Source organism: Pectobacterium hainanensis (genome assembly GCF_046237015.1).
Classification (GTDB): domain Bacteria; phylum Pseudomonadota; class Gammaproteobacteria; order Enterobacterales; family Enterobacteriaceae; genus JBJYIN01.
In genome coordinates, this window is the sequence record NZ_JBJYIN010000019.1 from 1 (window position 1) to 57,671 (window position 57,671).

Annotated in this window: 48 protein-coding genes (1 of these 48 running past the window's edge); 40 read left to right on the top strand and 8 right to left on the bottom strand. The window is 47.8% G+C overall.

Going from position 1 to position 57,671, the window contains the following annotated elements; genetic code table 11:
- Positions 1–468 precede the first annotated feature (468 nt).
- From ACKPVM_RS17025 to ACKPVM_RS17145, 25 genes are all read left to right on the top strand, one after another.
- On the top strand, positions 469–1,701 hold the full coding sequence (locus tag ACKPVM_RS17025; protein WP_409310923.1) for a type VI immunity family protein: 1,233 nt from the start codon (positions 469–471) through the stop codon (positions 1,699–1,701).
- Between the two features lie 116 nt (positions 1,702–1,817).
- Positions 1,818–2,873, top strand: coding sequence for a hypothetical protein (locus tag ACKPVM_RS17030; protein ID WP_409310925.1), 1,056 nt, complete (start codon positions 1,818–1,820; stop codon positions 2,871–2,873).
- Positions 2,874–2,895: 22 nt separating this feature from the next.
- On the top strand, positions 2,896–3,369 hold the full coding sequence (locus ACKPVM_RS17035) for a hypothetical protein (protein WP_409310927.1): 474 nt from the start codon (positions 2,896–2,898) through the stop codon (positions 3,367–3,369).
- A 23-nt stretch (positions 3,370–3,392) separates the two neighbouring features.
- On the top strand, positions 3,393–3,878 hold the full coding sequence (locus tag ACKPVM_RS17040) for a type VI immunity family protein (protein ID WP_409310929.1): 486 nt from the start codon (positions 3,393–3,395) through the stop codon (positions 3,876–3,878).
- Positions 3,879–3,922: 44 nt separating this feature from the next.
- Positions 3,923–4,678, top strand: coding sequence for a hypothetical protein (locus tag ACKPVM_RS17045; protein WP_409310930.1), 756 nt, complete (start codon positions 3,923–3,925; stop codon positions 4,676–4,678).
- A gap of 327 nt (positions 4,679–5,005) precedes the next feature.
- Positions 5,006–7,345, top strand: a complete 2,340-nt coding sequence (locus tag ACKPVM_RS17050; RefSeq protein ID WP_409311093.1) for a type VI secretion system Vgr family protein — start codon at positions 5,006–5,008, stop codon at positions 7,343–7,345.
- Between the two features lie 18 nt (positions 7,346–7,363).
- Positions 7,364–8,329, top strand: a complete 966-nt coding sequence (locus ACKPVM_RS17055) for a DUF4123 domain-containing protein (RefSeq protein WP_409310934.1) — start codon at positions 7,364–7,366, stop codon at positions 8,327–8,329.
- Positions 8,330–8,379: 50 nt separating this feature from the next.
- Positions 8,380–11,277 (top strand): T6SS effector BTH_I2691 family protein, encoded by a 2,898-nt coding sequence (locus tag ACKPVM_RS17060; RefSeq protein WP_409310936.1) that lies wholly within the window; start codon positions 8,380–8,382, stop codon positions 11,275–11,277.
- A complete protein-coding gene (locus ACKPVM_RS17065) occupies positions 11,277–12,374 on the top strand; it encodes a putative type VI secretion system effector (protein ID WP_409310938.1) in 1,098 nt (365 codons plus the stop codon). Before ACKPVM_RS17060 ends, ACKPVM_RS17065 begins: the two co-directional genes overlap by 1 nt.
- A gap of 67 nt (positions 12,375–12,441) precedes the next feature.
- A complete protein-coding gene (locus ACKPVM_RS17070; RefSeq protein ID WP_409310939.1) occupies positions 12,442–13,494 on the top strand; it encodes a putative type VI secretion system effector in 1,053 nt (350 codons plus the stop codon).
- Between the two features lie 66 nt (positions 13,495–13,560).
- Entirely contained in the window at positions 13,561–14,658 is a 1,098-nt protein-coding gene (locus ACKPVM_RS17075) for a putative type VI secretion system effector (RefSeq protein ID WP_409310941.1), read from the top strand.
- A 66-nt stretch (positions 14,659–14,724) separates the two neighbouring features.
- Positions 14,725–15,828 (top strand): putative type VI secretion system effector, encoded by a 1,104-nt coding sequence (locus ACKPVM_RS17080; protein WP_409310943.1) that lies wholly within the window; start codon positions 14,725–14,727, stop codon positions 15,826–15,828.
- Between the two features lie 112 nt (positions 15,829–15,940).
- Complete coding sequence (locus ACKPVM_RS17085; RefSeq protein WP_409310945.1) at positions 15,941–16,279, top strand: hypothetical protein; 339 nt, start codon at positions 15,941–15,943, stop codon at positions 16,277–16,279.
- Positions 16,280–16,304: 25 nt separating this feature from the next.
- The gene (locus ACKPVM_RS17090; RefSeq protein WP_409310947.1) at positions 16,305–16,817 is read left to right on the top strand and encodes a hypothetical protein; all 513 of its coding nucleotides are present in this window, start codon (positions 16,305–16,307) and stop codon (positions 16,815–16,817) included.
- A 318-nt stretch (positions 16,818–17,135) separates the two neighbouring features.
- Entirely contained in the window at positions 17,136–17,402 is a 267-nt protein-coding gene (locus ACKPVM_RS17095; protein ID WP_409310949.1) for a PAAR domain-containing protein, read from the top strand.
- Between the two features lie 6 nt (positions 17,403–17,408).
- On the top strand, positions 17,409–18,584 hold the full coding sequence (locus ACKPVM_RS17100) for a KPHS_23130 family T6SS system protein (RefSeq protein ID WP_409310951.1): 1,176 nt from the start codon (positions 17,409–17,411) through the stop codon (positions 18,582–18,584).
- A gap of 11 nt (positions 18,585–18,595) precedes the next feature.
- Positions 18,596–21,919, top strand: coding sequence for an ImcF-related family protein (locus tag ACKPVM_RS17105; RefSeq protein ID WP_409310952.1), 3,324 nt, complete (start codon positions 18,596–18,598; stop codon positions 21,917–21,919).
- Positions 21,920–21,923: 4 nt separating this feature from the next.
- Complete coding sequence (gene tssA, locus ACKPVM_RS17110; RefSeq protein ID WP_409310954.1) at positions 21,924–23,507, top strand: type VI secretion system protein TssA; 1,584 nt, start codon at positions 21,924–21,926, stop codon at positions 23,505–23,507.
- A gap of 62 nt (positions 23,508–23,569) precedes the next feature.
- A complete protein-coding gene (gene tssF / locus ACKPVM_RS17115) occupies positions 23,570–25,339 on the top strand; it encodes a type VI secretion system baseplate subunit TssF (protein ID WP_409310956.1) in 1,770 nt (589 codons plus the stop codon).
- Positions 25,303–26,391: a type VI secretion system baseplate subunit TssG gene (tssG, locus tag ACKPVM_RS17120; protein ID WP_409310958.1), complete on the top strand. Its 1,089-nt coding sequence runs from the start codon at positions 25,303–25,305 to the stop codon at positions 26,389–26,391. The genes tssF and tssG overlap by 37 nt, the downstream gene beginning before the upstream one ends.
- Positions 26,372–26,908, top strand: a complete 537-nt coding sequence (gene tssJ / locus ACKPVM_RS17125) for a type VI secretion system lipoprotein TssJ (protein ID WP_409310960.1) — start codon at positions 26,372–26,374, stop codon at positions 26,906–26,908. Before tssG ends, tssJ begins: the two co-directional genes overlap by 20 nt.
- A 3-nt stretch (positions 26,909–26,911) precedes the next feature.
- Complete coding sequence (tssE, locus tag ACKPVM_RS17130) at positions 26,912–27,337, top strand: type VI secretion system baseplate subunit TssE (protein ID WP_409310962.1); 426 nt, start codon at positions 26,912–26,914, stop codon at positions 27,335–27,337.
- Positions 27,338–27,390: 53 nt separating this feature from the next.
- Entirely contained in the window at positions 27,391–28,779 is a 1,389-nt protein-coding gene (locus ACKPVM_RS17135) for a VasL domain-containing protein (RefSeq protein WP_409310964.1), read from the top strand.
- 150 nt (positions 28,780–28,929) lie between these two features.
- Positions 28,930–29,937, top strand: coding sequence for a DUF6708 domain-containing protein (locus ACKPVM_RS17140; protein WP_409310966.1), 1,008 nt, complete (start codon positions 28,930–28,932; stop codon positions 29,935–29,937).
- A gap of 136 nt (positions 29,938–30,073) precedes the next feature.
- On the top strand, positions 30,074–30,508 hold the full coding sequence (locus ACKPVM_RS17145) for a hypothetical protein (protein WP_409310968.1): 435 nt from the start codon (positions 30,074–30,076) through the stop codon (positions 30,506–30,508).
- Positions 30,509–30,534: 26 nt separating this feature from the next.
- Here the strand turns inward: ACKPVM_RS17145 and treC are convergent, their stop codons facing one another.
- From treC to ACKPVM_RS17160, 3 genes are all read right to left on the bottom strand, one after another.
- Positions 30,535–32,220: an alpha,alpha-phosphotrehalase gene (gene treC, locus ACKPVM_RS17150; RefSeq protein WP_409310970.1), complete on the bottom strand. Its 1,686-nt coding sequence runs from the start codon at positions 32,218–32,220 to the stop codon at positions 30,535–30,537.
- Between the two features lie 77 nt (positions 32,221–32,297).
- Positions 32,298–33,716, bottom strand: a complete 1,419-nt coding sequence (gene treB, locus ACKPVM_RS17155; RefSeq protein WP_409310972.1) for a PTS trehalose transporter subunit IIBC — start codon at positions 33,714–33,716, stop codon at positions 32,298–32,300.
- A gap of 663 nt (positions 33,717–34,379) precedes the next feature.
- The gene (locus tag ACKPVM_RS17160) at positions 34,380–35,261 is read right to left on the bottom strand and encodes a PhzF family phenazine biosynthesis protein (protein ID WP_409310974.1); all 882 of its coding nucleotides are present in this window, start codon (positions 35,259–35,261) and stop codon (positions 34,380–34,382) included.
- A 115-nt stretch (positions 35,262–35,376) separates the two neighbouring features.
- Here ACKPVM_RS17160 and ACKPVM_RS17165 point away from each other — a divergent pair, with 115 nt between their 5' ends.
- The 13 genes from ACKPVM_RS17165 (at position 35,377) to hypF (ending at position 50,080) form a co-directional block, all read left to right on the top strand.
- Positions 35,377–36,969, top strand: a complete 1,593-nt coding sequence (locus ACKPVM_RS17165) for an ABC-F family ATPase (protein ID WP_409310976.1) — start codon at positions 35,377–35,379, stop codon at positions 36,967–36,969.
- A gap of 681 nt (positions 36,970–37,650) precedes the next feature.
- Positions 37,651–38,784, top strand: coding sequence for a hydrogenase 2 small subunit (gene hybO, locus ACKPVM_RS17170; protein ID WP_409310978.1), 1,134 nt, complete (start codon positions 37,651–37,653; stop codon positions 38,782–38,784).
- Between the two features lie 3 nt (positions 38,785–38,787).
- The gene (hybA, locus tag ACKPVM_RS17175; RefSeq protein ID WP_409310980.1) at positions 38,788–39,825 is read left to right on the top strand and encodes a hydrogenase 2 operon protein HybA; all 1,038 of its coding nucleotides are present in this window, start codon (positions 38,788–38,790) and stop codon (positions 39,823–39,825) included.
- Positions 39,812–41,011, top strand: coding sequence for a Ni/Fe-hydrogenase cytochrome b subunit (hybB, locus tag ACKPVM_RS17180; RefSeq protein WP_409310982.1), 1,200 nt, complete (start codon positions 39,812–39,814; stop codon positions 41,009–41,011). The genes hybA and hybB overlap by 14 nt, the downstream gene beginning before the upstream one ends.
- Complete coding sequence (gene hybC, locus ACKPVM_RS17185) at positions 40,989–42,695, top strand: hydrogenase 2 large subunit (protein ID WP_409310984.1); 1,707 nt, start codon at positions 40,989–40,991, stop codon at positions 42,693–42,695. The genes hybB and hybC overlap by 23 nt, the downstream gene beginning before the upstream one ends.
- Positions 42,695–43,189, top strand: coding sequence for a HyaD/HybD family hydrogenase maturation endopeptidase (locus tag ACKPVM_RS17190; RefSeq protein ID WP_409310986.1), 495 nt, complete (start codon positions 42,695–42,697; stop codon positions 43,187–43,189). Before hybC ends, ACKPVM_RS17190 begins: the two co-directional genes overlap by 1 nt.
- A gap of 28 nt (positions 43,190–43,217) precedes the next feature.
- The gene (gene hybE / locus ACKPVM_RS17195; RefSeq protein ID WP_409311094.1) at positions 43,218–43,724 is read left to right on the top strand and encodes a hydrogenase-2 assembly chaperone; all 507 of its coding nucleotides are present in this window, start codon (positions 43,218–43,220) and stop codon (positions 43,722–43,724) included.
- Positions 43,717–44,058, top strand: coding sequence for a hydrogenase maturation nickel metallochaperone HypA (gene hypA / locus ACKPVM_RS17200; RefSeq protein WP_409310988.1), 342 nt, complete (start codon positions 43,717–43,719; stop codon positions 44,056–44,058). The genes hybE and hypA overlap by 8 nt, the downstream gene beginning before the upstream one ends.
- A 75-nt stretch (positions 44,059–44,133) precedes the next feature.
- Positions 44,134–45,237 carry a hydrogenase nickel incorporation protein HypB gene (gene hypB / locus ACKPVM_RS17205; protein ID WP_409310990.1) on the top strand — a complete coding sequence of 368 codons (1,104 nt, stop codon included), beginning with the start codon at positions 44,134–44,136 and terminating at the stop codon, positions 45,235–45,237.
- On the top strand, positions 45,228–45,515 hold the full coding sequence (hybG, locus tag ACKPVM_RS17210) for a hydrogenase maturation factor HybG (RefSeq protein ID WP_409310992.1): 288 nt from the start codon (positions 45,228–45,230) through the stop codon (positions 45,513–45,515). The genes hypB and hybG overlap by 10 nt, the downstream gene beginning before the upstream one ends.
- The gene (gene hypD / locus ACKPVM_RS17215; RefSeq protein WP_409310994.1) at positions 45,502–46,617 is read left to right on the top strand and encodes a hydrogenase formation protein HypD; all 1,116 of its coding nucleotides are present in this window, start codon (positions 45,502–45,504) and stop codon (positions 46,615–46,617) included. Before hybG ends, hypD begins: the two co-directional genes overlap by 14 nt.
- An 18-nt stretch (positions 46,618–46,635) precedes the next feature.
- On the top strand, positions 46,636–47,697 hold the full coding sequence (gene hypE / locus ACKPVM_RS17220) for a hydrogenase expression/formation protein HypE (RefSeq protein ID WP_409310996.1): 1,062 nt from the start codon (positions 46,636–46,638) through the stop codon (positions 47,695–47,697).
- 76 nt (positions 47,698–47,773) lie between these two features.
- Entirely contained in the window at positions 47,774–50,080 is a 2,307-nt protein-coding gene (gene hypF, locus ACKPVM_RS17225; protein WP_409310998.1) for a carbamoyltransferase HypF, read from the top strand.
- Between the two features lie 105 nt (positions 50,081–50,185).
- Here the strand turns inward: hypF and ACKPVM_RS17230 are convergent, their stop codons facing one another.
- The 5 genes from ACKPVM_RS17230 to ACKPVM_RS17250 form a co-directional block, all read right to left on the bottom strand.
- Positions 50,186–51,136, bottom strand: coding sequence for a DUF1266 domain-containing protein (locus ACKPVM_RS17230; RefSeq protein WP_409311000.1), 951 nt, complete (start codon positions 51,134–51,136; stop codon positions 50,186–50,188).
- Between the two features lie 364 nt (positions 51,137–51,500).
- Positions 51,501–51,959, bottom strand: coding sequence for a hypothetical protein (locus ACKPVM_RS17235; RefSeq protein ID WP_409311002.1), 459 nt, complete (start codon positions 51,957–51,959; stop codon positions 51,501–51,503).
- Between the two features lie 35 nt (positions 51,960–51,994).
- The gene (locus tag ACKPVM_RS17240; RefSeq protein ID WP_409311004.1) at positions 51,995–52,555 is read right to left on the bottom strand and encodes a hypothetical protein; all 561 of its coding nucleotides are present in this window, start codon (positions 52,553–52,555) and stop codon (positions 51,995–51,997) included.
- A gap of 60 nt (positions 52,556–52,615) precedes the next feature.
- Entirely contained in the window at positions 52,616–53,437 is an 822-nt protein-coding gene (locus ACKPVM_RS17245) for a heme/hemin ABC transporter substrate-binding protein (RefSeq protein ID WP_409311006.1), read from the bottom strand.
- Positions 53,438–53,448: 11 nt separating this feature from the next.
- Complete coding sequence (locus ACKPVM_RS17250) at positions 53,449–55,590, bottom strand: TonB-dependent receptor plug domain-containing protein (RefSeq protein ID WP_409311008.1); 2,142 nt, start codon at positions 55,588–55,590, stop codon at positions 53,449–53,451.
- 409 nt (positions 55,591–55,999) lie between these two features.
- Between ACKPVM_RS17250 and hutW the strand changes: the two genes are divergently transcribed.
- Both hutW and hutX read left to right on the top strand, forming a co-directional pair.
- The gene (gene hutW / locus ACKPVM_RS17255) at positions 56,000–57,340 is read left to right on the top strand and encodes a heme anaerobic degradation radical SAM methyltransferase ChuW/HutW (protein WP_409311010.1); all 1,341 of its coding nucleotides are present in this window, start codon (positions 56,000–56,002) and stop codon (positions 57,338–57,340) included.
- Positions 57,327–57,671, top strand: partial view of a heme utilization cystosolic carrier protein HutX gene (gene hutX, locus ACKPVM_RS17260; RefSeq protein ID WP_409311012.1) — the 5' portion only. Its footprint extends 132 nt past the window's final position; 345 of the gene's 477 nt are visible here — the first part of the coding sequence; the start codon lies at positions 57,327–57,329; its stop codon lies off the right edge, out of view. Before hutW ends, hutX begins: the two co-directional genes overlap by 14 nt.

Consider the following 57,671-nt stretch of genomic DNA (forward strand, 5'->3'; position numbering starts at 1 on the left):
TATCGAATATCGAATATCGAATATCGAATATCGAATATCGAATATCGAATATCGATAATTGGTAAACCTGAAAGAATAAAGGAAATAAGTGTTTTGGTACACGGTTATACTTATGGGACTATGGTGCCAGGAGTCGATTTCAATAGAAGATATAAGATTAAAGTTCTTGATTAAATACATCGATTTTATTTTTTATGCTAAAACGATCATGCTCATCCATTATTAAGGTGTTTATTACCGATGAGAAGAAAGTTGGTGCTCGTTATATGATCGTGAAAGTTAAATTGGTGGCATCTCTGATGCCTGATCACTCCAGCTATGCTGTTATGCACCGAAACTGGTGCATGTATCATTGGGGGATGGAGTTGGTTGCGAAGGCGATCAAAATTGAGGTGAAAAGTAATCGGATATGTTAGTGCAACAGCAGCAGGATTATGTGTACTGGCCTGATTAACTTAAGGAACATCAATGGACTTTTTTACCCGTTTTGAGCAGGCTCGGTGGGAATTTACATACGGAGCACCGGACGCTCCGGAGGCGCATAACGCGTTACAGGTAGGGTTGGTGGCTTATTTTTATCTGGATAAAGGCTATTCGGATGAGAAACGTCAGGCTATGGCGGAAGTGCTGGCGCGTTACGACAGTGAGTTTGGCGATAAACTACATTGGGGTTTTTATCGGAATCCTAAAAAAAAGGAACTGTATAGCAAGAGGACGTTACAGCAAAAGCAGGTGCAGATGTTGGCGGAGGATGGAGATCATACGGATTTTTGGTGGGCGTCAGAAAACGGGACCACTTATGCCAGTGATTATTTGATTAATCTTGTGTCACCCGCAGATTGGTTTGAATATATTCATAAATCAGTTAGCTATGTTAAGTTTTATTTGCCTATTGAAGAACTAAAAAATGGAGGAGAGAAACGCTTTATGGCTTTACTGCTGGCTTTTTGTCAGCGACTAAAACCGATGCATGGCTCAGCTGGATTGGGGATACAGCAATGTTATGCTCGAGATAAATATCAACATCTGGAATACGAGATAGGACAAACGTTTTCCGCCCTAGATATTACTAATTCTAATACGTGGGAAACTGGGCGCGATGGTATCCGTTCGGTGAACTGGTATACCTTTGTGCAGGATAGTTGGTTGGAAAAACTGGGTGGTATAGCTGGATTGCGTCAGCAGTTAGACGATGAGCGTATTGCTCTGCTGCCCTATGAGGGAGGCGTGATGATCCGAGCGGGAGAGTGGCCAGAGCTGGGGTGGAATAAGGTAGATCCGTATCCTGAGCTGTATGTAAAGGTGAATCAGGTATTAAAACCGATTCGCGCCCCCCAAATTTATCCTCTGGGTTATGGTTCAATTGCGGGTGAGGTTCGTTTTGATAAAACGTCAACGGCCGCATGGTTGGCACGTTTTGATAATCCGAAGCCTTCTCTTCAGGAAGCCGTATCAGTGGAAGAATCGACGCTATCCGTGCCGGAGCAAGATGTTCGCCGCCAGTTTTTAACGTTACCGAGTGGTGAACGATGTCCGATGAGTGGCATCTGGACTACCTATCAGGCCGGTCGCATTGTGCGGCAGCACTTTGCTCAGGGCGACATTCTACCGGAGTGGCAAGACACGGCTACACAGAAACGCGCTATCCATTGGACGCTGCTGGAGCGGGATGATGGCATGAGTGCAGAATTCCCCGCATAAACGTGATGGCACAAGGTTAAGAATGGACTTTTTTACCCGTTTTGAGCAGGCTCGCTGGGAGTCTCTGGTGGTGTACTAGACGCCCAGAGGCATGGATGCATTGGTAAGAGAACATAATGGCAATACTACACCCGCAGGAATGCTATCTTCTGGAGCGTTACACCAGCGAAGATTATTATCGCAAGCGCTGGGAAGCATATAGTGCGTTCATTGAACACTGTGAACAGCAGTTGGAACAGTATGTGCAACAACTTCCTGCCAATCAGCGCAGTCGCCCAAGCTGGGAGCAGATTGATATCATCTGGCAGAATCGGGTGCTCCCTAATCTGCGTGGTACACTGATGGAATTATCGGGTAGCTATATTGAACGTCAGCATAACGATCCTAACGCTTACATTACGGGGGGGGGGATTCGTGGTGATAACAAGGGGTTGACGGATTACTGGCCGGAAGGATGGATGAGCGCAGAGGCGCTGCAACGGTATTCCGACCTGTTTAGGCTGGGACTTATTTACGATAAGATGGTGAGTGGGACAGTGAGTTCATCCTGGAAAGATGGCAATCTGACTTACTTATACAGTGAGGAGTATTTTGGTCCTCTGGATTTGCCAGCCCAACTTCCAGTTTATGAGTTGGACCCCTTGGTCGTGATGGGGCCGAATGATCCAGTTAAGGTAGCGGGGATTTATCTGCCGGACGTGGAGTTTGCCAGTGCTCAGTTTTTTCATTCTTTCAGTTATTTACCTCATGTTTCCCCTCAAGGAAAAGAGCGAAGTGATTATATTAGTCCAGAAGGAGAGATAGACTATCATTGGAAAGAAATAGAAAATGTCCCCTCGACCTGGACACTGGTCCGCCGGGTGGAAAATCAGTTTATCCCGGTTCCCGCAGAAGGCTTTTTCCCGACAGGGCATCCAGATGAGCTTTATCGTTGGCCGGAGCGTGAAAGCGGGTTGAGGAATAGCGGTAAACGTAATCTTACGTTACCCACTGGTACGTCTTGTCCACATAGTGGCATCTGGACTACCTATCAGGCCGGTCGCATTGTACGGCAGCACTTTTCCCAGGGCGATATTCTGCCGGAGTGGCAAGACACGGCTACACAGAAACGCGCTATCCATTGGACGCTGCTGGAGCGGGACGATGGCATGAGTGCAGAATTCCCCGCATAAACGTGATGGAACAAGGTTAAGAATGGACTTTTTTACTCGTTTTGAGCAGGCTCGCTGGGAATTTACGTACGGAGCACCGGACGCCCCGGAGGCGCATAACGCGTTACAGGTAGGGTTGGTGGCTTATTTTTATCTGGATAAAGGCTATTCGGATGAGAAACGTCAGGCAATAGCGGAGGTGCTGGCGCGATACGACAGTGAGTTTGGCGATAAACTGCGTTGGGGATTTTATCGAGATCCTAAAAAAGAGGAGCCTTACAGTAAACGAACATTACAGCAAAAACAGGCGCAGATGTTAGCGGAGGATGGAGATCATACGGATTTTTGGTGGGGCTCGGAAAAGGGGACAATCTATGCCAGCGATTATCTATGCAGTGCTATTTCTCCCGCTGACTGGTTCGAGTATGTCCACAAAACTGTAACTTGTGTGCTGTTTTACCTCCCGATTGAGACACTAAAAGTGGGGGTGAAAAACGTTTTGAAAGCTTACTGTTAGAATTCTGCCAGCGCTTAAAACCAATGCATGGTCTGGCTGGGTTGGGCGTACAGCAATGTTATGAAAGTGAGAATTATGAACATCTGGAGTATGAGATTGCTCAGGCATTTTCTGCTGTTGATATTCCTAATTCCCATACTTGGGAAACTGGGCGCGATGGTATTCGTTCGGTGAACTGGTATACCTTTGTACAGGATAGTTGGCTGGAAAAACTAGGTGGTATAGCTGGATTGCGGCAGCAGTTAGACGATGAGCGTATCGCGCTGCTGCCCTATGAGGGCGGCGTGATGATCCGGGCGGGAGAGTGGCCAGAGCTGGGGTGGAATAAGGTAAATCCGTATCCTGAGCTGTATGTAAAGGTGAATCAGATGTTGAAACCTATTCGTGCACCTGAAATATGTTCTATGGGCTATGGTTCAATTGCGGGTGAGATTCGTTTTGATAAAACGTCAACGGCCGCATGGCTGGCACGTTTTGATAATCCGAAGCTTCTTCTTAAAAACTACTGATTGCTCAGATTGGTAAGCCAGATGTAATCGAACAGGGTAAAATTGTGAGTTTTTTTTCAAAACAGACCCTTTTTTTGCTTATTTTTTATATGGATGGGTATATGGGGAAAATAAAAATTTGTTTTATTATGTTTTTTTTGCTTCATGCAACAACAGCATTTGCAAATTATTATCCAACAATTCAGACGTTGCTTAGTGAACATTATTCTCATTCTAGTGATAAAGAAAATCCATGGCATAAAGATAACTCAGAGAGTGAAATGGACAATTATAGAATATGTGAAAATAAAAATGTTCCTTTTTCGTCAACGGATAGTTTGTTAGTTATGTGTCCGGATACAAAACTTGCTACTTCACTAAATCAGGACATTCCAACGGATATTTACTTACTTCAGAAATCTGATAAAGGGTATGAAATTATCGGTGCAGAGAAAAATATTGGAAGTCATTATGCTGGAATGACTGTTATTGCCCCTGATAAATGGGCGGTTGAGCTATCTTTTGGTTCAAATAGTCAGGGGTATCTTCAAGTTCAACGTTATTTAGAAATATTTTCCGGAAGTAATTTAAAAAATATTGCTCAATGGACTGCTCACATGGGAAACAGTAATGATAGCAGTTCAATCGTTAATAATTTGATAGTTGAGCGAGACAAGCCTCTTGTTAATGGGTTTTATCCTTTATTGGTTTCATCTACGTCAACAGAAAAAAGAAAAAAATCAAAAAAGAGTTATAATATTTTTTATGATGAAAAATTGGCTCAATATAAGATCCCTGATGATTTAATGCAGGGTTATTGATAGATATTGGATGACCCCTCCAATCAGTTGAGTACGATAGTTTATGCTTCTATTTTTGAAGAGTATGCTCATCCTGAGGATGTTACGCAATTTTGTTGATGGCACACAGTATAAATACTCAAAAGGTGAATTAGAGAAGGTGAAATAACATTTTATCCGTCTGAGTTTCCATTTCTTATATACCTTAAGTAATTCAAGTTTCAGGACAAAAAAGCAAAACGTATCAGTTTTTTCTTTTCTATAGAGAATGCCTGGATATAACACGCTGATTTTGTTTAACGATAAGGAATAATCGCCATGCCCGATCTGCTCACGAAGACCAGCAGCATGCTGCTGTCCGATCACGCCCGCTATCAGCTCACCGTAGGCGAGGAGAGTGCACCGCTGTCGGTGCTGCATTTCAGTGCCGAAGCGCATTTGAGCCAGCCGTATGTCTACCACATCACCTTTACCAGTCCGGAGCCGGATATTCAGGCGTCGACGATGCTCAATCAGGTTTCAACGCTGACCTTTAACGCGCCGCCGATGAACACCTATGGCGTCCTGCCCGCGATGGGGCCGTTGCGCAAGGTACACGGGGTGGTGAGTACGTTTACCCGGTTGTCACGCTCGGTGGATGAGACGCGTTATGCGGTGACGCTGGTGCCGCGACTGGCGCAACTGGACCACAGTCGCTATCACGCGATTTACCAGAACCAGTCGGTGGTGGCGATAGTCGAGCAGGTGCTGCGTGAGCGTCATGATTTCACGGGGAGCGATTTTCTGTTTCAACTGGTGAACGATTACCCGGTGAGGGAGTACGTGTGCCAGTGGGGCGAGAGCGACCTGACGTTTATCAGCCGACTGCTGTCGGAAGTGGGTATCGGTTACCGTTTTGAGATGGATGCACGGCTGAACCGTGACGTGGTGGTGTTCTTTGACGACCAGCAGCACTACGTGAAGACGGCGAGCCTGCCGTTGAGATTGCCGTCGGGGCTGGACGCGAACGGGGCAGAAGCGGTATGGGGGCTGGAAGTCTCGCACCGTACGGTGACGGGGAGCGTGGTCCATCAGGATTACAACTACCGGACGGCCTTAAGCGGGATGCAGGTCACGGAAGCGGTGGCGGCGGACGACCCGATGACGGGTGAAACGTACCGTTATAGTGCGAACTACCGGGCGGCGGGCAAGGGTGAGGAGACCGAAAGTGGGGCCTTCTACGCACGACTGCACCATGAGCGAGCGTTGAACGGTCAGCAGGTGGTGAGCGGGAAGAGCACCTCGGTATTGCTGGCACCGGGACAACTGGTAGACGTGACGGGGGATATCCCCGGCGTGATGCAGTCGGGGCTGGTAATTACCTCGGTGACGGTGGAAAGGGCGGGGCGAGACAGCAGCTATGAAGTGAGCTTTACGGCGATGCCGTACCGGGAAACGGTGTGCTATCGTCCGGCGTTGCTGGCGCGGCCGGTGATAGCGGGGACGGTGCCGGCGCGAGTGAGCAGCGTGAACAAGCATGACACGTATGCGTGGCTGGACGGGATGGGACGCTACCGGGTGAAGATGGACTTCGACCGGGACAGCTGGAAGGCGGGTTATGAAAGCCTGTGGGTGCGGCTGGCGAAGCCGTACGCGGGAGAAACCTATGGTTTCCACCTGCCGCTGCTGGACGGAACGGAAGTGGCGATAGCGTTTGAAGAAGGTAACCCGGACCGGCCGTATATCGCGTATGCCCTGCATGATTCACGGCACCCGGACCACGTGACGCAGGAGAACAACAAGCGGAACGTTATCCGAACGCCGTCGAACAACAAGCTGCGGTTGGATGATGAGCGAGGGAAAGAGCACATCAAGCTGAGCACGGAGTACGGGGGCAAGAGCCAGCTGAACCTGGGTCATCTGGTAGACAGTGGCCGTCAGCAGCGAGGCGAGGGATTTGAGCTGCGCACGGATGATTGGGGCGCGATACGTGCGGGTAAAGGAATATTTATCAGTGCGGATGAACAGGGTCAGGCGGGTGGTGACGTACTGGATATGTCGGGAGCATTGTCGGTGCTGACGCAGGCGCGGGAAGTGGCGTCGGGATTACGTTATGCGGCGGAAGCGGCGCGAGCAGAGCTGGCGGATGTGAAGTTACAGACGCAGTTGATGGAGGAAAAGCTGGCGGGTTTGAAGGCGTCGGTGCTGTTGTTGTCGGCACCATCGGGTATCGCGCAGGTGACGCCCTCGAGCGTGCAGTTGTCGGCGGGTGAGAATCTGATAGGGACGTCAGGGGAAGACACAGATATTAGTGTGGGCAAGGATTTGCGGGTATCGGTGAGGGAAAAGCTGAGTTTGTTTGTGCACCGTATGGGTATGAAGCTGTTTGCGGGTGCGGGCAAGGTGGAGATACAGGCGCAAAGTGATGCGCTGGATATGTTGGCGCAGAAAGACATCACGATAGCCAGCCAGCAAAATAAGGTATTGATTTCAGCGAAAACCGAATTGTTATTAAACTGTGGTGGTGCTTTTATTCGACTTAAAGATGGCAATATTGAACTGGGCGCACCACAGAATGTGACGGTGAAAAGTATCAATCTGGAAAAGGTCGGCTCAGCCAGCCTGAATACTGAAACGATCTTGCCTAAAGGATGTAGCCCGAGTGTGAAAGAGGCGACTTCCGCACAGCAGGCTTCAGTCAAATTGTAATGGACTACGCGAGATTACATGCAAAACTCCCCTGTATCAGTAGAGAACGATGCCAAGATTGAGGCATTGTTCGCGCGTCTTTCCCGTTACTTTGCTGAACGTCAGTATTGTGTTCTGTTATTTGATGCATTTGCTGCGTCAAATGCGGAAGAAACCAGAATTAGCGATCTGTATGACGTCTTGGAAAAACGTGAGCATTACGAATTACAGTTCGATCATCCTAATCTGAATCGGCGCGAGCAACCTTGGCTGGTGCCACTCAATCTGGAGAAGCAGGATGATATTGCGTTATTTCGCCATAGCGTCGAATTGGCATATGAAGAAAGTGAACCGCAGCATCTTGATAAAAACTATGGCAGATGCATTTGTGCCTGGCTGGATACAGAAAAAACACTGCCATATATTGCAGCGCAATTAGGTGGGCATGCGGTTCAGGCTGTTGCTGAAGACGCTTTTATTTTTCTGCGTTTTTACGATCCATCGGTATTACCTGCGTTATTGATGCTTTGCGATCGTTGGCAATGTCAGCGCCTTTTATCGGCAGTGAAAACGTGGGCGCTGCTGGATGGTGATTGTGGTCTGTGGGTCAAGGTGAATCAGGCAGAACCAACGACTCAGCTCAGTTTCTCTCTCTCTCTCTCAACGCAACAGGCTAAGGATATTGAGCTGATTGCACCAATGAATCAGGCATTGCGTGTTTATCGTCAAAAAACGTGTACCGATGAGCGTTTTTCTGAAACAGAAGCCAGAGGGAAAATGCTGCCTGCATTACGTCGGGCCATTACCCTTCATCATCTTACCGATGAAGCGGATTTGTGTTTATTTGCCCAGCATGCACTTGATATTCATCCTGATTTTGACTTTCATCCCCGAATAAACCGCTTACTTAAGCCGCACGTTTCGGCATCAACACCACCTTACCGATTTGCTATCGCTGATATTACGTCGGACGAGTGGCTGAAAATAAAGAGTGACTGTCAGTGAAACCAGCCGGCGTTGCTGGTGTGATCCCATAAGGATTTGATGAGGTGTGAATGAATAACTGTAAACATTGCTTACCGAGTGGGCTGGCGATCTTGCCCGTCTCTTATGTTGTTGTACCGGATGTGGTTAAGGTAAATTTACCCGCATGGGCAAATAATAACCGGATCACGGGGAATACGCTAAGTACGGGATATCATTATGCATTGCGGACACTACGTCGCGGCTATCTTTACCTGTATCAAGAGAAGTTAAAATCCTGGGAAGTCTATGCCATTAACAACCGGGGACAATTGCATAAGCAACCCGATGTTAACAAAGCCTCACCAATGGATGATAAATTCGAGTGCGGGAGCCCATTGCATAATCCTGTGAATCTGGAATATTTCTGTGTGACGGCACCTGAATGGCAAGAGGCAGTGTGGGTGGCTTATACCGAATATAAATGGTCAGAAAAGACACTGGCACGATATCAGCAGGATGAGCGATTACGTGCAAAACGCATGCAAAAAATCTCACTTTCAACATGGATTGTTTCTGCCCAGCAGCAATCGGCTACTGAAGCAACGAAAGCCAGTCTACAGCAAGTGTTGGATTTTAACCCTGATTTTCAACGGGTCAGCTATCCGGATAATATCTCTGTTTCGATGGTGAGCGAATTGCCACCAGACAATAAATCGGTAATTTATCATAAGGATATTGTTAATTTACAAACTACTCGTTATCCATGGGCAACGACACAAGCGCGCGAACCTGATGTAACGTTAGCCGCTATGAAAAAGCGAAGCCCAAATCCAGAAGGGGGAAGTTACCCGGTAATGCTGTTGGCGTTACCTGATGCACTGGGCATTGCGGCTGAGATGAATGGATGGCTGAATGAAGCATCTGCCCGGCTTATTCAGTTTGGGGAAGAACTCAAATGGGAAGTGAACAGTGATATTAACCTGACGTTGATAAAAGGTGTATTGCAGTCATCAGCGAAAGCCGGGTTTGAGAAACGCGCTGAAATTTACGAAACCCAATTCCAGAAAACGCGCGGAGGGATGCTGGAGGCTTATCAGCGTTCACGTGAGACGGTTACTAAAAAATTTGCGGATGATCCATTACGCCAACAGCAGGAAATGCGGGTGATTGCGCTAAAGGAAAAGTGGCATAACGCTGGAGTAAGCGAGCCTGAGATCTGGAAACTTGATCGAATTTCCCGTACTGAGCCTGGTTTTTCACAGGAACTATCTCGCCGGGAGAATGAGATGGATGAGCGGTTGCGACAGCGGGATGCTTCGCGCGGGGATCAAAAAGATCAGGAAATGGCCGATAGTTGGGAAAAATATTTGGCTCGTCTTAACCGCCCACTTTATAACAGTTTCCAACAGACAAAAGATCAGATTACCCGGCAGGTGATGGAACTTCGCGAAGTGCGGGCGAACCAGCTTTCGTTCTGGTTGCAAAGTGACATCATGCTGACAACATTGAAGGATTTTCATCCGGAAGATGTGAGAGACGGTGTGCAATATGAACGGGTATATAACAATTTGACCTTGGGGATGAATGAAACCAAAGCCGGGGATTCATTGCTGGATAAGTGGTTGGCGGCTTACACCATGCAGGATGAGAAAAACCTTTTCTGGCGCGCGTTTGCATTAAATCAGCAGGCGATTATCGATGAGATTGAACCCTTGCTTATCGAGGTTAAAAAGGAAAAAACGGCTCAACCTCAGGATGAGATTGAGCCTGCCTCGACAGTTAACGAGGATAAAGAGGAAGCTGACGCATTAGCGAGATTCATCGTCATCAGTAATCAGTTAAAAGACGCCTGTGGTCGCTATATTTATGCATTAACCGAACACGACAAACTGCCGCAAAACGCCACCAAGGTAGAAAAATTCCTGAATAAAATAGACAACATGGTTGTGAATGCCGGGAGCCGAGTTTTTAATCCCGGTAGCCGAGCGTATCGTACCACGGGACGGTTGGCCGACCCTATTTTGAAGGGGCTATTGTTGCTGCGTGCGGGAGTGGAAAAAGAGGTGATGTTGAGGGTGGTAACACAAGAGATAAAAGCAGCTAATGATGCAAACAGAGATACAACAGAATTAATGAAAAAGAAAATGAACTACAAGGAGGCTAGGGCTGAGGTTTTGCGTCGGGCGAAATATCGAAATTTAACTTCATCGTTGGAAAGAGCATTTGAGTCGGAAGGTGGCGAGAAGGCGGCAAAATTATCACGTCTGAATGCGGCATTAGCAGTTTTTAATCTGGTTGATTTGGTGAATTGTTTGAGTCGATTGAATGCGGATACCACGGCCGATAAAGAGGCTTTAGCTAAGGCACTTCAAGCGGCGGGCTACACGGCAGCAGCATTTGCGGAAGTAGCGCTCTCACCGTTAGAATTGATGAAACCAGAGCTGACAAAAACACTGGGTGGCATAAAAGTTCTTGCTGGCGGAGCTATGAGTTTTGCAACTTATTTTAATGTAAAAAAATATAGTTCATTAATGATTAATAATTTTGATAATGGGGATATTCATGCAGGATTCTTTTATTTGACATATTTTGTTAATTCAGGATTAATTATGTTAAAGGCATCAGGGCAACTTTCTTCAGGTTTAGGAGTCCTTTTAGGAAAGGTGGCCTTAGAAAAGGCAGGGCAAAAAATGGCCACTTTTTTTGCCGCAAAAATCTTGGTCGTAGCATTAAGCTGGCAGGTGCAGATGGGACTGGTTATTGTTGAGCTAATCTATGATTCGTTTAAGAAAAATGAGTTAGAAAAATGGTGTTTGAATTCACGGTTTGGTCAAGAGAGTATTTTTCTTAAGCCAGGAAATGAATATGCCTATCGAAACTCTGATAAAGAAACAGAAGAGTTGGAAAAAGCTTATGAAGCAATGGGCTGGAAAGAGAAAACAAAAAAGACTGAGGGAGAGGATAATAATAGAGAGGGAGTGATTTAATGAAAAATATACCAGATGAATTAATTGAAAATGAAGAAGAATTAACGTTTGCAACTGATGAAGAGTACATTCGCGGTATTCTTTTGGAAGCAAAGATGATGGGGTGGTCAGAAAAGAAAACAGAGAGGGAAATAATAAAGCAACTGAAAGAACGGCCTAAAATACAGCGAAAACGAATAAGGGAATTTGAGGAAAAAAAAGCGAAAAAACGTCATGAAGCCCAGTTTGGTAAGGAAGAGAAAATAGCCTTTAATGCTGAACATCCGCGCCCGGTATTGCCGCCTACGGCACCGTTGCAAAAGTTGATGGGGAAATTGACGCGATTGCAGGTTAGCAAGGCACGGGAGAACTTCGACGATAAATATTATCAGCTGGCGATGAATAACCGACTGGAAGAGATCGAATCCCGCTGGGGCACGCTGGGAATTTTACTGGTATTTCTGACTCGGGGGGCGGGAGAGGCGTCGGCGGCGGCGTCGGTGGCAAATCAGGATAAAAGTGAGGTCGGTCATTTTGTTGAGGCCGAGGTTATGGGATTAGGCAAACCGGTACGTGGCTGGCTGGGGGTGGTACCGTTTGAAGAGGGGGAAACGGTAGAACTGGTGGTTGCCGAGCAGGAAGACCACTATGAGGTGTATGCCATGACCCGTCCTACAGAGCGGATGATTAGCGTATGTCCGCGCTGTTTTATGGGGAAGTGGGCGAGTTTTTTTTCCAATGTTCGTGAGCTATTTGTTTTCTTTTCATTTTGTTATGTTATGACAACATTTCTTCTATTATGGTTTGCGTTTAATGATGACTTTTTAACTGTCGGCCGATTGTTGCTTTTACCATTTTTAGGTGGAGTGTTAATGGTTTGCGTTGTTTTTATTCCTTTTGTGTTTTTCATTTTTCGGGATAACAAAACGACAGCAGGGTTAGCTCAAACTATATTCACTACATTAGGTTTAGATAATCCGTCAAAAATAAACCTGAAAAAGATCACCAAGGCGCGAATCGAAGAGCGTGAAGCCAATGGCACGCTGGCCGAATATCATTACAGAGATAATATCCGCCCTCATCCGGAAGTAGAAAGCCAGTATTTGTTTTATTATTAAATGCTTGCTTTTAGTTTTTAGTATGCCGTTGGATAGCTGAAACTCTACTATTAATAGATTAAAACTAATGAATAATCAGGAAGCGAGAGCCACTAAAGAGCAAATGATTGCTTCAATAAGAAAAGTTGCAGAGATGGAGGGATTAAATGAACGGCAAACACAACGAAAAATAAAGAAATGGTTAAAAGATATTGAGAGGGATGATCTCAGAGAGCATGAGGAAAAACGTCATGAAGCCCAGTTTGGCAAAGAGGAAACGGTAACCTTTAATGCCGAACATCCGCGCCCGGTGTTGCCGCCTACGGCGCCGTTGCAAAAGCTGACGGGGAAATTGACGCGATTGCAGGTTAGCAAGGCACGGGAGAACTTCGCCGATAAATATTATCAGTTGGCGGTGAATAACCGGCTGGAAGAGATCGAATCCCGCTGGGGCACACTGGGTATTTTACTGGTATTTCTGACGCGGGGCGCGGGAGAAGCATCAGCGGCGGCCTCGGTGGCAAATCAGGATAAAAGTGAGGTCGGTCATTTTGTTGAGGCCGAGGTGGCGGGGTTAAGCAAACCGGTACGTGGCTGGCTGGGGGCGATACCGTTTGAAGTGGGGGAAATGGTAGAACTGGTGGTCGCCGAGCAGGAAGACCACTATGAGGTGTATGCCATGACCCGCCCTGCCGAGCGGATGATTAGCGTATGCCCGCGCTGTTTTATGGGAAAGTGGGCGAATTTTTTATGGAATATGCGTGAATTATTTTTATTTTATTTGCTTATTACAGGGTTCGCGGTAGCTATTGGGCTTGTAATGCCTTTTATTGATGGTGATGGCACATTTGATACCGAGTTTTTATTCGTGATTGCACCGTTAGCGGGAATTGCAATGATAGGGGTAATATTTATCCCCTATTTCTTTAGTATATATAGGGAAAATAAGACTACCGCTGGACTTGCTCTGGCTATATTCACTACATTAGGTTTAGATAATCCGTCAAAAATAAACCTGAAAAAGATCACCAAGGCGCGGATTGACGAACGTGAGGCCAATGGCACGCTGGCCGAATATCATTACAGAAATAATATTCGCCCTCATCCGGAAGTAGAAAGCCAGTATTTGTTTTATTATTGATAAGCAGTGTGATGACGTGAGAGAAGACGCTAAGGATCATAACAATAATACTCAGGGAGCCACCTAATGAAAAATATCTTGGATGAATTAATTGAAAAAGGGGAAGAGTTAACGTTTGCAACCAAGGAACAGTTAATTGAAAGTGTTAAAAAAGAGGCGCGTTTTTTTGGTTGGTCAGAGGAGAAAACACGTAGAAAAATCAGACAAGAATTACGCGATGACGAAAAAATAAAAAGAAAAATGATTCGTCAATATGAAGAAAAACTGGCGAAAAAACGTCATGAAGCCCAGTTTGGCAAGGAAGAAACGGTAGCCTTTAATGCTGAACATCCGCGCCCGGTGTTGCCGCCTACGGCACCGTTGCAAAAGCTGACGGGGAAATTGGTGCGATTGCAGGTTAGCAAGGCACGGGAGAACTTCGCCGATAAATATTATCAGTTGGCGGTGAATAACCGGCTGGAAGAGATCGAATCCCGCTGGGGCACACTGGGTATTTTACTGGTATTTCTGACGCGGGGCGCGGGAGAAGCATCAGCGGCGGCCTCGGTGGCAAATCAGGATAAAAGTGAGGTCGGTCATTTTGTTGAGGCCGAGGTGGCGGGGTTAAGCAAACCGGTACGTGGCTGGCTGGGGGCGATACCGTTTGAGGTGGGGGAAACGGTAGAACTGGTAGTCGCTGAGCAGGAAGACCATTATGAAGCGTATGCCATGACCCGCCCTGCCGAGAGGATGATTAGCGTATGCCCGCGCTGTTTTATGGGGAAGTGGGCGAGTTTTTTTTCCAATATTCGTGAGTTATTTGTTTTCTTTTCATTTTGTTATGTTATGACAACATTTCTTCTATTATGGTTTACGTTTAATGATAACTTTTTAACTGTCGGCCGATTATTGCTTTTACCATTTTTATCTGGAGTATTAATGGTTTGCGTTGTTTTTATTCCTTTTTTGTTTTTCATTTTTCGGGATAATAAAACGACAGCAGGATTAGCACAGACTATATTCACTACATTAGATTTAGATAATCCGTCAAAAATAAACCTGAAAAAAATCACCAAAGCGCGAATCGAAGAGCGTGAAGCCAATGGCACGCTGGCCGAATATCATTACAGAGATAATATCCGCCCTCATCCAGAAGTAGAAAGCCAGTATTTGTTTTATTATTGATAAGCAGTGTGATGACGTGAGAGAAGACGCTAAGGATCATAACAATAATACTCAGGGAGCCACCTAATGAAAAATATCTTGGATGAATTAATTGAAAAAGGGGAAGAGTTAACGTTTGCAACCAAGGAACAGTTAATTGAAAGTGTTAAAAAAGAGGCGCGTTTTTTTGGTTGGTCAGAGGAGAAAACACGTAGAAAAATCAGACAAGAATTACGCGATGACGAAAAAATAAAAAGAAAAATGATTCGTCAATATGAAGAAAAACTGGCGAAAAAACGTCATGAAGCCCAGTTTGGCAAGGAAGAAACGGTAGCCTTTAATGCTGAACATCCGCGCCCGGTGTTGCCGCCTACGGCACCGTTGCAAAAGCTGACGGGGAAATTGGTGCGATTGCAGGTTAGCAAGGCACGGGAGAACTTCGCCGATAAATATTATCAGTTGGCGGTGAATAACCGGCTGGAAGAGATCGAATCCCGCTGGGGCACACTGGGTATTTTACTGGTATTTCTGACGCGGGGCGCGGGAGAAGCATCAGCGGCGGCCTCGGTGGCAAATCAGGATAAAAGTGAGGTCGGTCATTTTGTTGAGGCTGAGGTGGCTGGGTTAGGCAAACCGGTACGTGGCTGGCTGGGGGCGATACCGTTTGAAGAGGGGGAAACGGTAGAACTGGTGGTCGCCGAGCAGGAAGAGCACTATGAGGTGTATGCCATGACCCGTCCTACAGAGCGGATGATTAGCGTATGCCCGCGCTGTTTTATGGGGAAGTGGGCGAGTTTTTTATGGAATATGCGTGAATTATTTTTATTTTATTTGCTTATTACAGGGTTCGCGGTAGCTATTGGGCTTGTAATGCCTTTTATTGATGGTGATGGCACATTTGATACCGAGTTTTTATTCGTGATTGCACCATTAGCGGGAATTGCAATGATAGGGGTAATATTTATTCCCTATTTTTTTAGTATATATAGGGAAAACAAGACTACCGCTGGACTTGCTCAGGCTATTTTCACTACATTAGGTTTAGATAATCCGTCAAAAATAAACCTTAAAAAGATCACCAAAGCGCGGATTGACGAACGTGAGGCCAATGGCACGCTGGCCGAATATCATTACAGAAATAATATTCGCCCTCATCCGGAAGTAGAAAGCCAGTATTTGTTTTATTATTGATATCTGAATCAATAGATACGCTTGAAATATCTATCATATTAAAATGCCAGTTTTGAATTGGCTATGTGACCATTTATAATGGGTTAATTAAGTTTTTAGTGTGGAGCCTACTATGCGAATAATATTTGTCTTAATATTAACACTGTTGATTAGTGCTTGTTCAAAACTTGAACCTATAGAATGTGATAATGAAAAAATTAAAGAGACATACGTCGATATTTATAAAAGGAGTTTAGCGGTAAAAGTATCTATGATGAGTGGAAGAGTTACCAGCCCTGTTGATTTGAAGTGGGATGTAACCTCAATAAAAACCTTAGCTAAAGATGAAGAAAACCCATTTTATCGGAAATGTGAGGTTTCACTTGTCATGTCGGGTATGTACATGGGGGTGACTAAAATTTATGAAATTAATAAAACTGATGATGATATTGTTGTTAAGTTGGCTATGTAGTATCTAATATATAGGAGTGGTAGTTATGGAAAAATATTCAATCTTGGAAGTGGCTTATAATAATTACGATAATAAGTCAAAATTGTTACCACTTGGTAATATGAGGACAGTTATTGCTGATTTTTATGCTAATAAAGTAAAATCAAAGTATTTTACCTTTATTGGACTTTCTGATGATATTGATCTGAGTTTTATAAAGAAAGTGCTCTATGCCAGTGATTTTATGTGGCCAACTGTCATTGGGCTTTGTGGTATTATTGTATCTGTTTATCACTTCATTAGTGAAGGCCGCGCCGACTGGTTCGGAGTGGGAATGTTTCATTTTGACTTGGTTTTTGCATTGATTTTGTTTTTATGCTTGTTTGTAAGTTCATATCCATTTTTTATAGAAAGCTTTAATGCTAATATGCAAGAGGTTAAAATAGAATCATCCTATTTAAAAAGAATGGTAAGGTTGTTTTCTATTTTTATTGTTACCAGTGCTGTGATAGTTTCTATTCTTAAATTTTTTAATTTAATTTATCTTAGCGTCTATTAAATTGTACCCAAAATAATTCGAGCCGCGTGAAGGCGGCAGACTTGAACACTGCTTGCAGCGGCTCCAATAGGGCGAGGCTCATGGATGAGTCGAGTAACGAACGCAGCCAACGCACAAGCAACTTGAAGTATTACGGGTATATAATTTTCAAAAGCGAGATATCATCGGTAAGAGAGAATACAGTTAACTATATCTGTCATGTTTCAAATCACTTTTTCGTTAATTTCGTTCACTTACCGCTTTTTTGCAACTGTAATTATTTAGAGTGTGAGTAGTTACAATTTTAATTTATTACATTATTTTAAAGGACGTTGAATTATGGCTAAAGCGATCGTCAGACTTGGTGATAAACTCAGCAGTGGAGGGAGTGTGATTTCAGCATCTTCAACAATGATCCTTGAAGGTAAAAAAGCAGTATTAGTCGGTGATGCGGTTTCTTGTCCTATCAAAGGACATGGTGTAAACAAAATAGTAGAAGGTGATCCTAGCTGGATTTCTGATGGTAAACCAGTCGTTACTCATCAATGTAAGTGTCAGTGCGGTTGTTATGTTATCGCAAGTTTACAACCAGTAAATATAGGATAAAGTTGCATGTCATGGAATATTCCTATTATTGCTGAGGCAACGCCACCAGCACCACTTTCTTGGAAACTCTGGTTAGCATTGTTTTTTATTTTCTCCTCTTTATTATTGCTAACTTGTGTATTTGTTTATTTTCTGAATCTTGATGCTGAAAATTATTCTTTTGTTTTATTTTTATTTATTGGCGAAAGTGTTTTTTTTATCTTACTCGCGAGTCTGAGAATATATCGACATAGCGTGGTAAACACTCACTATGAGGCTTGGGTATCTGAACGGAATGCTTTACATATAGAATGGCAGCATTGGGCTCAGGATGTCATTTCAGTGTTGTCTTATAGTATGCTTTTCCCAGAGAAAAGTTGTCTTTCTAAAAGAGAAAATAAAGCCGAAGTACAAGCAAGAACCTCACAAACACTTTTGTTATCGACGGAGGGAGAAAGGCCAGAAAAACTTAAAGAAATATACAGTGAGCTGTTAGCGCCGATGAGGGAAATACTTATGCGCATTTCTCAGTCATCTTCCATTGAAGTGAATTTTATTTATAATGCATCATCTGTATCGTGGCCTGATTTTATGCTGGCGTGGCGTGAATTAGGATTAAAAGAATCTGTATTGTCTGCTCCTGTTTATCCAGGTGTAAATTATTGTGATAGTTGGAATAGCTGGTATAAAAAGAATGACAGCACAGTCATTCTCGCCGTGATTGTGCAGTTTCATGAGGGGGTAGCCAGTGATGATTGTAAAGGAAAAGCGAGTGAATCGGCCGCCGCTTGGCTTATTTCGCCAAGTGTCTCAACGTCGAGTGCAATAAAACCCCAGGCATTTTTACATCGACCATTGTTGTCTGATAAGCACTCTGTCCCTTATTCGATTAAGCAAATGGCGGATTTTCAGTTGTGTATTTTTGAAGCACAAGAAATGTGGTTATCTGATCTGGATCAGGATGAGTGCTATACAGTAATAAAGTCACTGTGTGATAATAACATTGATACAGACACCCATACGCTTGACCAAAATTTCTTCGATTTAATGATGGGAACATCGGGGGAGATAACACCGTGGTTTGTTATTTCAGCAGGGATAATGGCTGTCAGAGAAAAGCAAAAGGCACAACTAGTATGTTGTGGTTCAGATCAACATATTTTGTTTTCACTGGTTTCGCTGCCAGAGCATTTGTCTAATTGAAAGGATACGTTATGTCTAAATATGATTGGCGGCGAATCTTTGTAATTTTCTTCATTGTACTCGTAGTCGCGGTTTGTATTGTTACTGTGTTTTATCTCTATGCCGATGGCTGGGGGTTAAAAACGATTGGTTCGAAGTTACTTGTGGCGACGATATCGTTTTTAACTATTGTCGGATTGCTTTTTTTACTGACGTTTGGCGTATCTGAAAATAAGAAATTATTAAGAAAGAGCACGCCCTTAACATCGTCTATGCCAGAAAAGAAAAAACGGCATGAGTTAACAAACTCGGCAGACTATTTGGGCGATGCTTGTGATTACCTCCGTACCCGCTATGGTCGTTTCTGGAAACGTCATGTCCGCATCCTGCTGGTGGTGGGGGAACCCGCGATGGCCGAAGCACTTGCGCCGGGATTAACGGTGCAACAATGGCTGGAAGGGAGCAAAACGCTGTTGGTGTGGGGCGGAGAAGTCAATCATGTTGATGCCGACCAACTGACGATGATGCGCCAACTGAGACGCTATCGTCCGCTTGATGGTGTCATTTGGGCGGTGAGCGCAGCGCAGCGACCCCATGCTGCCGAAATGGATAATGCCCGGCGTCAATTGGATAAATATTCCCGGTTACTTGGCTGGCAAGCCCCCGTCTGGCTGTGGGAAATCCAGCATAGCGAATGGCCGCAGGGTGAGCGAGAAACGCAGACGGTCGGTTGTTTATTACCCTCGCGCTGTACGGCTGAAACCGTGCGTGAACGGTTGTTACAACTGGTCCCGCGTCTGACACAATCGGGTATCCATCAGATGTTACAGCAGCCTGAGCATGATTTCTTATTCAGGTTGGCACATCACTTTGAAAATGGCGGTGTGGCACGATTAACGACGATGCTGGCACCGTTGTTATCCGGCACCGCTGCCTTACCGTTGCGCGGCTTATTATTTAGCCTGCCGGTTGCTGCGCCGTCAGGCGCGGCTCCCCATAGTTGGTACCCTGACCCGGTATGGCAGGGAGTTCTGACAGAAGGGGCGGGTGCCAGCGGAAAACGTCTGGGCTTGCCGTGGGAAAAAACGACACAATGGGGACTGATAACGTTTAGCCTGCTCTGGGCAATCGGCAGTCTCGTCTCTTACGTTACCAACCGTCACGATATGCAAAATAGCGCCGAACTGGCACAAACGGCGGTAGGGACCGAGCGAACGCTCGGTGAACGTTTGCTCAGCCTACAGTCTTTGCAACAGGAAATGGCGCGCCTCAAACACGATGCTCAATCAGGCGGTACATGGTATAGCCGTTTTGGCCTTAACCAGAGTCAGGCGCAGTTGACGGTGTTGTGGCCATGGTATTTTACCGCACAACAGGCGTTGATCCGCGATACGGCGGCTCAGCGCCTGTCTGGCGCGTTACGTAAAATGGTGAATTTACCTGCGGCCAGCCGCCAGCGTGCGACGGTTGCTCAGGCGGGATATGAACAGTTAAAAGCCTATCTGATGATGGCTTATCCGGAGAAAGCGGAGCCGGCATTTCTGACGAAAGCACTCCTTGCCAATTTGCCGAGCCAGCCCGGCGTGCCTGACGGTGTATGGCGGGGTGTTTCGCCTGCACTGTTAGGGTTTTATGCTGAAAACCTTTCTGCTCATCCTGCCTGGCGTATTGAACCCGATCGCGCGTTGATTGGTGAAGCTCGTCAACTATTGCTTAACCAGATAGGTGTGAGCAATGCAGAGTCCACGCTCTATCAGCGTGTGTTGCAACAGGTTTCCCAGAATTATGCTGACCTGACGCTCGCGCAGATGGTGGAAGAGACCGATGCCAGCCGTTTGTTTACGACGGACAGCGTCGTGCCAGGCATGTTCACCCGTCAGGCTTGGGAAGAACAGGTTGAAGAGGCCATCGATGCGGTAGTCAGTGAGCGTCGGGAAGAAATTGACTGGGTGCTGAGCGAGAACGAGCAAGGACTGTCTGAAAACGTTTCGCCAGAACAGTTGAAAAACCGACTGACAACACGTTATTTCAATGATTTCAGCGGTGCCTGGATCAGTTTTCTTAATGATTTACGTTGGAATTCGACCGCGACCTTATCCGATGTTGCCGAGCAACTGACGTTGATGGCCGATACGCGCCAATCCCCGTTGATTGCCTTGATGAATACGCTGGCCTGGCAGGGAAAAACAGGACAACAAGGCCCCGCGTTGACGGACTCGCTGATGCAATCGGCACAAGGGTTATTGCATAAGAAGAAAAAACAAATACCGATGATGGCTCAAAAACAGGGGCCAACCGGACCACTTGATGAATCGTTCGGTCCGTTGCTGGCGCTGATTGAGGGTACGGCCGGTGGGCAGGGTAATGCTAATCTCAGCCTGCAAACGTATCTGACGCGGGTCACTCAACTGCGTTTGAAGTTACAACAGGTCACCAATGCGGTCGATCCTCAAGCGATGACACAGGCACTGGCGCAAACGGTATTTCAGGGAAAGGCGGTGGATCTCACGGAAACGCGTGATTATGGATCGTTGATTGCGGCCAGTTTGGGCGGAGAATGGGGCGAGTTTGGTTACACGGTTTTCGTACAACCGCTGGAGCAATCCTGGCAACAGGTGCTACAGCCTGCGTCAAATAGCCTTAATGGTCAGTGGCAACGCGCCATTGTTAATGACTGGAATCACGCATTTTCGGGGCGCTATCCGTTTGCTGACACCACGAATGATGCGTCGCTGCCGCTGTTGGCTCAGTACCTGCGTGCCGATTCAGGTCGCATTGAACAATTCCTGAAAACACAGCTTTCCGGCATGTTACACAAAGAAGGCAACCAGTGGGTACCGGATGTGATCAACACGCAAGGGCTGACATTCAACCCGCGTTTTCTGGCGGCGATTAATCAGCTTAGCGCCTTGTCTGATACCCTGTTGGCGCAAGGCGATGCCGGTGTTCGCTTTGAACTGATGCCAAGGGCGGCGAGCGGTGTGGTGCAAACGGTATTGACCGTTGACGGACAAACGCTGACCTACTTCAATCAGCAGGAAAGCTGGCAGCGGCTCAGTTGGCCGGGTGAAACCTACAAACCGGGCTCGTTATTAAACTGGCAAGCAAATAACACGGGCACACGGTTATATGCCGATGAAGAGGGCGTTTGGGGATGGATCCGATTGTTGGAAAAAGCAAAAGTCGAGCAAATAGACAGCAGCCGTTATCGTCTGATGTGGCGTACGCCTGACCACCAGACGTTGACCTATATTCTGCGTACGGAGCTTGGCGAAGGGCCGTTGTCGGTGCTTAAACTACGCAATTTTACCCTGCCCACACGAATTTTCACCACGGATGCAGCGACGGGAGAATAACGGTATGTTGCAACAATTACTCGTGACCTGTTTTGGTGAACGAGACGCGCTGGCGCTGGCCCGAGAACGACTAACCGTCTGGCTTGACTGGCTGGCACCGTTGGAAGGCGATTCGCCCGTAGGGGACGATCCTGGCTATGACGATGATTTCCAGCGCATGCGTGAAGAAGTCAATAAACTTTCCGGTGTGGATACTGCACAGGTTTGTCAATTGGCTGAGGGGTTATTGAAGCGTCACTGCAAAGACGTTCGCGTCGCCACTTACTATGTGTGGGCTCGATTGCATCAGGATGGCGAGTCGGGTCTTGCTGATGGACTGGAGTTACTGGCTGGTCTGGTTCAGACCTATGGCGAATCACTGTTGCCTCGCCGAGCAACCAGCCGTCGATTAGCGTTGGAATGGCTGGCGGGGAGCAAATTGACCGACAGTCTCTCGCTTTATCCCGAGGTGGTTCGTGCTGATTTTGAACGCGCACTGGCGGCGTTGGCGCTGTTACAGCATCACTTTGCCGATTGGCATGATGATGCCCGTCCGGGGCTACAGCCGCTAGTCGGTGCGATGGATGTTCGGCTGGCACAATCTGGTGGGGTGGATGCGGTCGTACCGCAGAATGCGGCCAGCGCGGCGCCTTCGTCAGCAGCTGGGGCACCACCGGAGGCACGAAAAATCCAGTCCGGGCGTGATTTACTGGATCAAACGCGGGAATTATCGCAATACCTGCGCAATCAACAGCAAGGCTATTTATCCGGTTCACGGCTGATGCGCGTGGTTCGTTGGGATACCGTTCATCAGCTTCCGCCGCAGGACAGTGCCGGACGTACGCGTTTAGTTCCGCCGCGTGCCGAGTTGCGCGCTCAGCTTAAACGTCTGTATTTACAACAAAGCTGGAGCGAGCTGCTCGATCAGGTTGAGCGAATGTTTGCCGAGGGCGTGAATCATTTTTGGATCGATCTGCAATGGTATGCTTGTCAGGCGTTAAATAAGCAAGGGCACCCTTTTGATCTCTGGGCAGATATCGCTAAACGGGATTTAGGCATGTTTCTTGAACGTTTACCCGGTCTGGAGAAACAGGCTTTTAATGATGGAACGCCTTTTGCCGATGATGCCACATTGGCATGGATTGAACAGCAGGTCAGTGGTAATCAGGCACGTTGGGAACCCGCTGCGCCAGCACAGAGCGAGACGCACGATAACGATATTTTGTCGCTTGAAGGGGAAGCATTGGCGCAGGCTGATGCCTCCGGTATTGAGGCTGCGCTTGGCTGGCTTGCTGGCTTACCCGGTGTGACGACGCAACGTGACCGCTGGCTACAGCGCCTGTTAATGGCGCGAGTGGCAGAGCAATACGGCAAAAATGAAATGGCGATCCACTTGCTGAATGAGTTGGATAGCGATCCGGCACCATCACTGCTGGCGCATTGGGAGCCAGAGCTGGCTTTTGAAGTGAAAGCACGGTTGCTAAAACTGCTGCGCCTGAAGGTTCAGCGTAGTGAAAGTGACAAAGTCGCGTTAGCGGGCCGAATGGATACGCTGCTCTCTGGCCTGGTCAATATCGATCCCGCTCGCGCTTCGGTACTGTGTGGCTAGTCACGTATCTTTTTCATCGCTGAACATCAATAATTTTCTGTTTTTAAATAAATAAGGCTTCTATGGATGATTTAACGCTGCGTTATTTCGAGGCGGAAATGCGCTATTTGCGCGAAGCGGGTAAAGAGTTTGCTCAGGCACATCCCGATCGTGCCGCTATGCTTAACCTGGATCGGGTTGGCGATCGCGATCCGTATGTGGAGCGGTTGTTTGAAGGTTTTGCTTTTATGATGGGGCGCTTACGGGCAAAGCTGGATGATGATTTACCCGAACTGACGGAAGGACTCGTCAGCCTGCTATGGCCGCATTATTTACGCACGATACCGTCTTTATCCGTGGTGGAACTGGCCCCGGACATAAAACAACTTAAACAGAATGAAACGATCGGTACTGGCTTTGAAGTGGTTTCTCAGCCTGTTGGCCCCATGCGAACCCGCTGCTGCTATCGGACGACGCGTGACCTCGTCCTGCAACCGTTAAATCTGGCTTTAGCGGGCGTTCATACTCAATCGGATGGACGTTCGGTGATACGGCTGAGGTTTGAACGTGGTGCCTTGGCTGACTGGGGGAAAATTGATTTACATCGTTTGCCGCTGTACCTCAATGCGGATAGCCCCATTGCCTCTGCGTTGCATTTGGCGTTGACTCGACAGGTAGCCAATGTGTATTTGCGTGTGCCGGGCGAACGGGGTGCTGATCGACAACGGTTGGACAGTTACTTTTCACCGCTTGGATTTGATACCGATGATCATCTTTGGCCAAAAGGGGAAAGCGCGTTCAGCGGCTACCAATTATTGCTGGAATATTTCACCTTCCGTGAAAAATTTATGTTTATCGCCCTTAACGGGCTGGAGCATGTCACCCTGCCAGAGCAGGCATCCTGGTTTGAACTGGATGTGGTGTTAAATGAAATTTGGCCATATGACATGCCGTTTGGTACAGAAAATATTCGGTTGCACTGTGTGCCGGTCATCAACTTATTCAGTCTGGAAGCCGATCCGCTACGGCTCACCCAATTGGAAAGTGAGTATCAGATCCGTCCGTTGCGTACTCAGGATGGACATACGGAGATCTATTCCGTTGATGATGTTCGCTCATCAAAACGTACTGATAATCAGCGTTATGTGCCTTTTTCCAGTTTCCGTCATCGCGGTGGCATGATGCGGCACGATGCGCCCGAACGTTATTATCATACGCGAGTCCGTCGTGGGGCGTCCGGGCTGCATGATACCTGGTTGATATTGGGTGGCGCGGCATTTGAAGAAGAACGAAACCTGAAAGAAGAGATCCTTTCGCTGAGGATCACCGGTACAAACGGGCAATTGCCGCGTAAAGCGTTGCGGAGCACGTTACTGAATAGCAGTCTACAATCCACGCCCGTTGAATTAACCATTCAGAATCTTTGTGCGCCGACGTTGCCAGTCTATCCGCCAGCGAATGACCGTTTCCATTGGCGAGTGCTTAGCCATCTGGGTTCCAATTTCCTCAGTATGATGGATAACGCTGAAGTGTTGCGTGGCACGTTGGCTTTGTATGACTGGACTGACGATGAAATGAATCGTCGACGTTTGGAAGCCATCGTCGATGTGAAACATAGCTTGATTCAGCGTTTCGAACGGGGATTTTTACTGCGCGGTGTCGATATTCAGGTCACGTTGGATGGCGAAGGGTTTACCGGAGAAGGCGATATTTGTCTGTTCGGTGAAATGCTCCACCGTTTTTTCGCGCTGTACGCCGATATTCATTTGTTTAACCAACTGACGCTGATCGTTCAGCCAACAGGGAAGTGTCTGAGATGGAAAGAGATCCACAGTCACCATATTCCGGGATGATCCCCGTACTGCAATCCGTGTTGCCAAAAATGAATTTTTATCGTTTTTGTCAATTATTGGAGCGGTATTCCAACGATAGCCCCCCATTAGGCAGTACGTCATCGCCTGGCGATGACCGGGTTCGATTTCGTCCTCATCCAGGGATGGGGTTTCCGGTTAGTGAACTGAAAGCGATTGAACAGGATGAGGATCATCCTCAACGGCCACTCACGGTGCGTACCACCTTTCTTGGCTTATATGGCGTTGATTCTCCACTCCCGTCCCATTATCTGGACGATATTTCGCAGCGTCGTGAAGGGCATGAAGCCGTTGAGGATTTTCTCGATATTTTTAACCATCGGGTGATGACGCAATATTACCGGATATGGCGTAAATATGCCTATCCAGCCAGCTTTGCCGAAGGGGGAGTCGATGACACGTCACAATGTCTACTCGGACTCATTGGACTCGGTATTCCCGGCAGCAGCAATTATATTGCGACGCCAGTTTCTCGCTTTCTGGCATTACTTGGCACGATGCGTTTACCAACCAGAACCCGAGAAGGCGTTATTTCGCTGGTTCAACTGTTGGCACCGGGAACGACCGCAACGGTCACGCCGCATTACCCCAAATCTATCCCGCTCAACCAACCAACCCGTTTGTCCCGAGAAACTCGGACGGGATTGTCTCAACGGGCGGTGTTGGGAAAACGGGGAACTGATGTCAATAGCATGCTGCATTTACAGCTTTACACCGAACAACCGGACGAGGCACAAGGCTGGTTGCCCGGTGGACAGTTACATACGGATTTACTCATTCTGTTACGCGTTTATCTGGGGTATCGCTGTCAGGCTCGTCTTCAACTCACACTCCCACGCTCAGTCTTGCCGGATGCCAATTTGCGTCAGCAGCGAAAAGGCGTACAGCTTGGGAGAACAGCGGTACTCGGGTTTAAACGAACGCAGAGCGATAAGCGTGGCGGCGCGCTGATTAGTATTAATCTGGGGGATTATCAGGGGTTAACGATGAAAAATAATGCAAAAGGAGCAGTCAATGGCGGCTATCGATTTTAAGCGTAAGGCTCGGTTAAGCGTATGTTGTCTGGCCATGATCGGCGTGTTGAGTGGTTGCGGTCTGACACAATCAGTGAGTCAGGGGACGGTCTCCATGACGAAATCGCTGTTTTATAAAAAGATTGATACGTTGCACCTCGATTTCACCCCCCGCAGTGCATTGAACACGGATGAAGATCGTACCCCGTTGTCGGTGGTGCTTCGGGTTTATCAGTTAAAGGCCCGTCAGGCGTTGGATGATGCCGATTATCAGGATCTACTGATGTATGACGACGCCACGCTCAAGGCGGACTGGCTGGCCCAGCGTGATGTCACGATAAAGCCGTTTGGCAGTGAGTCACTGAACATGCCGCTGAATCCGGATGCAAAATTTATCGCCATCGTTGGGCTGTTTCGTGCGCCAGAACAAAAAGGGGGATGGAAGTTGATACTGGAAAGGGAAATGCTCGATCCGGATATGCCCCGAGTGATTGAAGTCGGCAATGGCGCGTTGACATTGTTGCCGATGAAGGATTAGGCGATGAACCCTTCGTTATATGAAATGCTGACATTCAGCTTTGAGAACGATCTGGATATTCGGCAGGTGGATGAACGTCAGCAGGTCATTCTCTCCGTGCTCGATAATATGCAGCGTATCCTGAATAGCCGAGCGGGTGCCATGAGCCATTTGCCTGACTATGGTTTACCCGATCTTAGCCACATTCTTCAGGGATTACCGGCATCAGCACACAGCCTGGTTAGTGTATTGCAAAGCACGTTATTAAAGTACGAGCCTCGCTTGAAAAGCGTCTCGGTTGAACTTCTGCCAGACATTGCCCCTGCTCACCTGGCGTATGAGATCCATGCTGAATTAAAAGGCATTGGGCTGGTGCGCTATGGCTCGGCGTTTGCGCCTGAAGGTCGTGTGATGTTACGGCATTTAAAGCAACAGGGACGGTTGGGTTAACGTTGTTACGTCTACTCATCGCATCAGTTTCGTTTCAGAAAGAGAATTGAATAATGAACACAATGTTGTCCGGTAGCACCGTGCAGACCGGCGGTGATCCGCGCGCCTTTGCCGAGTTTGGCGCATTGCGTGAGGAGATGGGAAAACTGAGTCATCCCGCTCGCCCGGATGTCCATTGGGAGCGGGTGGAGCAACTCTGTTTGACGCTATTTCGTCGTAATGGGGTGGAATTACAAACGGTTGCGTATTACACGCTAGCGCGGGCGCAACAAGCCGGACTTTCCGGTATAGGAGAAGGTCTGGAATTGATGGAGGGATTGGTGACCCATCAATGGGGTAATTTATGGCCATCTCAAACCCATGCACGGGTCGATATTTTTGCTTGGATCAATGAACGTTTGCATCAGGTGTTGCGTACCTGCGTGCTGAGTTATAGCGATCTGCCACAGGTTTACCGGGCGGAGCATGTTTTAGAACGGGTTTGCAGTCATCTTCAGGTGCTGGAACTTAAGCACCTGAGCAAACTTGATAATCTGCGTATGACGTTGCACGGTGCTGCATTGAGGCTGGAAAGTACGGATATCCAGAATGGTGCGGCGTTACCGCCTTCGGGCGAGCTTCCCTATAACGTTGAGGCATCAATGACATCATCATCTTCCTCTTCTTCCCCCTTGCTTTATGTTGCACATGTCGAACCCAATGACAGTCGAGCTCGTATTCAGGTTGTTACTGGTACACCGCAACCGCGCTGGAAATGTTGGCATGGATTTCTTGCCGGTATCGTGCTGACCGCGCTGGTGGCGGGGAGTGCGATAGGGCTATATTCCCACCTGACTCAGCGGACGCCACTGAAGGAAAAACTTCTGGCAACGGTAGCACCGTTACCCCGTGCGCTCAGTACGGAGCAGATTGATGAATATCGTCATACCAGCGATGTGGCGGAATTAACGTCGTTGACGGGTGAAGTCTTACAGGCGAATAGCCTGCAACTGGAAAGATTGAATTCACTCTCTCCATTATGGGCAATGCAATATGGTGATGCATTGATTCATCAGTCACAGCGTTTGTGGCCCGCCAGTGAGCAAGCGCGATTGCAGGAAAAACAGTGGTGGCAGCAACGTCAGGCTAGTGCGGTAAATACCGATGATTTACAACAATATCAGCTAACCAGGACTCAGTTGCAGGCGCTATCCAGCCAACTTAATGCATTGGATGAAAAACGAGGACGTTACATCACAGTATCGGCGTTAAAATCTGCCGTATTCAATCTTCAGCAGCCCTTAGACCGCCACCAACCGCTGGAGGAGTTGTTACGTCAACTGGGTGAACAGCAGCAACAAGGACAGATTTCTCCCGCCTTACAACAGCAGATTGATAATCGGTTTAACCAATTGCTGAATCGCTACTACTTATTTTCCCACCCGGCAAAAACGGAACGTTAATCTTTTAATCCGATGACGATACGGATCTCGCCCCCATGCTCGAATCAGGTATTTAAATCAGTGGCAAGGGCGAGGTGAAATTCACTTCGGTAGTCTCGGAATCGGATGCGTTTGGCAAGCAGCGACGGATCACTAAGTCAAGGAACAGCGATGTTTTATGAAGGCATGAAATCTAAGGGGTTCAAGGTAAACCGTTCGCTGACCTCTCAGGAAGTGCACTGGCGTCTGAAACAGGGGCAACGACTGTCTTACCGCCAGCGTGAGCTGGTGGATGATATGTCGCTTATCTGCATTAACTCGACATTTCTGGAAGTGGTGGATGCCTACCATAAGGATCGAGGGTTTCTGACGCTTGTGATAATACTTTTGGGGGGCGTATTTTTGACGGGGGGAATAGGTTTTTTGTGGTTGTTTCTATTTGGAAATCAATCCCCACCGGTTGCTTTTTACGTTCTCATTTTTTTTATTTTCACTTCACCCCATATTTTGTTTATTTGGCTCCTGCGTCTCGAATGTTTTACCTGGACACATTATCCGATCCGTTTTAACCGTGAAAAACAAGTGGTGCATATCACACGGTTAAACGGACAGGTGGAAACCTATCCCTGGCAAGCTATCTATTTTACGTTGGGGCGCACTGCAAGCGGATTTACCGGAAGGTTCTGGTATCTCCAGGGGCATATTTTAGCGGAAGATAGGGACACAGTACTGGACACGTTCAGCGTCAGCGTCTATGGGCCACGTCAGGAAGAGATTAAGCGGTTCTGGGAGCTGGTGCGTCGCTACATGGAAGAGAAGGATGGAGTAAAACATGTGGCAGATATTGCTGGCTGGCTGCTGCCGATAAACAAACGCAAAGAGTCGTTTGGTCTGGGGTTGAGAATGCTGATGATGCCCGCAGGTTTCGTTGGTGTATTGCTGTTTCCATTTATATTTTTACAGGCAGTGGCCCGCTGGTTGTCAATACGAAGCAGCAAGATGCCAGTATGGCCGCCGGAGGTGGAGGCGCAGTGTGAAATTGCGGCGGATGACCCTTATGATTTTGACAGTGACGATGCGGATATGGAATGGCACTGGCACTTTCTGTACCGACCGGTGAAAACGCAGAAATCAGTTACGGGTCGGGAATGGCCGGTAAAGGATGATGGCCGACGATGAATGATAGAAGGGCATGGTTGCGCTCGTTACCCGACCATCCATATTTTTCCCTTTTCTTCCAGATGAGTTACTGCAAGTCGTATTCAATACCTTGGTATTATCGTCCTGAAATTCGAATGATTTAGGGTATCGTTACATGGGAGTCAAAATAAGGGGTAAATGGATTTATTACTTTTGGGCAGCAATGGATGCAATTTATCTTCTTCGTTTTTGCTATATCAACATCGCTAACGGTCGAGTTCCTTTCTATGATGATGCCGTGGATGTCATTGCTATTTATCCACAGCATGGGGCGTATTCATTAATATTTTTCATACTGTCTCTGACATTAAATCTGTCAATGATAGGTTCAATAATCGCGTTTTTCCGTCAACAGAGAGTGGTGTGGATGATGGTTTATCTACAAACGCCGTTTCGTTTTCTGTTTGCCGTACCTTCGTTGTCCTTCATTCCTTGGTTGGTGAATGCCGTTGATATACAGACTGTTATACTCCCTCTCTTTCTTGTCACGCTTTCCGAGTTGATAAAAATATCCAGCATCGTTTGGGCACGAAAACATGCTGATAGATGAAAAAGAAGGTGAGAATAGGACTCTCGCTAAATTTTATCTTCTGGTTCCGGCATACCTTGTACCCAATAGATGGCCTCAAATGGCCGTAGGGTTAATGTTCCAGGTTGGTCTGCGGCATCGGCATAGTTACTTAGCAGCAATCGCCAGCGGTGCCCATCCACCTTGTTTAATGAATGCCATTTCTGGCTCGTTTTTCCGAGATTAGCCAATACCAATAGGTGTTGACCTTGCCAGCTTCGCTGATAGCACCATAGCGACGGGTGCTCAGGTAGCAGATCCTGATAGTCCCCATGGGTGATTAATGGGATCACTTTGCGCATAACGATTAGCTGTTGGTAGGTATAGAAAATAGAGTTTTCATCAGCCAGCGCTTGTTCTGCATTGATCTCCATCGCATTTTTGCTTGGTTGCAGCCATGGTGTGCCAGTGCTGAATCCGGCATTTTCACTGCTATCCCACTGCATGGGCGTGCGCCCATTATCTCGGGAGCGTTCGGAAAGGATCGCTAAAAGCAACTCATCCGTTTGTGTCTTGCCATGCCGTTCGGCAAACATGTTCAGGCTTTCAACATCCCGGTACTGACTTAACGCTGTGTAGCCGGGGTTCGTCATACCGATTTCTTCCCCTTGATAGATATATGGTGTGCCCTGCATACCATGTAGCACCATCGCCAGCATCTTTGCCGACTCAACTCTGAATTCACCCTCATCACCGAAGCGTGAAACGATGCGTGGCTGGTCGTGGTTACACCAGAAAAGCGCATTCCAGGCGTGGTTATGCATGCCTTGTTGCCATTCGCGCATAATCTTTTTTAGCTGGACGAAATCCGGTTTCGCCTGAGTCCATTTTTCCCCATTAGGGTAATCCACTTTCAGATGATGAAAATTGAATGTCATGGAAAGTTCACTGCCATCCAATGCGCCATAGCGACGACAGTGCGCCAGTGATGTAGAAGACATTTCGCCAACGGTCATCAATTCTTGTGGTTGAAATACGTCACGACTGAACTCCTGAAGATAGTCGTGTATCCGTGGACCATCGGTATAAAAGCACCTGCCGTCTCCCTGATCGTCGTCTGGAAAATCCTGTTGTTTGGACACAAGATTGATCACATCTAATCGCAGGCCGTCAATGCCCTTATTTGCCCAAAATTCACATACTTTTTTCAATGCTTCTCGTACTTTTGGATGTTCCCAATTGAGATCGGCCTGCTCGGGAGCAAAAAGGTGCAGATAATATTGACCGCTCTCGGCATGCCGTTGCCAGGCTGGGCCGCCGAATTTTGAGCGCCAGTTGTTAGGTGGGGCATCTCCGTTGCCATCCCGCCAGATATAAAAGTGACGATAAGGGCTACGGCGATCCTGCGCGGCCAGAAACCAACGGTGTTGCGTGGAAGTATGATTAAAAACCATATCCATCACCACGCGGATGTGACGCTGATGGGCTTCGGCGATCAGTGTTTCCATCTCTTCCATTGTGCCGTAAGCCGGATCGATAACGCAGTAGTCAGCGACATCGTAGCCGTTGTCAATTTGTGGTGAGAGGTAAACTGGCGTCAGCCAGATAGCATCAATACCCAGTCGTTTCAGGTAGTCAAGACGTGAGATGATGCCGTTGATATCACCAAAACCATTGCCTGTGCTGTCTTGAAAGCTTTTGGGGTAGATCTGGTAAATTACGCCGTTTCGCCACCAGGGTAGGGATGTTGTCATGAATCTCTCCACGTCAATCAAGAATTGAACCCGGACGGATGTCTGTCTGTTGCCGTACGTGTATCAACACAAACCTATCAAATAGAGTGTAACGTACCATTGTGTTGCTTGCGTTTATAAACCAGCGCGGTTAGCACAATGGGAATAATGGTCGCAACGATCATCGCCAGAAAGAACACGCTCCAGAATTGCGGTTTGATAGAGAGTATTCCAGGCAGGCCGCCAACACCGATACCATTAGCCATGACGCCGTATAAACCACAAATAAGTGAGGCAACGGCGGAGCCGATCATGGCGCAGAACATGGGGAAACGATATTTCAGGTTAATGCCGTACATCGCGGGCTCTGTTACGCCGAGGAAGGCGGAGATCGCGGCGGGTACAGAAATCTCTCGTTCATTTTCTTTACGGCTGACGATGATAATACCGACTACGGCAGCAGCCTGTGCGATGTTGGAGAGGGCAATCAACGGCCAAACGGGCGTACCCCCCATACTTTGGATCATCTGCATATCGATAGCCAATGTGGTCTGATGTATACCGGTAATCACCAGTGGCGCATACAGGAAGCCAAACAGTGCGGCACCTACAGGGGCAAAACTGCCGGTCATTACCGCTTTGACCGCCCACGCCACACCGTCACCAATCATGCGGCCAAATGGGCCAATCAGCGTATGAGCGAGGAAAACCGCCAGAATCAGCGATGTTACGGGGACGACGACCAGATAGAGATAATCCGGCGTCCATTTTTTCAGACGTCGTTCAATGACGGCGAGCGCCATACCGGCTAACACCGAGGGGATGACTTGTGCCTGATAGCCAATTTTTTCAATAGAAAACCAGCCAAAATTCCAGACTTCAGGCGTTTGCTGGCCGATAAGGTAAGCATTCATCAACTGGGGCGACACCAGTGTAATCCCCAGAACAATACCAAGGATCGGCGTTCCTCCCATTTTCCTGACGGTTGACCAACATACTGCGACCGGTAGATAGAAGAAAATGGCCTCGCCCAGCAGCCAGAGAAAATCATAAAGGGTTTGCCAGGTTGGGGAACGTTGCGCCAGCGTTTGCCCATCGATGATAGGGATATCACCGATGACGTTACGTGCGCCCAGAATTAAACCACCACTGATTAATGCTGGAAGTAATGGGAAAAAGATTTCTGCAAAGTGGGAAATACTGCGTTCAAACCAGCTCATATTCTGGCGAGCGGTGATTTTCGCCTCTTCTTTATTGACTGCATTTTGCCCGATGGTCGCTAAGAGTGCGTGGTAATACGCATCGACATCGGTGCCGATGACCACCTGAAACTGACCGGCGTTGGTAAAACAACCTTTAACAATGCGCAACTCCTCAATAGTCTTGGGATGTGCTTTTGACGGATCATGCAGCACAAAGCGGAGTCGGGTAATGCAATGGGTGACAGTCGCAATGTTATCGCGCCCACCAACCAGCTCAATAAGACGATCAATATCTTGTTGTTTAACCTTACTCATATCAATGTCCCTTATTTTGCCCCGATAGCCTGATATAACCTCTTCCCGATGGTTTTCTGGCTAAAAGGTAAAATGTGCAAGATACAAAGAAAGGGTAGTGCATTAATCTGTTTTTAAACGGAATTTTTTTGATGGTGGGGCGTGGATCACCAATTTGGCATCGATTTTACGGGCTAAGATATATCGCCTATCATCAAAAAACGATGGGGAGAATGGCGAAGATCATCGTTGGGAGACATCTTCACGTGGCAGCATGCGGGGCTGAATGGAATACAACAAAAAGCCGCCTATATTGAGGCGGCTTTAATCATCGGATAAACGACGATCAGAATGGGCTAACGACAGATCCAATACGCTCACAGTAGCTGACATAAACATTTCCCACTCTTTTAAAAAATTTCCCGATATTGCGAAACATTTTCATTATTAGTCTCTCCTATTTGCCGGATTAAGTGTGATGTTCGTCACGTTTTTAATAGTAGCGGAGATGAAATTGGATTTCAATATTTTTGTGATTTGAATCACAAAAATTAGAGTGACGATTCATCCCTTTTGAGGATGAATCGAGCGTGCGTTTTTTCAGAAGGCGTTTTTCTGATGATGATTTTCATCGGGAATCGGATCACCATGACGTGAGTCGCCAGTGGGATCCCTAACGACATGTTACGCTTGCAGCGTACCATCAATAATGGTCACGCTGTGGCCACCAACCCACGGTTCATCGTTTAGATAAGAGATAAACAAACGACCATCGCATTGCCGTTTGGTGCCTTGTCTGACGGTGTAACCTAATTTCTCTGCAATATTGTCAGGATAGTGCTGGTGACGCAGAAGTTCGGCCAGACAGGCATTGGCGCTCCCGGTTACCGGATCTTCTATCAGTGCACCCTGCTCAATACAGAATGCCCGCATTTCATAATCCGTAGGTAATGCATTATCGTGCGGGCCATAGATAGCAATACCTGTCATGTCGCAGGCTTGCAGCAGCATCGCCAGAGACGGCGTATCCGGCGTGATATTCAGACAGGTCGTGGCGCTATCCAAACGAATAACCAGCCAGCGAATGCCCATATGAACATTGGTGGGGGGATAGCGTTTATCGATTTTTGCGCTACCAAGCGTTCGCTCCAACAGCGGATACCATTGAGCATCAAAAGGAATGAGGGTGGCTGGAGGAACATGGAACGCTAGCATGCCATCATCGCCGATATTAATGGGGATCAACCCCACGCCGCATTGCTGGACGATTTGGCCCGGAACCTTGGTTTGTAATCCGGATTCTAACAGTGCATGAGCGGATCCCAGTGTCGGATGACCAGCAAAGGGAAACTCGGTCTCCGGGGTAAAAATACGAACATGATAATCTGCCAAGGGATCGGTAGCGGGCAGGATAAATGTGGTTTCTGACAGATTTGTCCAACGTGCGATATCCTGCATTTGCGCATCGGTTAACCCCTTCGCCTCCATAACCACGGCAAGCGGATTGCCCTTGAAAGGTTGCTGGGTGAAAACGTCGACCTGTTTGAAACGACGTACTGTAGGCATCGCATTTCTCTCCTGTATGCGCTATCGATTAAATATTACTCAAAACTAACCGCGACCCTGTTGCGTGCTTGTGGCATAATGCGCGCCAAATCACATTCTGACTTGAGTAAGTGCTGTGTTAAGTACCAACAATATCACCATGCAGTTTGGCAGCAAGCCGTTGTTTGAGAACATTTCCGTTAAATTTGGCGGTGGTAGCCGTTATGGCCTGATCGGCGCAAATGGATGCGGTAAATCCACGTTTATGAAAATCCTCGGCGGCGATCTGGTGCCGAGCTCAGGTAATGTCTTCCTCGATCCTAATGAACGTCTGGGGAAATTGCGCCAGGATCAATTCGCTTTTGAAGAATACAGTGTGCTGGATACCGTCATCATGGGCCATACGGAACTGTGGGCGGTAAAAGAAGAGCGCGATCGTATCTACGCTTTAGCTGAAATGAGTGAAGCTGATGGTTATAAAGTTGCCGATCTGGAAGTGCAGTACGGCGAAATGGATGGTTATAGCGCCGAAGCGCGAGCGGGCGAGCTGCTATTAGGCGTCGGTATTCCTGTTGAACAACATTACGGTCCGATGAGTGAAGTAGCTCCCGGCTGGAAACTGCGTGTATTGTTGGCTCAGGCGTTATTTGCCGACCCAGATATCCTGCTGCTTGATGAACCAACCAACAACCTGGATATCGATACTATCCGGTGGCTGGAGCAGGTGCTGAATGAGCGTAACAGCACCATGATTATCATTTCGCATGACCGCCATTTTCTAAACATGGTGTGTACGCACATGGCGGATCTGGACTACGGTGAACTGCGTATTTATCCCGGTAATTATGATGAATATATGACGGCCGCCACGCAGGCTCGTGAACGTTTACTGGCGGATAACGCCAAGAAAAAAGCGCAGATTTCCGAGTTGCAATCGTTCGTGAGTCGCTTTAGCGCTAACGCTTCAAAATCGAAGCAGGCTACCTCTCGTGCCCGTCAGATTGATAAAATTCAGTTAGAGGAAGTGAAAGCCTCCAGCCGTCAGAACCCATTTATTCGGTTCGAACAAGACAAAAAACTGTTTCGTAATGCGTTGGAAGTGGAGGCGCTGGCAAAAGGGTTTGATAACGGCCCATTGTTTAGCAAGCTGAATCTGATGGTGGAAGTCGGTGAAAAAGTCGCCATTCTGGGGACAAACGGTATTGGTAAATCTACGCTGTTGAAAACGCTGGTTGGTGAAGCGCTGCCCGATAGCGGCACGGTTAAATGGTCTGAAAATGCGAAGATCGGTTATTACGCGCAGGATCACGAATACGAGTTTGACGATGCTTTGACGGTATTTGACTGGATGAGCCAGTGGAAGCAGGAAAAAGACGATGAACAAGCCGTGCGAAGCATTCTGGGGCGTTTATTGTTCAGTCAGGACGATATCAAGAAGAAAGTGAAAGTTCTGTCTGGTGGAGAGAAAGGCCGCATGTTGTTTGGTAAGCTGATGATGCAGCGTCCAAACATTCTGGTGATGGATGAACCAACCAACCATATGGACATGGAGTCTATCGAATCGCTGAATATGGCATTGGAAATGTACGAAGGAACGTTGCTTTTTGTTTCCCACGATCGTGAATTTGTGAGTTCATTGGCGAACCGCATTCTGGAGATGACGCCGAATAAAGTGATCGATTTTACAGGTAATTACGAGGATTATCTCCGCAGTCAGGGTATCCAGTAACTTACTATCCAGAATGACGTATTCTGTCTAAGGCAGCACGGTAAAGACCGTTGCTGCTTTTTTTGTTTTGAGATCTTTTGGGGAAAAGGGAACCTTCAAATATTAATTTCTCTTTAAACATTGCAAGATAAAACATGGACATTGGGTAAAATTCAAAAAATTTGCACTTAAATCTCATTTTTAACTAAAAAAATTAAAGTAATTATTCTTATCTTGCGCTGTGGTGAGTATGAAATGTTTTTGCTATATCGGAAAATAAATAAACTCATGAAATGAGATTTTTGTTTTATTTCTTTTTTAATCAGTATGTTGAGTGATTTAAATAAACAGTTGTTTCCGGTGATTAATCGATTTAGCTCACGAATGAAAAATTAAACAATAATGTATTGGTGTTATTGCGATTATTTCTCATTTAAACAACGTAATATCCATTTTAAATAGGATCGTTGCGTATAAAGTCACAGTTATAACAGAAATAAGAAATCTATTGTTGCAGCGGTTGATGGAGATCAAGTCTGTTAACTTAATTTACTTATTACCATATCCCCACACATATTGTGTGTTATACCCGTCACCTTTCAAGTTGCCAATGCAGGGCGTTGTTGAGCATGACAGCGTTTTGTCTGGCAACGGGAAATCTATTGGGTAGGCTCCGTTCGAGTTACAGGAGAATAATAAAAAATGAGTGGGGAAAATTTAATGCTTTCCCATCACGGCGTGAATCGTCGTGATTTTATGAAGTTGTGTGCAGCACTCGCCGCGTCAATGGGGCTGGCAGATACTGCCGTCGCAGAAATGGCTAAGTCAATCAGCTCTCCACAGCGTCCACCAGTGATCTGGATCGGTGCGCAGGAGTGTACGGGGTGTACGGAAAGCCTGTTACGGGCAACCCATCCCACCATTGAGAACCTGTTGTTAAACACGATCTCGCTGGAATATCACGAGGTGCTTTCCGCTGCTTTTGGTGAGCAAGCGGAAGAAAACAAGCACCGCGCTATTGAGCAATATAAAGGGAAATATGTTCTGGTTGTTGATGGGTCGATACCGATAAAAGACGGCGGTATCTACTGCATGGTTGCTGGTAAGCCGATTGTGGAGCATATCCGTGAGACGGCTGAGCATGCGGCAGCCATTATCGCTATCGGTTCTTGTTCAGCCTGGGGTGGTGTGGCGGCGGCGGGAAGTAATCCGACCGGTGCAGTCAGCCTACAGGATGTTCTGCCTGGAAAAACCGTTATTAACATTCCAGGGTGTCCACCGAATCCCCATAATTTCCTCGCAACCGTTGCGCATATTATCACTTATCAGCGCCCGCCAGCGTTGGATGCCGAGGGGCGGCCAACATTTGCTTACGGTCGTTTGATCCACGAAAACTGTGAACGTCGGCCGCATTTTGATGCCGGACGTTTTGCAAAAGAGTTTGGTGATGAAGGCCATCGTCAAGGCTGGTGTCTCTATCATCTGGGCTGTAAAGGACCTGAAACCTATGGTAACTGCCCGACGTTGGAGTTCTGTGACGTCGGCGGTGGTATCTGGCCGGTGGGTATTGGGCATCCTTGTTACGGTTGTAACGAGAAGGGAATCGGGTTTACCAAAGGCATTTTCCAGCTATCGAGCGTAGAAAACCCCACGCCGCGCGCAGAAAAACCGGATGTTCATATCCCGGAAGGCGGACAGGTCTCTGCGACGGCTGTCGGGTTGATCGGTGGTGTGCTCGGTGTGGTGGGCGGCGTCAGTTTGATGGCCGTGCGTGAGTTGGGTCGTCAGCAAAAGCAGAATCAGCAAGACGCCGGAAACGCATCCCGGGAGGGTTAAACCGTGAACAGACGCAATTTTTTCAAGCTGGCTTCTGCCGGTGCGTTACTGGCCGGTACGCCATTGGCGGCACGTGCCGCTGCGGAAAATAAGCCACCGATCCCCGGTTCATTGGGTATGCTCTATGATTCAACGCTGTGTGTCGGTTGCCAGGCCTGTGTGACCGAGTGTCAGCAGGTCAATCAACTGGCTTATAACCCTGACAGCAAAATCTACGCGGGTGGTCGGGCCACGTTTTCCAACAACGATAAATTGAGTCCTTACACCAATAATATTATTCAGGTGTGGAGTTCCGGTGACGGAACAAACAAGGATCAGGTGGATAACGGCTATGCCTACATCAAGAAACAGTGTATGCACTGTGTCGATCCTAACTGTGTCTCAGTTTGTCCGGTCTCGGCATTGAAGAAAGATGCCAAAACCGGTGTGGTGCACTATGACGCCAGCGTCTGTACTGGCTGCCGCTATTGCATGGTGGCCTGTCCTTTCAATATTCCCAAATATGATTATGAAAACCCGTTCGGCAAGCTACACAAATGCGAACTGTGTAATCAACCGGGGCTGGAACGATTGGATAAAGGTGGCCTGCCGGGTTGTGTCGATGTTTGCCCGACCGGTGCCGTGATTTTTGGTACGCGTGAAGAGTTGCTCTCTGAAGCGAAGCATCGTTTGTCGTTGCAGGCAGGGGAGGAATACCACTACCCACGCCAGACGCTGGCGAAAAAAGATACGTATCTTCATACCATACCGAAATACGATCAGCATGTTTATGGTGAGAAAGAAGCGGGTGGTACGCAGGTTCTGGTGCTGGCCGGTGTGCCTTACCAGAATCTGGATCTGCCGGAACTGGCTGAACTCTCTACTGGCGCACGTTCTGAACATATCCAACACACGCTTTATAAGGGAATGGTATTGCCATTGGCGGTGCTGGCAGGGCTTTCCGTGCTGGTGCATCGTAATACGCGGGCTGATCGGCTAGATCACGATGATCATCACTCGGATGCGGACAAGAAACAGGAGAACGATCATGACGGCGCATAAAGCGAGTCCATTAGGTGGACGTCTGGTCAGTTGGCCGGTGATGTTGCTGGCACCGTTCGTGGTGTTGTGTGCGGTACTGATCGTAAAACGTCTGGTGTTCGGTATCGGTGATGTTGCCGCGCTCAATGGCGGGTATCCGTGGGGGATCTGGATCGCCTTCGATCTGCTGGTGGGAACCGGTTTTGCCTGTGGCGGTTGGGCGCTGGCCTGGGCGGTATATGTCTTTAATCGTGGTGAGTACCATCCTTTGGTTCGCCCGGCGCTGCTTGCCAGTTTGTTCGGGTATTCTCTGGGGGGATTGTCGATCACCATCGACGTCGGGCGTTACTGGAATTTGCCGTATTTTTACATCCCAGGTTTTTTTAACACGTCCTCAGTGTTATTTGAAACCGCTGTCTGTATGACCATTTATATCGGAGTGATGGCGTTGGAGTTCGCTCCTGTCGTGTGTGAACGCATGGGATGGAAAGTTTCTCTCAAGCGTTTGAACAAGGTGATGTTTTTCATCATCGCGTTAGGCGCGTTGCTGCCAACGATGCATCAGTCCTCAATGGGGTCGCTGATGATTTCCGCCGGTTATAAAGTTCATCCACTGTGGCAAAGCTATGAACTATTGCCACTGCTTTCGCTGCTGACCGCATTTATCATGGGTTTTTCTATCGTGATATTTGAAGGGTCGCTGGTACAAGCGGGGTTGAAAGGTCGAGGCCCGGATGAAAAACCGCTGTTTGCCCGTTTGACGCAAATTATTCAGGTTTTGCTACTGCTGTTTGTGGTATTGCGTTTTGGCGAAATCATCTGGCATGACAAAGTGAGCTATTTGTTCAGGGGCGATCGTTTCTCACTGATGTTCTGGTGCGAAGCGACGTTGATGATCTTCCCGCTGGTCATGTTCCGCATCAAACGACTCCGTGACGATTCACGTCTGCTGTTTATTGGCGCGCTGAGTATGTTGTTCGGTGCCGCGTTGTGGCGACTGAGTTATTCCCTGCTGGCTTTCAACCCCGGTGGTGGCTATCACTATTTCCCCGCTACATCGGAAGTGTTGATCTCCATCGGTTTTGTCGCGATTGAAGTCTGCGCATACATCTTGTTAATCCGGCTGTTGCCGGTACTTCCCGCGCTGGAAGGCGTTCATAAGAATTATCAGGCCGAGGTAAAGCATGAGCCAACGCATCACCATTGATCCTATTACCCGCATCGAGGGACACCTGCGCATTGATTGCGAAATTGAACAGGGGAAAGTCACCAAGGCCTGGTCATCCGGCACGATGTGGCGCGGTATGGAAGAAATTGTTAAAGGTCAGGATCCGCGCGATGCGTGGATGATTGTGCAGCGTATTTGCGGTGTATGTACGACGGTACACGCGATTGCTTCTGTGCGTGCGGTTGAGAATGCATTGAAACTGAACGTGCCAGTTAACGCGCAATATATTCGCAACCTGATTCTGGCGGCACACAGTATTCACGATCATATCGTCCATTTCTATCAGCTTTCTGCTCTGGATTGGGTGGATGTGACGTCTGCTCTTGAAGCTTCGCCGCAAAAAGCAGAAGCGTTGTTGAAAGGGTTGTCTGACTGGCCGTTGAATAACGCCGCCGAATTCACCAAAGTCCAGCAAAAGCTGAAAGATTTGGTCGCCAGCGGACAATTGGGCATTTTTGCTAATGGTTATTGGGGACATCCGGCAATGGCATTGCCGCCGGAGGTTAACCTGATCGCGGTGGCGCACTACTTGCAAGCGCTGGAATGTCAGCGCGATGCCAACCGCATTGTGGCGATACTCGGTGGTAAAACGCCACACATTCAGAATCTGGCGGTAGGTGGGGTGGCTAACCCGATCAACCTTGATGCGCCAAGCGTACTGAACCTTGAACGTCTGATGTACGTGAAGTCGTTTATCGATCGCCTGAGTGACTTTATCGAGCAGGTTTATAAAGTTGACTGTGCAGTGATTGCCGCACATTACCCTGACTGGCTGCACCTGGGTAAAGGTGCCGATCATTACCTCAGCGTGCCTGAATTGCCGACGGATAATCAGGGAGGAAGCTTCCTGTTGGCGGGCGGCTATCTGGAAAATGGTGACTTTGCGAAATATCGCCCGATTACCAGCCATGAGGATAGCTTCCTGATTGAGGGGATCAAAGAGAGTGGTAAACACGCCTGGTATCAGGACGATGAACCGCTGGCACCGTGGGAAGGATTAACTCGTCCCAAATATACCGGTTGGGAAGATGACGGCAAATACTCTTGGGTAAAAGCGCCTACCTTCTATGGCAAGACGGTGGAAGTCGGCCCATTGGCGTGGCTGCTGTGTGGCTTAGCGGCTAAGCATAAAGACACTGAAGCGCATTACGCACAGGTGGCAGCAGCCTATCAAAAATTAACCGGACAAACGCTGGAAGTGAAACATCTTCATTCTACGTTAGGCCGAGTAATTGGTCGTACGGTGCATTGCTGCGTGTTGAAAGATACGCTGGCTCAGCAGTGGCAAGCGTTGGTCACGAATATCGGTAAAGGTGACCACCAAACGTTTATCAAACCTGATCTGTCACCGGATACGGAATTCCGAGGTGTGGGCTTTGGTGAAATGCCGCGTGGGATGTTGTCGCACTGGATTGTATTTAAAAACGGCAAAATCACCAATTATCAGGCGGTCGTTCCATCAACCTGGACATCAGGGCCACGCAATTTCGACGGTGTTCCCGGTCCTTACGAGCAATCGTTGGTAGGTACGCCGATTGCCGATCCGCATAAGCCGCTGGAAGTGGTACGAACCATACACTCGTTTGACCCGTGTATGTCTTGTGCGGTGCATATCGTCGATACGGTCGATGGTAGTGAAGTGACCCGGGTGAAGGTGCTGTGATGAATATACTGGTGTTGGGTGTCGGTAATCTGCTGCTCAGCGATGAAGCCGTTGGCGTGCGTATCGTTGAAGCATTGGAGCAACGTTATGCATTTTCGCCGAGGATAGATATCGTTGACGGCGGTACCTGTGGGTTGGAACTGATGGAAGCGATGGCTAACCGCGATCATCTGATTGTTGCTGACGCGGTTCTGACGGGGCAAGCGCCAGGAACGGTGACCATCCTGCGTGATAGCGAAGTCCCTGCATTGTTTACCCGCAAGATTTCCCCGCACCAGTTGGGTTTATCCGATGTGCTGATGGCGTTGCAATTAACGGAAGAGTTTCCGCAAAAGCTAACGCTCATTGGCGTAGAGCCTGCTTCATTGGATGTTCACATTGGCTTGACAGAGACGGTACAGCAGGCGCTTGAGCCTGCTGTACAGCAGGTGATCGCCGCTTTGGAACAAAGCGGCATCACGGTAAGCGAACGATGTGAGGTCTGTAGTGAATAGTGCATCAGAGGTAAAAAATTTACACAGGATGCCGATTGAGCGCAAAGAATCGTTTGTCGCACGGCGGCATGATGAACATCCTGCGGTATGGCTGGAACAGATGTTTACGAAAATTGCAGATGAGGAAATGCAATCACTGCCTTTTTTTCGTCAGGGTATCCCGGTTAAAGCTTGTGGATTCACTCTGTTTGAACAGCAGTGGGTGGGCTGCCTGTTAACTCCCTGGATGATGAGTTTGTTTGTTCTTCCAGGGCCGGATCAAGATTGGCCCGTCAGGCCATTGGCCGATCGTCTGGCACTGTCGCTCCCCTGTGGAAATGTCACATTCATTGTGGGAGAAATGGCGGGAAAGCAGTATCTATCCTGTTCGCTCATGTCGCCGATTGATAGTCATTTGCAAGGGGAACACGCTGTTTTGTTAGCCGAACAGAGTGCCAAAATGGCGCTTTCGCTCCCTGTTGCCGATGGCAACGTGCCACAGAATAGTCGTTTACGAGCGCTTTTCAGCCGCAATCGGAGTGAAGACCATGCATGAGATTTCCATGTGCTTCAACGCGCTGGAATTGATAGAACAACAGGCCCGTCAGCATCAGGCTCATCGGGTTACTGAAGTTTGGCTGGAGATTGGTGCACTTTCCTGTATCGAGGAGAGTGCTCTACGTTTTTGTTTTGAATCGGCCTGTCGCCAGACATTGGCTGAAGGATGCAAGCTGCATGTCGCTGTCCGGCCTGCACAAGCATGGTGCTGGGAATGCAGTGCGGTGGTGGAAATCGTTAAGCACGACACCGGATGCCCTCAGTGCGGCAGTTATAACCTGAGAGTCGATGACGGTGATAGCCTGCAAATTAAACAGCTGGCGATTGAGTAACGGCCGTTAAGTCATTTTTGAGTCATCCTTGCATTGCTGAGGTGACGATACTAAAGATAGCGGGAGGAGATCCTTATGTGTACCACATGCGGTTGTGGTGAAGGTGAACGCAGAATAGAAGGTGACGAGCATACTGACGCTCACACCCATGATAGTCATCATGATCACCCCCATCACCACGCCCACGACCATCATGGTCATCATCACGACCATAGCCACGAACATCATCATGGCAATCATGCTCAGAAAAATAAATATATTCACCATACGCATGTTCATGGTCATGACGTTTCGAGTGAGAGTGAACCTCACTGCGTGATTATTCATCATCATTACCACCATCAGGGTGACGTTCATCATCATTATTATTCCGGCCCAGTACCGGAGAGCGCAGCGCCACAACGCGCCCCAACTCATGATCATGTTCACCATGAACAAGAAGAGGCACCGTTTCAGCCGCAAGTGAACCAGCAGGATTTACATTATGGACAGGGGGCCGCAGGGACCCATGCGCCGGGCGTTGGCCAGCAGCGTCTCTTACAGATTGAAATGGACGTGCTGAGCAAAAATAACCATCTGGCTGAGCACAACCGTGAACATTTTAAAGCGCAAAATATTCTGGCGTTGAATCTGGTTTCCAGCCCAGGCTCGGGTAAGACCACGCTGTTGACGACGACGCTAAATCATATCAGTAAGCAGGTGTCTTGCGCGGTGATTGAAGGCGATCAGCAAACGACCAACGATGCGGAACGCATCCGTGCTACGGGGGTTACGGCCATTCAGGTGAACACCGGAAAAGGATGCCATCTGGATGCACAGATGGTGCACGATGCGGCCCATCGCCTGCAATTGCCCGATAACAGCCTGTTGTTTATCGAGAATGTAGGAAATCTGGTTTGCCCGGCGGGCTTTGATCTGGGCGAACGCGCCAAAGTTGCGGTGCTGTCTGTCACCGAAGGTGAAGACAAACCGTTGAAGTATCCGCATATGTTTGCAGCGGCGTCGTTGATGATCATTAATAAAATTGATCTGTTGCCTTATCTGGATTTCGATCTGGAGGCATGTATCGGTTATGCCAGACGTGTGAATCCAGAGATTCAGGTGATTGCCCTGTCTGCTCGCACAGGCGAGGGGATGGATGAGTGGCTCGCCTGGCTGGAGGCGCAGCTATGTGCTTAGGTATTCCGGGGAAAGTGGTTTCTGTCGGGGAGGATATCCACCAGCCTGCGTATGTTGATGTTTGCGGTGTACAGCGCTCGGTCAATATTGCGTTGGTCTGTGAAGACTCGCCCGCAGATTTAATCGGTCAATGGGTGCTGGTGCACGTTGGTTTTGCCATGAGCCTGCTGGATGAACAGGAAGCACAGGACACGCTGGAGGCATTGCAGTCCATGCGTGCCGTAGGGCTGGAAATGGATGAAATGCGCGAACTCGGAGAGGATCATGCAATACGTTGATGAGTTCCGCGATCCTGAATTAGCGAAAGCACTGTTACAACGCATTCGAGCGCTGGTAGCGGAGATGCCGCATCTGCGCGAACGTCCACTGCAACTGATGGAAGTGTGCGGTGGGCATACGCATGCGATCTTTAAATTTGGGCTCGATCGGCTGTTGCCGCCGGAAATTGAGTTTGTGCACGGGCCGGGTTGTCCGGTTTGTGTGCTGCCGATGGGGCGAATCGACGCTTGTCTTGAGATTGCCGCTCATCCTGATGTTATTTTCTGTACGTTTGGCGATGCCATGCGGGTGCCGGGACGGAATGGCTCGTTACAGGATGCGCGTCGGCACGGTGCTGATGTGCGCATTGTGTATTCGCCGCTGGATGCGTTGACGCTGGCTGAAAAAAATCCCGAGCGGCAGGTCGTCTTTTTTGGCTTGGGGTTTGAAACCACGATGCCAAGTACCGCACTGACGTTGCAACAGGCCAAGCGGCGTAATATCACTAACTTTACGCTGTTCTGTCAGCACATCACCATCGTTCCCACCTTGCGTAGCCTGTTAATGCAACCCGACCTGCGTATTGATGGATTTCTGGCACCGGGCCATGTGAGCATGGTGATCGGTGCTTATCCGTATCAAGCGTTATGCGACCGCTTCCATAAGCCGTTTGTTGTGACTGGGTTTGAGCCGTTAGATATTTTGCAGGCGTTGTTGATGCTGGTTAGCCAGATTCATTCAGAACGTTGTGAGGTTGAAAATCAATACCGTCGCATCGTTCCGGATAGTGGTAATCTGCTGGCGCAGCAGGCAATGGACGAGGTGTTTGAAACCAAGTCGAGCAGTGAATGGCGCGGTTTGGGAGAAATAGCGGATTCAGGCATGCAGTTGCGAGCCGCGTATGCCAATTTTGATGCAGAGCGTCGTTTTCATCCGCAGCAGCAACGTGTTGCGGACGAACCTGGATCGCGTTGCGGTGATGTCCTGACCGGGCGCTGCAAGCCTGCGGATTGCCCGTTGTTTGCTCAGCGCTGTACTCCGCAAAATGCGATTGGCGCGTTGATGGTATCATCCGAAGGCGCGTGTGCGGCTTATTATCAGTATCGGCGAGAATGTGCCTGAATGGCGGGATGCAATTGAATGAGTAGCACGACACAGTCAGAAAAAGCAGGACAGTTAAAAGAGGCGTTGCCTAAAGAGATCACGCTGGCGCACGGTAGTGGTGGTCGCGCAATGCAGCAGTTGATCGAACAGCTTTTTTTGCAGGCGTTTAATAACCCATTGCTGGGTCAACGTGAAGATCAGGCCAGATTACCGCTGGCACCGTTGATGCAATTGGGCGATCGACTGGCGTTCACGACGGATAGCTATGTTATCGATCCTATCTTTTTCCCCGGTGGGGATATTGGAAAATTAGCGGTGTGCGGTACGGCGAATGACATCGCTGTCAGTGGCGCTCAGCCGCGTTATCTTTCCTGTGGCTTTATTATTGAAGAAGGTTTTCCCGGCGCGGATTTATTGCGGATTGTTGAATCTATGGCGAAAACGGCGCGTGAATCCGGCATAGAAATTGTGACCGGGGATACGAAAGTGGTGCCACGTGGTGCGGCTGATAAAATTTTTATCAATACCGCTGGTATTGGGGTTATACCGACAGACATTCACTGGGGCACCGAAGCTATTTGTCCCGGCGATAAAATTATTGTCAGTGGGACGTTGGGCGATCACGGCGCGACAATCCTTAACCTGCGTGAGCAACTGGGGCTTGAGGCTGAACTCATCAGCGATTGTGCGGTTCTGGCCCCACTGATTGAACCGTTGCTTAAGATTGAGGGTGTGAGAGCATTGCGAGATGCCACCCGTGGCGGTGTGACCGCAATTTTGCATGAGTATGCACAGGCCAGCGGCTATGGTATGGAAATTAATGAGAGCGCGCTACCGTTGAAGCAAGCGGTACGGGGGATCTGCGAAATCCTGGGGCTGGAGGCGCTGAATTTTGCCAATGAAGGTAAACTTGTGCTGGTGGTCTCCGCCGCTGCGGAAACCGCTGTGCTGGCGGCACTGCACGCTCATCCACTGGGGCGAGACGCGGCAACGATAGGTGAGGTAACGGAAAAGCAACAGGTACGCTTGTGCGGCGTATTCGGCGCATCACGGTTGTTGGATCTACCGCATAATGAGCCAATGCCGAGGATATGTTGATCGCCTCTTTTTACTGAAAAAATGCCGTATATCTCCATCATGTTTCGGGTTGCCTGAAACATGACGGGTATATCACATGAAATGGGATACGGTTCGCGTGGGCATGATCAAACCCGGTATTGAGATTCGTGTTAAAGGCAAGGTACAGGGCGTTGGCTTTCGGCCTTATGTATGGCAATTAGCGCATCGTCTCAATCTGTGCGGAGAGGTGAGTAACGATAGTGCCGGCGTGCTCATCCATCTTTATCCTTCCGAAAATGTTGAGCAGTTTCTGGCGGACCTGCCTGCTATGTGTCCGCCGCTAGCCCATATTGACAGCATCGTTTGCCAGCCGTGGTTGTTGGATCATATCCCTACCGAATTTGTTATCGAGCATAGCGGTGCGGGGCAAATGGATACGCAAGTGGTGCCGGATGCGGCAACCTGTGATGTATGTCTGCAAGAATTGAATGATCACACCAATCGGCGTTATCACTATCCATTCATTAACTGTACCCATTGTGGTCCACGTTTCACCATCATTCGTCAAATGCCTTATGACCGCCCATTTACTTCCATGGCTGATTTTCCGCTGTGTCCTCAATGTTTGGCTGAGTATCAACACCCGGCGGATCGCCGCTTTCACGCTCAGCCTACTGCGTGTTCAGAGTGTGGTCCGCGGATCTGGCTGGTTGACGCAACCACCTGCCAGCAAGCTGAAGGGGATGAAGCGATCCTCCTGGCTGCCAATGCGCTGCTTAATGGTGAGATCGTGGCGATCAAGGGATTAGGTGGTTTTCATCTGGCTTGTGATGCTACGCAGTCATCTGCCATCGCCAGGCTGAGGCAACGAAAACATCGACCCGGTAAGCCGTTGGCCGTGATGCTACCCAATATGGACTGGCTGGAGAAATGTACTGCGGCGGACGATATGTCTGCCGCGCAGCGGTTGCTGAAAAGTACGGCGGCACCGATTGTATTATTGCCGTTACGTCAGGATGGGCCTCTGTCTATCCTGATCGCGCCGGGGCTATCTGAAGTGGGCGTAATGTTACCGGCGAACCCGTTACAGCATCTGCTGATGGCTCAGGTTAACCGGCCGTTGGTTATGACATCCGGTAATGCCAGCGGTAAACCGCCAGCATTAACGAACGAACAGGCAATGACGCAACTGCGTGATATCGCCGATTTGTGGTTGTTGCACAATCGCGACATCGTACAACGCGCCGATGATTCATTGGTCAGGCTGCATCCACATAAGGCGGAAATGCTACGTCGTGCCCGTGGCTATGTGCCAGATGCGTTTCCGCTACCGTCAGGGTTTGCCGGACAACGTGCGGTGCTGGCAATGGGGGCCGATCTGAAAAATACGTTCTGCCTGTTACGTGATGAAAATGCCATCGTCAGCCAGCATCTTGGTGATTTGGCTGATAGCGATATTGAACAGCAGTATCGCCAATCTATTGCGCTATTTGAGGATGTTTATCGTTTCGAACCCGATACGATCGTGGTTGACTCTCACCCCGGTTATCTCAGTCATCAACTGGGGAAATTGTTAGCGCAGCAGCGACACATCCCTTGTGTTGAGGTCCTGCATCATCATGCGCACATTGTCGCCTGTCTGGCTGAGCATCAATGGCCACGAGACGCCGGGCCGGTTATTGGCTTGGCATTGGATGGTATTGGTCTGGGGGCCGATGGGCAGTGGTGGGGCGGGGAATGCCTGCTGGTGGACTATGCGACATGCCAACATATAGGCGGCCTTCCAGCGGTCGCCTTGCCCGGTGGCGATCTGGCTGCACGACAGCCGTGGCGTAATCTGTTGGCGCAGTGGTTACGGTTTGTGCCGGGTTGGCCTGCATTACCCGAGGCGGTGGCGATCCCTACCGACACGTCAGGGCTGCTCAGCCGAGCCATCGAACGTGGGGTTAATTCACCTTTAGCCTCATCGACAGGACGATTATTTGATGCAGTTGCGGCGGCTAATGGGTTTTATTCCCGCAACCAAAGTTGGGAAGGGGAAGCTGCCTGCTGGTTGGAGTCGTTGGCATGGCAGAGCACACTTCAGCACTCGCCAGTGACGATGCCGCTGCGGGACGATAATCAACTCGATTTACAGACTTTCTGGCAACAGTGGCTGGAATGGCAAGCAAAGCCTGCGGATAAAGCCTATGCTTTTCATTTTGCTTTAGCACAAGGGTTGGCTAACCTGGCAAGACGTGCGGCGTCGCAGCACGGTATCAAAACCGTCGTATTGTCTGGCGGTGTAATGCATAACCGTCTGCTTTCTCTGCTGTTACATCAGCAATTACAAAGTGTAAATGTGCTGCAACCTGAACGGTTACCTGCCGGGGATGGCGGGTTGGCATTAGGACAGGCGTTAATTGCGATATCAATAGCCTAATACGATACATTTGCCTGAATTTCCACAGCCAATTTTATTTTGGCCCATAAATCACGCTTATCGTATGTCAATTCAGAAACGAAGCGCGTGTTATGGGCCAAATGATTATATGGCTTTTTGAGTGGCCAATTGAGTCAATTGCTCAGCAGTGAGTTCAAAGTAATGGTGTTTTTGCAATTCAGCCAATCCATAAAAACGTTCTACAATCATGAATTGAGAACTGGATTCTGCATTATGGTGAAAAACATAGACCGCTAGCATGTAGTCATGGACAAATTTATCCATTGATTCAAACTGATGGTGCATTAACTGAGAAATTCTTTCCTTTAGTTCATTCCATTGTTCGAGAGAAATCCACTCCAGTGTCACTCCCCAGCGTAACAGCATCGCTGCTCTTTGCAGATTAAATGCCGCATTCATATTATTACTTGCATAATTGCGAGTTAATTTAACGCCGGTTTTATCTGCAAGCTGATACAAATGCATTAGTTCTGTTTGGTATTGTGCATTATCTTCTTCATGAAAATATTCAGAATCAAGAAGTGATTCAAGAAAGGATTCAAGCTGTTGTTCATCCTCAATATCATAACTACAGGCAAACCAATCTTTAATGGTTTCACATGCCTCTTTTTCTGCCAGATTGCGTTCTTCAAGACAGTTTATAAAGTCAGGATATTTTTTATTCTCACCATTACCTGCGGAGGTAATACTCATGAGACTTCCCATTTTAACTAGCAGAGCATCATTTTCATCTTTGCAGGGATGGACAATGTTATGATTAATTCCAACGTGGAATAAATTGTCGGTAGGTTTTATGCTATATAAAAGGAATAGCTTCCATATGAGCTTGATGATCACAATGCTCATTAAGAACAGAACCAAATAAAACATCATGTTGTAAAAAGATAAAGGCGAATACCCAGATGTAAACCAACTTCTGATCTCTCTACTCTCGTTAGCATATTCGGCACCTAGCTTAAATAGAACCAAAAAAATGGTAACCTTGACAATAGAAAATGATATTTTCTTCAAGTCAGACTTATAAAATTGAAACATGATCCCTGATCTCAACATTTAGCTGTAAAAGAACGGTACAATAACATAAATAATAATTTGGTCATATCTTGTATAGGTGTCGGAGTCATGACTCATTAGGTATGGCTGAATTCTACATTGATAAAAAACACAGATCTTCTTTGATAAATTCAGTGTATTAATAAAAGCCTATTAATTGACAATATATTAAATTGTATGTTTTTTGAGTTGTATTTGTTTGCATTTTAACCGTGATAGCCAAGCCAGAGGCGAAAGAGCTCGTTAGGCGTAGCCCTTTGCCCATCAAGTCGTCTGAGTTTATTGTGGTTTTCCCTTGGGGGCTGACATAAAAACCACAAAATAATCAGTTGATAAGAGACAAGATCTAACCTCTTTTTCTAAAATCACATCCATTTTGATCGGTACAAATAACATTGGGGATAAACAGTTTTTCACGCTCTTGCGTCGGCATTTTTGCGCACATTTTGGTCAGATCATATCTCCGCTTGGTCAGTGGGGAAATTGCTTTATCTTTAGGAACATAAAATCTTACATCAATATCGCCTTCATTTTTTCCCCAAAAATCATTTGTACCAATAATTGAGACGAATTCATTGCCATCATGCTCATAGACATAAAAGGATCCCATGCCACTTCTGTTTTCTATAAGAGTAATTGCGTCAGTATCGACTTTATTAACGATAGCATCTGCTTGCCACATTCCTCTAACACAATAGGCCATGCCAATAGTGCCATTTGTTGCAGGGAATTGGTCATATAATCTATTATTACTACAGGATGCTAATAGTGGGATAATTAATGAAATAAATATTTTTTTCATCATGGTGTGTCTTGTTTAGGTCTTAATTAAATGATTATTTAATATAATCTGCTTTTTGAAAACTGAGAAAAACATCCTGCATTATCTGGCGTAATATCATTAGAATATGATTTTTTACTCTCTCGTGACCATTGACCAGACGTGTTGACTATTTCGTAAATATTTGCCCGACAATGGCGGCGACTCCAGGTAAATTCGACTTCATAATCTTTCTTGTCATCAAATGTATAACTGAATGGTACGCCGCAACTGTACATCATTCCCTCTTTTATTTCGCTGCCTGTAAACATTCCTGTTATCTCTTTTCCTGCCCGAACGTATACTTCTTTAGCTGCATTCTTATGGTATTTATTCAATGGTAAACCAAGATATTTTTCATGCGTATTGATCAGCGTACCGTTTTTGAGCCTCATCCATTCAGTTTCATTTATCCTGCAAGATTTATCATCGTAGGTTCTTAGTACGGTGATTCCCTCAAATTCTGTAGCAAATCTCACTCTTGCTTTAGGACCAGAATCTGGTTCTTCATAAGACAGTGTTGAACATCCCGTTATACTTGTTGTGGCAAAAATAATGAGAAAAAGGGGAAGAGACTTCATTGTGGCTTTCCTATCAATCCTTATCCAATATGACATTTAAATTTTCGGTATTCCTAACTATCAAGGATAAAATCCCCGATTAAGTGCGACCACTGCTTCGGCTACACGGGGCCCCATGCCCAGTAAAATAGACTGATCGAGCGCGATAATACGTTGGTTTCTCCAGGCGTCGGTTTGAATAATTCCCGGTATAACTGCCAGTGCTTCAACGCCATTTCCCATGTTTTGTGTTGTCACAACGATAACCTCGGGATTTGCTGCGATCATGGATTCACCACCATAGTGACGGTATTGCGTATGATCTGCGATGTTTTCCCCGCCTGCCAGTGTGATCAACCCATCAACGACCGTATTTTTTCCCGCGACCTGCGCAGCGCTGTTGCCAACGCTCAGCAAAAATACCACCTTTACCCGTTTTTTCTGTTCACTCACACGTTTGGTCACCTCATTCAGTTGCTGTTTGATCATGCCGATAAGCCGTTCGGCGGCGGATTCTCGATTGAGCAATGTTGCCGCTTGGCGGATGTTGATAAACAGTTGTTCCGGTGTACTGGGCGTTCTTTTAAACTGCGCAACGTTAACGCCAGCCTGTGTAAGCTGAGGGATGACTGACTGAGGAGACGCATCCTGCCACGTCATCAGCAGAGAAGGGCGAAGTGATAAGATACCTTCGGTATTGAGCTGTTGCCAGTTGCTGATTTGAGGTAAAGACTGGCTTTGAGGTGGGTAGGTGGTGGTTTGATCCACGCCGACGACATTGTCACCTGCGTCCAGTGCATAGACAATTTCTGTTAATGAGCCGCCTGCAATCACAATGCGCGGCTTAGCCGCGCAAGTGAGTGAGAAAAGCCCGAGTAGTAATACGACAGCTGTCGTTTTCATACTCAGCTCCGTCAGAATGAGAAGGCCGCGCCGATTGCGGTGCTAAATCCAGATGCGGGGATACTCTCATGTGCTGTGGTGTAACGTTTATCCAGCAAGTTGTTTAGCGCCAGCGTGACCTGATACTGATTTTCGTCACCGAAGGTACTGGTGAATTCCAGGTTTGCTGTGGCCCAACCGCTATGCTGTATTTCATTATCTGCCGTATGATCTTTGGCGCGAGAGGCGGTACGAATATAGAAATCAGATTCCAGCTCCATGCGATCAAACAGCGTAATGTTTTTCACCCCAACGCGTCCTGTGAAGGTCGGTTCACCGGTGTGATAAGTGGTACGGGTCGGTAATTCCAACTCGCGGCGGATCACGTTTCCGTTGATATAAGGCGAGACAACCCAACCAAGGTATTCAGCATAGACTTCCATACCGTAAGTATTGGCGCGATTGGCGTTGGCATAGTACCGATCCCCCGTCGACGTGCTGCCGGAGCAGGCGGTGTTGCCAGCGCAGTTGAGCGTGGTGATGTAGTCTTTGGCGCGGGAATGATAAATCGCGCTATCTACCAACCAGCTCTCGTCTTTATAGCGCAGACCGATTTCATAATTATCTGAACGTTCTGCTTCCAGATCCGGGTTACCGTAGGTTGTACCGGCCCCGCCAGCGGAGGTGCTATAGAACTTATGCGTTAATGTTGGATAGACGTAGCCCTGTGCATAAGACGCGCGCAGTTGGATGTTATCAAAACCGGAATAGCGCAAACTGCTGGCGGTGACCAGCGTACTATCATGTTTCTTCTCGGTGCTGAATGTACTGTTGGTGGGGATGATCATGCCATTCATATTTACGGAGCCTGTTTTCTGTCCGCCATAGGAAAGCGATTCTACCCAGTATTGACGTGCGCCCAACGTCCAGGTCCAATCCGGTGTGATTTTCCACTCATCCTGTGCGAACAGCGCCCAACTGTTTTGTCGCCAGTGGTTATTAGATTCTGAACTGGGGTTAACGGATATTGTGGGAACACCAATAGGAGAAAATGAGCCATTTACTTTTACATCAGAAAAAGCATCCTGTTTGACCACATCGGATAGCCATTGACCACCGGCTATCAGCGTATGACCGGAGAATGGGGTCAAATCGGCTTGTACGGTTAACCCTTGGCTGGTTTGTTTATCGTCAGTGCCAGTCTTCATGGCCATTTTAGCTTGATAAAGAGACATCCCATTGTAATTCAATGGATTGCCGCTTTGTGCCAGATCGTTACGGAACTCGCGTTTAATACTCTGTCGATAAGCATCAACATGTAATTTTTTCAGTAGGCCACCATTAATGTCCCAGTCATAAAACAGGCCAATCTTCTGCCGTTCCAGTTCGGGAATACGTACGCTGAAGCTGTCGTAATCATCCGTGTCAGTGTAGGTTTGGGTACTGAGTTTGAAGCTATCCAGTGATAAACCAAATTTATGGTCGCCGAGACGATAACCCAACCATGCTGATTGGCCGCTGTTACGGAAATTGGTATCTGGCAGGCGTCCGTCTGGTGTACTGCGGTTGCCTTGATCGCTGTAGCTGCCGCTTAAGCGATAATCGAAATTACCGATTGAACCGTAAGCGAGCGCTGATTCTTGCCAGCCAGCGGTTGCACTGTCATAAACCGCTTTAATCTTTCCGCTTAGTGGTTTATCACCGCCCTTGCGGGTAATAAAATTGATCACGCCGCCAATAGCCTGCGATCCATATAATACCGAATGTGGCCCTTTTACCACTTCGATTCGTTCAAGGTAAGAAGGATCGATCAGCAGTCCCAGGCTATAATTAGGTCCGGCACGTTGGTACGTGACTTCCTGACCGTCAATTAAAACTAAAACGCGTGAGGCTTCTTCGCCACGAATTCTTATTTGTTTACGCCCTGCAAGTGAGGAGTCAGTAATATCAATGCCGGGAATATCGCGTAATGCTTCGGCAATCGAATCACCGGTATATTTGTTCAGTTTTTCATTATCAATAACCTGCATCGTAACAGGACTTTCCCATAAATTCTGTTCCGTTCTCCCTGCACTAATAACGGTTATTTCATCATTGTTAATGGCCGCATTAATTGTGCTGCTATAAATAAATGGCAGCATAAATATGACCATAGGTTTGGTCTTGTTATTCATGTTTTTTCTCTTGAAAGTCAATGATTCTCATTTACGTTATCATTTGGTGTGTTTTTGCTGGAAATTAAATTTAGATTAATTGTTCCTTATGTGATGCTGATCTCATTATTTGTAAAATAATGACTTGAATTTTTTTTAGTGTCGATGAGTTAATTAATTTTAATGAAGGTCGCTTTTATTTTCATTTTTGCAACATTATTGGGTTTCATAAATGTTAACTTCATGAAAATTATTAGAAATGCGAGGATTAATTTGTAGGTGATATTTTAAATAAACTATAAGAATCGGTTAATTGGAACGGAATTATTCAGAAAAATAAAATACGGCGAATTTATGTCCATCAAGCCATGTTGATAAATGCAATTAATTATCATTTAATTTATTACATTGCTTTTGATGGGGGCCATTAATGAATATTGATCTGACGCCGTATTATGCTCAGCCAGGCGAACAACCGTTCGGTTCGCGACGTATGGCTATGCCTTGGCGCAATCATGTGCCGCTTTCACCTGAACAGATCCCCGCCAGTTGGCAGGCGTTGAAACAACAGGTTTTACCTGCACGTAAGCGATTGATGTACTTGCATATCCCTTTTTGCGCGACGCACTGTACGTTCTGTGGTTTCTATCAAAATAAACTGCGCGAAGACAGCACGGAAACCTATACCCGTTACCTATTGCAAGAATTGGCATTAGAGGCCGATAGTCCTCTACATCAATCAGCCCCTATTCATGCGGTGTATTTTGGTGGTGGAACACCGACTGCGCTTGCCGCCAAAGAGTTATCACAGATTATTACGGCTATTCGCACCTCTTTACCGCTGGCTCCTGACTGTGAGATTACCGTTGAAGGGCGCGCCATGGATTTTGACGACGAGCGAATTGATGCGTGTCTGGATGCGGGAGCTAACCGATTTTCGATTGGTATTCAGACATTTGATAGCCGTATTCGTCAGCGTATGGCGCGGACTTCGGATAAACAGCAATCGATCCGTTTTCTGGAGCGGCTATGTCAGCGCGATCGCGCTGCCGTCGTGTGTGATTTGATGTTTGGCCTTCCTGATCAAACGCCGGAGATCTGGCGTGAAGATTTAGCCATTGTCAGCGATCTGCCACTGGATGGCGTAGATCTCTATGCGCTGAATTTGTTACCGACGACGCCGTTGGCAAAGGCGGCAGAAAATCAGCGTGTCGAATTACCCGATGTAACGGCGCGTCGTCGGTTTTATCGCACCGGCGCGACCTTCCTGGCTGACGCAGGCTGGCACCAACTGAGTAATAGCCATTGGGCCAGAACGACCCGTGAGCGTAACTTGTACAATTTATTAATCAAGCAAGGTGCGGATTGTCTTGCGATGGGCAGTTGTGCCGGCGGTAATCTGAACGGTCAAGCCTATATGATGGAACGTAGTCTGGAACGCTATTATCAGACGCTGGATCAAGGGCAAAAACCCATCATGATGATGACGCCAGCCAGTTCGACAGGCCCATGGCAGCACCAGCTTCAGGCGGGGATTGAGGTCGGGCGGGTTGCGTTGCCGAAGCTCACACATCGTGCCGATGAACTTCAGCCGTTGCTTAGTCAATGGCACCATGCGGGGTTAACCCGCGATGATTCTACCTGCCTGCGTTTAACCGATGATGGCCGTTTCTGGGCAAATAATCTGATGCAGGCATTACAACAAATTCTTCCGCAGTTAAATGCGGAAGAGCATGCCCATAAAGGAAAACCTGCTCATGACATTGCATGATTTACTTGCCACTAACCCTGATGGCACGCTGGAAGATATCGCCAGCCAATACAATGCATCGCTGTTTGACGTTGTTAGTGCGCTGCCTGCTGCCCAATGCACCATTGTCGCGGGTGACCAGTTTGACCGTGTATGGGATAACATTGCCGGGTGGGGAGAAGTGACCTTAATTAGCCATACGGCAGATGCTATTTTGGAGTTCAAAAGTGAATTACCAACGGGAACGCATCGTCATGGCTACTTTAACTTACGCAGTAAAAACGGGCTCAGTGGGCATATTCGTGCGGTGAATTGTCAGCATATTGCCTTCATTGAACGTAAATTCATGGGA

Bases quoted from the DNA above. Each gene is read 5' to 3' on its own strand.
- ACKPVM_RS17145 (WP_409310968.1), top strand. From the start codon at position 30,074: ATGGGAGTCAAAATAAGGGGTAAATGGATTTATTACTTTTGGGCAGCA.
- ACKPVM_RS17070 (WP_409310939.1), top strand. From the start codon at position 12,442: ATGAATAATCAGGAAGCGAGAGCCACTAAAGAGCAAATGATTGCTTCA.
- hybO (WP_409310978.1), top strand. From the start codon at position 37,651: ATGAGTGGGGAAAATTTAATGCTTTCCCATCACGGCGTGAATCGTCGT.
- ACKPVM_RS17160 (WP_409310974.1), bottom strand. From the start codon at position 35,261: ATGCCTACAGTACGTCGTTTCAAACAGGTCGACGTTTTCACCCAGCAA.
- ACKPVM_RS17025 (WP_409310923.1), top strand. From the start codon at position 469: ATGGACTTTTTTACCCGTTTTGAGCAGGCTCGGTGGGAATTTACATAC.
- tssG (WP_409310958.1), top strand. From the start codon at position 25,303: ATGGAAAGAGATCCACAGTCACCATATTCCGGGATGATCCCCGTACTG.
- tssJ (WP_409310960.1), top strand. From the start codon at position 26,372: ATGGCGGCTATCGATTTTAAGCGTAAGGCTCGGTTAAGCGTATGTTGT.
- tssF (WP_409310956.1), top strand. From the start codon at position 23,570: ATGGATGATTTAACGCTGCGTTATTTCGAGGCGGAAATGCGCTATTTG.
- ACKPVM_RS17090 (WP_409310947.1), top strand. From the start codon at position 16,305: ATGGAAAAATATTCAATCTTGGAAGTGGCTTATAATAATTACGATAAT.
- ACKPVM_RS17135 (WP_409310964.1), top strand. From the start codon at position 27,391: ATGAACACAATGTTGTCCGGTAGCACCGTGCAGACCGGCGGTGATCCG.
- hybG (WP_409310992.1), top strand. From the start codon at position 45,228: ATGTGCTTAGGTATTCCGGGGAAAGTGGTTTCTGTCGGGGAGGATATC.
- hypD (WP_409310994.1), top strand. From the start codon at position 45,502: ATGCAATACGTTGATGAGTTCCGCGATCCTGAATTAGCGAAAGCACTG.
- ACKPVM_RS17190 (WP_409310986.1), top strand. From the start codon at position 42,695: ATGAATATACTGGTGTTGGGTGTCGGTAATCTGCTGCTCAGCGATGAA.
- ACKPVM_RS17030 (WP_409310925.1), top strand. From the start codon at position 1,818: ATGGCAATACTACACCCGCAGGAATGCTATCTTCTGGAGCGTTACACC.
- ACKPVM_RS17095 (WP_409310949.1), top strand. From the start codon at position 17,136: ATGGCTAAAGCGATCGTCAGACTTGGTGATAAACTCAGCAGTGGAGGG.
- hybC (WP_409310984.1), top strand. From the start codon at position 40,989: ATGAGCCAACGCATCACCATTGATCCTATTACCCGCATCGAGGGACAC.
- ACKPVM_RS17235 (WP_409311002.1), bottom strand. From the start codon at position 51,959: ATGATGAAAAAAATATTTATTTCATTAATTATCCCACTATTAGCATCC.
- treC (WP_409310970.1), bottom strand. From the start codon at position 32,220: ATGACAACATCCCTACCCTGGTGGCGAAACGGCGTAATTTACCAGATC.
- hutW (WP_409311010.1), top strand. From the start codon at position 56,000: ATGAATATTGATCTGACGCCGTATTATGCTCAGCCAGGCGAACAACCG.
- ACKPVM_RS17105 (WP_409310952.1), top strand. From the start codon at position 18,596: ATGTCTAAATATGATTGGCGGCGAATCTTTGTAATTTTCTTCATTGTA.
- ACKPVM_RS17050 (WP_409311093.1), top strand. From the start codon at position 5,006: ATGCTGCTGTCCGATCACGCCCGCTATCAGCTCACCGTAGGCGAGGAG.
- hypB (WP_409310990.1), top strand. From the start codon at position 44,134: ATGTGTACCACATGCGGTTGTGGTGAAGGTGAACGCAGAATAGAAGGT.
- ACKPVM_RS17080 (WP_409310943.1), top strand. From the start codon at position 14,725: ATGAAAAATATCTTGGATGAATTAATTGAAAAAGGGGAAGAGTTAACG.
- ACKPVM_RS17230 (WP_409311000.1), bottom strand. From the start codon at position 51,136: ATGTTTCAATTTTATAAGTCTGACTTGAAGAAAATATCATTTTCTATT.
- hypF (WP_409310998.1), top strand. From the start codon at position 47,774: ATGAAATGGGATACGGTTCGCGTGGGCATGATCAAACCCGGTATTGAG.
- hybE (WP_409311094.1), top strand. From the start codon at position 43,218: ATGCCGATTGAGCGCAAAGAATCGTTTGTCGCACGGCGGCATGATGAA.
- ACKPVM_RS17065 (WP_409310938.1), top strand. From the start codon at position 11,277: ATGAAAAATATACCAGATGAATTAATTGAAAATGAAGAAGAATTAACG.
- ACKPVM_RS17250 (WP_409311008.1), bottom strand. From the start codon at position 55,590: ATGAATAACAAGACCAAACCTATGGTCATATTTATGCTGCCATTTATT.
- treB (WP_409310972.1), bottom strand. From the start codon at position 33,716: ATGAGTAAGGTTAAACAACAAGATATTGATCGTCTTATTGAGCTGGTT.
- hypE (WP_409310996.1), top strand. From the start codon at position 46,636: ATGAGTAGCACGACACAGTCAGAAAAAGCAGGACAGTTAAAAGAGGCG.
- ACKPVM_RS17245 (WP_409311006.1), bottom strand. From the start codon at position 53,437: ATGAAAACGACAGCTGTCGTATTACTACTCGGGCTTTTCTCACTCACT.
- hypA (WP_409310988.1), top strand. From the start codon at position 43,717: ATGCATGAGATTTCCATGTGCTTCAACGCGCTGGAATTGATAGAACAA.
- tssA (WP_409310954.1), top strand. From the start codon at position 21,924: ATGTTGCAACAATTACTCGTGACCTGTTTTGGTGAACGAGACGCGCTG.
- tssE (WP_409310962.1), top strand. From the start codon at position 26,912: ATGAACCCTTCGTTATATGAAATGCTGACATTCAGCTTTGAGAACGAT.
- ACKPVM_RS17100 (WP_409310951.1), top strand. From the start codon at position 17,409: ATGTCATGGAATATTCCTATTATTGCTGAGGCAACGCCACCAGCACCA.
- ACKPVM_RS17055 (WP_409310934.1), top strand. From the start codon at position 7,364: ATGCAAAACTCCCCTGTATCAGTAGAGAACGATGCCAAGATTGAGGCA.
- ACKPVM_RS17075 (WP_409310941.1), top strand. From the start codon at position 13,561: ATGAAAAATATCTTGGATGAATTAATTGAAAAAGGGGAAGAGTTAACG.
- ACKPVM_RS17140 (WP_409310966.1), top strand. From the start codon at position 28,930: ATGTTTTATGAAGGCATGAAATCTAAGGGGTTCAAGGTAAACCGTTCG.
- hybB (WP_409310982.1), top strand. From the start codon at position 39,812: ATGACGGCGCATAAAGCGAGTCCATTAGGTGGACGTCTGGTCAGTTGG.
- ACKPVM_RS17085 (WP_409310945.1), top strand. From the start codon at position 15,941: ATGCGAATAATATTTGTCTTAATATTAACACTGTTGATTAGTGCTTGT.
- ACKPVM_RS17240 (WP_409311004.1), bottom strand. From the start codon at position 52,555: ATGAAGTCTCTTCCCCTTTTTCTCATTATTTTTGCCACAACAAGTATA.
- ACKPVM_RS17040 (WP_409310929.1), top strand. From the start codon at position 3,393: ATGCATGGTCTGGCTGGGTTGGGCGTACAGCAATGTTATGAAAGTGAG.
- ACKPVM_RS17035 (WP_409310927.1), top strand. From the start codon at position 2,896: ATGGACTTTTTTACTCGTTTTGAGCAGGCTCGCTGGGAATTTACGTAC.
- ACKPVM_RS17060 (WP_409310936.1), top strand. From the start codon at position 8,380: ATGAATAACTGTAAACATTGCTTACCGAGTGGGCTGGCGATCTTGCCC.